Consider the following 56,232-nt stretch of genomic DNA (forward strand, 5'->3'; position numbering starts at 1 on the left):
AGGGAAAGCCGGAATGCTTCGGTTGAACCTGTGGTCCTACCCCCGTGCTTTTTGTTGCACGGGACCCACGGGTGCAACCAGCACCCGGCTTTCCCTGCGCCCTCTGATATCGAGGAGGGTGGAAAGTGAAGCAAAGCTCGGGCGCATCACGCCGCGAGATTACGGACTCACATCCCCTCCGCTGTTTGAAATTTGAATCATAAGTCGCGGCGACGCCGTAGGGTGGGCAAAGCGAAGCGTGCCCACCATCGCGAGCACGGCGCGGATGGTGGGCACGGCGCAAGTGCGCCTTTGCCCACCCTACGCACCATCGCAAATCTACTCCACCGCCGCCCCGACCGGCGGCCCGCCGGGAGGTCGATGCAAGAACGTCATCGTTGCGTAGGCGCCGATCCAGGAGCCGATCGCGGCGAACAACACGTAGATCGAGTTTTCGGTATAGCTGATGACCGCATAGGACGAGAGCACGTACCAGACGCTGCTCCAGGTTGCAGCCGGCACGCGCTTGCGCGCAACGACGGCGGACGTGAACATGACGTAGACCGCATCGGTTGCGGCCGTCGCCAGCACCACGGCGGCGGCGGTCAAGGGATTGATGGCCATTGCAACTCCTTCCCAGTTCGGGCACTGCTCTTGGGCACAAGATTGAGGGAATGCCGAAGCGCGACCGGTTCAACCATGCCGAAAAAGGCAGGCGGTCGGCATCGTCAAAACAGGAGGGATCGTCAGGCAGGATCTGCCTGCGCACGGCAGGGCCTGTCACACGGCCCGCTTTAGTTTCGCCGGCCGCCACCCCGGAATTGCCCGGGGCTTGGCATTCACCCGGCGTTCATGCCTCACTGTCCAAAGATAAACCGGAGACCTGCGTCCAATTGTCGCTTTTTTGGTTGTCTGAACCGGTAATTGGGCACTATTAGCGCGCAGCGGAACCTCCGACATCAGCCACGGCCCATGGTCAAAGACATTACCAAGCGATTGCAGACCCTTAGCCGTCAGCACGTGGCGCTGGTCGTGGCCGTGCTGGCGGTTGCCGGCGGCATGGCTTACGCATCCCTGCACACCAAGGGGGCAAATGGCGGCCATTCGGAGATTTCGAGCCAATCCCGCAAAGGGCTGCAACGCTACACGCCGACCCCTGCCGAATGGGCAAGCCTGAGCCTGCAGCCGGTCTCCGAGCGTGCCTTCCGTGCCGAATACGTGACCGAGGGCAAGATCGGCATCGACGAGGATCGCTCCACCCCGGTGTTCTCGCCCTATACCGGCCGCATCACCAAGCTCCTGGCGCGGCCCGGCGAGAGCGTCGTCAAGGGCCAGCCGCTGTTCGTGATCGAGGCCGCCGACACCGTGCAGGCGCAGAACGACTACATCTCGGCGATGACCAGCGTGAACAAGGCGAAGTCCGCGGTCGATCTGGCGCAGATCCAGGACGACCGCGCCAAGAGCCTGTTCGAAGGCAAGGCCGTGCCGCTGAAGGACTATCAGCAGAGCCAGGCCACGCTGGTCCAGGCGCAGAACGATCTGCGCTCGGCTCAGACGACGCTGGAGGCCGCGCGCAACAAGCTGCGCATCCTGGGCTTCGGCGACGGAGACATCGATGCGCTGCGCCAGAAGGGCGGCATCAATCCGGAGATCACGATCTTCGCGCCGATCGGCGGCACGGTGGTGCAGCGCAAGGCCGGCCCCGGGCAATATGTCTCCTCCGGCGCCAGCGATCCCGTCTATGTCATCGGCGATCTCTCGACCGTCTGGCTGCTCGCCTTCGTCCGCGAGAGCGATGCCGCCAAGGTCGCGGTCGGCCAGGACGTCACATTCAGCGTGATGGCGCTGCCGGGCCGCTCGCTGACCGCGCGCATTAACTATGTCGCCGCAGCGATCGATCCGACGACGCGCCGGCTCCTGGTCCGCGCCACCATCGACAACGCGGATGGCGCGCTGAAGCCGGAGATGTTCGCCAATGTCACGCTCTATTCGCCGGGCGACCATCCCGCGGTCGGCGTGCCCAAGCAGGCGCTGATCTATGAAGGCGACCAGGTGCGCGTCTGGGTCGCGCATCCGGACAAAACGATCGAACTGCGCCAGGTCAAGCCGGGGATCACCAATGGCGATCTCGTTGAGATCGTCGGCAATCTACGGCCAGGCGAGCAGATCGTCACCAAGGGCAGCCTGTTCATCGACCGCGCCGCCTCCGGTACCTGACATTCCCGGATTATTGAAAGCTTCGATCTGAAATGGATCGCCTCGTCGCTCTCGCAGTCAGCCGCCGCTATCTGATGGTCGGCATCTTCGCCGCCGTCATGATCGGTGGCCTGATCGCCTTCCAGCACCTCAACATCGAGGCCTATCCCGATCCGACGCCGCCGATGGTCGACATCGTGACGCAAAGCCCGGGCCTGTCGGCGGAGGAGATCGAGCGCTACATCACGATTCCGATCGAGACCCAGGTCGCCGGGCTGAAGAACCTGCGCACGATCCGCACGATCTCGCTCTACGGCCTCTCCGACGTCAAGCTGCAGTTCTCCTTCGACTACACCTATGACGAGGCGCTGCAGCAGGTCCTGAACCGCCTCGCGCAACTGCCGCCTTTGCCGGGCAATGTGCAGCCGACGATCTCGCCGCTCAGCCCGATCGGCGAGATTTTTCGTTACCGCCTGGTCGGCCCGCCCAACTACAGCGTCCTCGATTTGAAGACATTGCAGGATTGGGTGCTGCAACGCCGCTTCCGCGCCGTGCCCGGCGTGATCGACGTCACCGGCTGGGGCGGCAAGACCAAGACCTATGAAGTGCAGGTCGATTTCAACAAGCTCGTCGCCAACGGCCTGACCTTGCCGCAGGTGTTGCAGGCGGTGAGCAACGCCAACATCAATGTCGGCGGCAACACGGTCGATATCGGCAGCCAGTCCGCGGTGGTGCGTGGCGTCGGCCTGATCCGTTCGGTCGACGATCTCAACAACACCATGGTGTCGCAGTCCGGCGGCAACCCTGTGCTGGTCAGGGATATTGCGACGGTCACCATCGGCGAGAAGCCGCGGCTCGGGATTGCCGGCATCGACAATGACGACGACATCGTACAGGGCATCGTGCTGATGCGCCGCGGCGAGCAGAGCTCGCCGACGATCGCCCGTGTCGAGCAACTGGTCAAATCCATCAACAATTCCTCGATCCTGCCGCCAGGGGTGCGGATCGAGCGTGTCTATGACCGCAAGGACCTGATCGATCTCACCACTCACACCGTGCTGCACAACATGGTGGTCGGCATCCTCCTGATCGTGCTGCTGCAATGGATATTCCTCGGCGACCTCCGCAGCGCGCTGATCGTCGGCGCAACCATTCCCTTCGCGCTGTTCTTCGCCGTGATCATCCTGGTGCTGCGCGGCGAATCCGCCAATCTGTTGTCGGTCGGCGCGATCGACTTCGGGCTGATCGTGGATGCCACCGTCATCATGGTGGAGGCGATCTTCCGCCGCCTGTCACAGACCACTCCGCTTTCTGAAGCCGAGCAGAGCCATATCTCCGCCGAAACCATGATGGGCATCAAGAGCCACGCGATCCTGTCGGCGTCTGCCGACGTATCGCGCTCGATCTTCTTTGCCGCCACCATCATCGTTGCCGCCTTCCTGCCGCTGTTCACGCTGAGCGGCGTCGAGGGCAACATCTTCGGGCCGATGGCGCGGACCTATGCCTACGCGCTGGCCGGCGGTCTGCTTGCGACCTTCACGATCACACCGGCGCTGAGCGCGATCATCCTGCCCGCGCATATCGAGGAAACCGAGACCTGGATCGTCAGGCAGCTCAATCGCATCTATCTGCCCGTCCTGAACTGGGCGATCGCCAACCGGCGAGTGGTGATGGCCGGCGCTGTCGCCCTCGTGTTCTTGACCGCGCTGTCGGTGCGCTTGCTCGGGCTCGAATTCCTGCCCAAGCTGGAAGAGGGCAATCTGTGGATCCGTGCCACCCTGCCGCCCACGATCTCGTTGCAGGAGGGGAACGCTTACGTCAACGAGATGCGCCGGATGATCCGCGCCCGTCCCGAGGTGGAATCGGTGGTGTCGCAGCACGGCCGCCCCGACGACGGAACCGACGCCGCCGGTCTCTTCAACGCCGAGTTCTTCGCGCCGCTGAAACCGGCAAGCGAATGGCCCGGCACGCACGACAAGGATGAGCTTACGGCACAGCTATTGGCGCAGTTGCAGGACAAGTTCCCCGGCGTCGAATTCAACTTCTCGCAATATCTGCAGGACAATGTCTCCGAAGCCGTCTCGGGCGTGAAGGGCGAGAACTCGATCAAGCTTTACGGCAGCGATCTGCAGGCGTTGACCGACACGGCCAATCAGATCAAGTCGGTGCTCTCGACGGTGCAGGGGATCACCGACCTTGCCGTGTTCACCTCGCTCGGCCAGCCGACGATCCAGATCGACGTCGACCGCGCCCGCGCCGCGCGCTACGGCCTGTCGCCGGGCGACATCAATGCCACGATCAAGGTCGCGGTCGGCGGCGACAGCGCCGGCGATCTCTATGAGCCCGGCAGTGACCGGCATTTTCCGATCATCGTGCGGCTCGCCCCGGAATACCGCAAGAGCGCCGAAGCGATCCAGAACCTACGCATCGGCGTCGCCAACCCGAATGGCGGCATCACGCAGATCCCGCTGAGCGAAGTGGCCTCGATCAAGCTGATCTCGGGCGCCGCCTATATCTATCGCGAGCAGCAGGAACGCTATCTGCCGATCAAATTCTCGGTGCGCGAGCGCGACCTCGGCAGCGCGATCCAGGAGGCGCAGCAGAAGGTCGCGGACCAGGTCAAGCTCCCGCCGGGATCGCGTATCGAATGGGTCGGCGAGTTCGGCAATCTGCAGGACGCGATCAAGCGATTGTCAATTGTGGTGCCGATCAGCCTCGCTTTGATCGCGATCCTGCTGTTCCTCAATTTCGGCTCGATGGTCGACACGCTGCTCGCCATGAGCGTGATCCCGATGGCGATCTTCGGCGGCGTGCTCGGGCTGCTGGTCTCCGGCATTCCCTTCAGCGTCTCGGCCGCGATCGGCTTCATCGCGCTGTTCGGCATTGCCGTGATGGACGGCATCATCATCCTGTCGCAGTTCAACCAGCTCATCGATGAAGGTTACGACCGGATGCGGGCCGTGGTCCGCACCGGTGAATTGCAACTGCGTCCGGTGTTGATGACCTGCGTCGTCGCCGGCGTCGGGCTATTGCCGGCGGCGCTGTCGGAAGGGATCGGCTCGCAGGTGCAGAAGCCGCTGGCAGTCGTGGTCGTGACCGGCATGATGCTGGCGCCGCTCGTCATCCTCGTGACGCTGCCGGTCCTGATCTCCTATTTCTCGCGGCGCGACTCTAGGAGGTGAAGCCGTAGAGCCGAGCCGGGTTGTCGACCAGGATCTTCTTGCGCGTCGCTGTGTCCGGCGCCCACACCGCGAGCTGGTTGAGGAGCCGCCCGTCGTCGATCTGGTACAGCGGAACAACATCCGTGACCTGCTTTCCGGGTGGGACAACCGTATCGGGATGCGGCCAGTCGGTGCCCCAGACGATGCGGTCGGGATTTGCCGCGATCAGGGCCTTGGCGAGCGGGATTGCGTCCTGATAGTCGGGCGCGAGCTTGGAGGCGCGGTAGGCGCCGGAGATCTTCACATAGGCCTTGCCGGACTTCACCAGTTCGACAAGGTCCGGAAAACCCGGTTGTTCCACGCCGAGCGCGGCCTGCGCGCCGCCGAAATGGTCGAAGACAACAGGCACGGGCGATGCCGCGACGAGGTCCTTGACCGCAGGGATCAGGGGCAAGTTCGTGTACACCTGCACATGCCAGCCCCGCGCCTTGACGCGGTCGATTCCGGAGGTCAGGCGGGCACGGGCGACATTGGGATCGTTGATGCCGCCGGTTGCGAGATTGAGGCGGATGCCGCGAAAACCGTCCTTCTGCATCGCATCGAGATCGCTTTCCGGCGTCTTGTCGTCGACGACAGCCACCCCCCGTGCGGTCGCGCCGCGCGCCATCATGCCGAAGCGGGTCGCGGAATTGTCGGTGCCGTAGACGCTCGGCGTCACGATCACCACGCGCTCGATCCTGAGCGCCTTGTGCAGCGCGCTCATCTCCTCCGGCGAGGCCGGCTCCGGCGTGTAGACGCGACCGGTGAAGAACGGGAATTTCTGGGGATCGCCATGGATGTGGGTGTGGCAGTCGCAGGCGCCGGCCGGCACGTCGAAATTCACCGGCGTCGATGGCTGCGCTGCCTTGGCGTAGACGTTTCTGTTGTTCATGATCACTCCGACCGCGATGGAGGCAAGCATCATACTGCGTCGCGTCAGCATTGGTCTTCTCCCTGCGTTTCCTCATTTGATCGGCGCTTGCTGCGCCCCAGCGTTATCAGCCGCTGGTTGAGCGAGGTTACAGGGCGAATGTGCGGGCGGGAAGGCGGCGGTGCCTATACCGGGATCATTGTCCGGACGGCGTGCGTAGCCCGTGCCAGGCGTCGCGCACCTGATGGTAATGCACTTCCGGCAGGTAATCCGGCGTATTGAGATTGAGCGTCTTGACGTCGAGCCGGCCGATGGCGCTGAGCAGGCTGTAGGACGCGATCACGCGGTCGCGCAGCGCGCCGATCAGCCGGGCCCTGGCCGAGATCAAATCCTGTTGTGCATTGAGCACATCGACGGTGGTGCGCTGGCCGCCGGCCGCCTCGCGCTGCACGCCCTGCAGCGCAACGTTCGCAGCACGGACTTCGGACTCGGAAGCGGAGACCGCCGTCTTGGCGCCTTCGTTGGCGACCCAGGCGCTGATCGCAGCGGTCCGCGCCTGGTTACGAACCTGGTCGAGCACCAGCCGGCTCTGCGCCGCCACTTCCTTGGCCTGCCGGGTCTGGGACGCCGCCATGCCGCCGTCATAGATCGGCTGGTTCAACTGGCCGATGATGGAAGCCTGATCGGTTCCGAATGTGCCGGGCGTCGGGTCGGAGTCGCGGCTGCGGCTCACGCTGCCCTGCACCGTAACATTCGGCATCAGGCTGCTTTCAGCGACGCGGATCGTGGTCGAGGCGACGTCGACGTCGTAGCTTGCCGCCATCACCGCTGGGTGCTCTTTGAAGGCGAGACCGATTGCGTCCTCGCGGTTGCGCGGCAGCAGGCGGTCGGTGGTCTCGGCCGGCCGCAATTGCCCGGGCGCATTGCCGATGACCTGTGCGTAAGTCGCTTGGCTGATCGCGAGACTGATCTCGGCGGCGTTGAGATCTGCAAGCCCGCGGTTCAGTCGCGCTTCGGCCTGCGCCGTGTCGGTCGGCGTGACATCGCCGGCATTGAGGCGCTTCTGCGTGATGGCTTGCGTTTCGCGCAGGAACGCGACGTTGGCGCGCTGCGCTTCGACCAAGGACTGGTTGGCGAGCACATTGGTATAAGCGGTCACCGCGTCCAGCAGCACGCCCTGGCCGACATTGCGCAGCGCCTCGCGGCCGGATTGCACCTGCAGTTCCGCCACCCGCACGCTGTTGGCGGTCTTGAAACCGTTGAACAGCGTCTGCGTCACCGTCAGGCCAATCTGCCACGGCTTCAGGTTCGCGGTCTGAACGACGTTATTTGGCAAGAGGTCGCGCACCGCCTGCAAACCGGCGGAGAGGGTTGCGGCGATCTGCGGACGATAGCCGGTCAGCGCCTGCGGCACGTTCTCGTCGGTCGCACGCTGCCGCGCCCGTTCGGCATTCAGCGCCGGATTGGTTTGGTAGGCTTTGGCGAGCGCTTCAGGGAGGCCCTCCGCATGGACCGCCGAGGCGGCGAAATCGACACAAAGCATAACGCCAAGGCAAATGCCTGTCTGAAGCAAACGCCTTCTCACGTCGCTAACTCTAGCGGCACGTCCGATCATAATAACCCGCAAACCACCCCGACTGTCCGCCCCCGTCGACTGGGTCACATCTACTGTTTAGGGGATGGTACCGCTACTGACAAACGGTCGCGCGACATCTGCACATCAAATCAGTGCTTGTCTGTTGCCGGTTCGTCACAGGCGAATGACGGTCGTGAAGGATTGCGCTGCGCGATGAGCCTGGAATCCATTTCGCCGCTTGCGAAAGCGGACGAACGGATTCTGGGCGCGCAACTTCTTCGCCCGAAGACGAGGAACTTACCTGTTCTTATTCACAGGCTGTCGCTTCTCAATGAAGGCGGCCATGCCTTCGGAACGGTCTTCGAGCGAGAAGGTCGAGTGGAACAGGTTGCGCTCGACGTTGAGACCTTCCGACAGCGTGGTCTCGAAGGCGCGGTTGACGGCTTCCTTGGCCATCGCGACCGCCGGGCGCGACATCGACGCGATCTTTTCAGCGGCGGTGAGTGCTTCGTCCATCAGCTTGTCAGCGGGCACGATGCGGCTGACGAGGCCGGAGCGTTCGGCCTCGGCGGCATCCATCATCCGTCCGGTGAGGCAGAGATCCATCGCCTTCGACTTGCCGATCGCACGCGTCAGCCGCTGCGTGCCGCCGATTCCGGGGATCGTGCCGAGCGTGATCTCGGGCTGACCGAACTTCGCGTTGTCGGCAGCGATGATGATGTCGCACATCATGGCAAGCTCGCAGCCGCCGCCAAGGGCATATCCCGCCACCGCCGCAATCGTCGGCTTGCGGCATCTGGCGACGCGGTCGCCGCCAATCGCGGCGAAGTCGCTGGTGAACATGTCGATGAAGCCTTTCGGCTGCATCTCCTTGATGTCGGCGCCGGCGGCAAAGGCCTTTTCGCTGCCGGTCAGCACGATGCATCCGATTGCGTCGTCCGCCTCGAGGTCGTCGACTGCGGCTGCGATCTCGCGGAAGACGCCGAAGGAGAGCGCGTTGAGCATTTTGGGACGGTTCAACTTGATGATGCCGACCGCGCCCTTGCTCTCGACAATGATGTGTTCAAACGTCGACATGATCCACCCCGTTTTCCTGATCTAGCGGCAATGTGCCCGCTGACGGGGTGGGCTTCAAGTGGGCTCCCGGACGCGGTGTGACGCAATTTGCGCCGCGCGTCCGGGCACAAGGGGACGTCAGGCCATGAACATGCGGGCAGCAGACGCCATGGTCAGCAACGCGCCCGCAGCGATGAACATCTTGCCGATCAGGGAAGTCCGGTCCCAGGTCGAGTCGTCGGCGCTGGCGACCGGCGCCGCCTGAGCGGTTGTCATCGCGACTGCCGGGGCAGACTGCTGCGGCTGTGCGGCGGGCTGATTCTGCTGCTGGCTGTCCTGCAGCGCGCGATCGACTTCGTTGAGCTGGTCGGAGGCGACGACGTCGGCATCACCGGGCGCCTTTGTCTCGTCGGGCTTGTCGGATTCGGCGAGCAGCGTGTTGGCCTTCGCCGACATCGCGCTCGCATTGTCGGCAGGGACGTTGGGGGTCAGTTCGGCCTTGGCATTGGCGACCAATGCCGGAAGCGACACGGCTGCGGCGTCGGCGGTCTCGGCGCTATCCGGCTTCTTGGCCTCGGACGACTTGGATTCGGAGGACTTGGATTCGGAGGATTTGGAATCGGTCTTGGCCGACTTGTCGCGCTTTGCGTGACGCGTACTCTGTTTCTTAACACTTGCCGCACTATCAGAGTCCGAGGCAGTCGTGCTGCCCGAACCTGCCGCCTCGACCGGGGACGGCGCGGCGACGTATGCAAGCAGCCCTGCGGCCACAAGCACCGCCAGAAGCCCGCTGGCTTTGGTGATCATCTGACAATCTCCCCATTTGCCCGCCCCTGAGGGGCGAAATGAGACCCCGAGGCGTGTCCTCAGCGGGGCAGAAAAAGGGAATCTTCGGGTTTTGCCGGGCCAAAACGGGGCGGCACTGTTGCGCCAAAACGGCTGCTTTCGGGCACAGCGTCGATTTTCCTCCAGGCAAAATTCTGTGCTTGCGTTCCACCGGTGCGAGTTCCGGCAATCGATGTTAAGAGCGCTGCGGATCTCGAACGGCCCAACTTACGCTGGTCCGGATTTGAGATTCTGTCGCCCGGGCGCCGTTTCACGATTTTGTGATAGATTCGCTCCCGGCGTAACAAATTGAAGGATAGACCGAATTGCGTTGTGGGAGCGCGCGTGCGCGAACGTGAGGACGAATGGACCGGCCTGATGCGGTCGGCCATTTCAGGCGACAGCACGGCGTATCATCGCCTGCTGAAGGCGATCACGCCGGTCCTGCGGGCGGCCGCGCGCCGTGGCTTGGCGCGCGCGGGCCAACCGATCGATCAATCCGAGGATATCGTGCAAGACATTCTGCTGGCGGTGCATTCGAAGCGACACACATGGGACGTAAATGCTCCGTTTGCGCCCTGGCTGTTCGCAATTGCCCGCAACAAGCTGATCGATGCGCTACGCCGCCGGGGCAAGCGGGTGTTCGTCAACATCGACGATTTTGCCGAGACCCTGCCCGGTGAGGCGCAGGAGGAGAGGGCCTCCGCGAGCGAAATCGCTGCGCATCTGGACACGTTGCCGGCGCGGCAGCGCGAGGTCCTGCAGTCGATCGCCGTCGACAGCGCCTCGATCAAGGATACGGCGGCAAAATTCTCGATGAGCGAGGGCGCCGTGCGGGTGGCGTTGCATCGCGGGCTCGCCAACCTGACGGCGAAACTGCGGGACAGTTGAGCATGGATACCGATCAGCTCATTCGCACGCTCGCCGCCGACAACGTCAAGCGCGCACAGCCGGTGAGTTTTGTCCTGATGTTGGCGTTGCTCGCCGCCGCACCGATTTCCTTGCTGATGTTCTTCACCGAGCTCGGCGTCAGGCCCGATGTCATGACCGCGATGCACAATCCGTTCTTCGGTATGAAGTTCGCGGTGACGCTGGCGCTCGCCGCTTCGGCAATCGCCGTCAGCCTGCATCTATCGCGGCCCGAGGCGTCGCTGCGCGGCTTTGGCTGGTGGCTGCTTGTTCCAGCCGGGCTGCTCGTGGCCGGGATCAGCGGCGAGATGATGATGCCTCAGCGCGCGCCGATGATGACGCGGCTCGTCGGCAACAATTCGCGGGCATGCCTGATCTCGATTCCCTTGATGTCGCTGCCGCTGCTCGCGGCCGCCTTGTTCGGCCTGCGCCATGGCGCGCCGGCGCGTCCGGCAGTTGCCGGCGCCATCGCAGGCCTGGTGGCGGCGGGGCTGGCGGCAACGCTCTACGCATCGCATTGCGCCGATGATTCACCGCTGTTCGTGGCGACCTGGTACACGATCGGGACCGCGCTGGTCGCCGCGATCGGCGCAGTGATCGGCTCGAAGGTGCTTCGATATTGACAGTGAATTGCGATCCGTAGCCCGGATGGGGCGAAGCGCAATCCGGGACCAGCGCGCCGCCACTGAACGAGCCGGCCCCGGATTACGCTTCGCTCCATCCGGGCTACGGGACTTGCAATGACGAGTGTGAAGGCTACGCGGCGGGCGCGGTTTGCTGCATGCGGTGGAAGCGCAAGACCTGCTGCGCGGTCGATGGCCGGAGCCTTTCGTAGGTCTCCATGCAGGCCAGGAGATCGGTCGGCTCGCCGCCTGACAATTCGTCGCGCAGGTTGATGATCGAGCGCACGGTCGACCACGAGAAGCCTGCGACCTTGGCCAGGATCATCACGCCTTCGGCGCGGGTTTCGATCATCATGTTCTCGGCAACGGCCAGACTCACATTGGCAAGAGCTGCTATCGAGGCATTGGTCTCGTCGAACTTGCCGGCGTCGGCGAACGCCGCCACCTGGAATTCGTCGAGCCGGCCATCCTCATACAGCGACTTCACCAGCGCATGGGCGATCGCCGTATCACGCGTGACCGCCGAGGGCGAGGAGCGAGCGCGCCGCGTCGCCTCGCGCACCGCGCTCGGCACCTCCTTGGCCTGCTGTGGGTTGGCGGTTTCGAGCCGATGCCGCACCGTGTCCGATGCCTTCGCCAGCAGTTTCAGATAGAGATGCCGCGGCATGCTCGGACGCAGCCCGATGCAGGTCGCAAGGTCGTCATCGCCTTCGGCGCGGCTGATCAGCCGCGTGAAGCCGCGTTCGGTGAATTCGGCGCCGGGATTGTTGACGGTGCTCTGGATCACCTCGTCATTGCCGCGCAGCACCAGCACGTCGGTGACGGCGCCGCTCAGCGTCTTGCGCGCCGAGATCGCCATCAGATGCGCCTGGCTCTTGTTGCGTGCGGTCTCGATCAGGGTGTCATCGTCGAGCCGGCTCGATTGCGTCAGCACGGGGCCGGCGACCTCGATCATGTCGTCGAAGGCAAGCGTCCGGACGGTCAACGGCGGAGCGGTGTCGATCGGCGCCAGCCGGTTGGACAATAGCGCCTTCGCCGAGGCTTCGATGTGAAGCAGCAGGCACTGGAAGACATCGTCGAACAGCGCGATCTGCTGGTCCGAATAGTCCACCGCGCCGTTGACGAAAAGATCGGTCACGCGGCGCAGGGTCTCGACCCGGCGCGCCACCGTTCCATGCGCGAGCGTTGCCTGCAACTCGTCAAGCAAGTTCTCGGGGGCAATTGCGGGTTTCAAATTCATGACTGTGACTCTGTCCTGGAGTATTGGCGATGCCACCGCGCCGGATTCTCCGACGGTGGAAGCGAATTCGTTTGCTCATGCACTGACGATGCGATTGCGTCCCCGTGCCTTGGCCGCATAAAGCGCGCTGTCGGCGCGCGCGAGAAGCGTGTCCGGGCCCTCGTTGGGCCGCAGCGTTGCGATGCCGGCGGAAATCGTCACCTTCATGCCCGGCGAGAACGCGCTCCAGTCGAGCTCGGCGATGATGACCCGCAGCCGGTCCAGCGCGCGCGTGGCGCCATCTTCGTTCAACTCGGGCAATATCAGCAGGAACTCTTCGCCGCCGTAGCGGCCGAAGCGGTCGATGCTGCGGATGTTGGCGAACATGGAGATCGCGAAGGTCCTGAGCACCTCGTCGCCGGTCGGATGGCCATAGACGTCGTTGACGCGCTTGAACCAGTCGAGGTCGATCAGTGCGACCGAGCAGGGCGCGCCGGTGCGCTCGGAGCGGACGATCTCCTCGTCCAGCGTCCGCATGATGCTGCGCCGGTTGAATGCGCCGGTCAGCTCATCAAGCTCGGCGAGCTCCTCGATGCGCTTGTAGGCTTCCTTCAGCTTCTGCCCGTTCTGGTACAGCGATTGCTGCATCGAACTGGAGAGGATCCCTAAGAACATGCAGCGCCCGATGGTGAGCGCAAAGACCAGCATCGTGGCGAGCCGCTCCAGGGTGTTGCCATGCGGCATCGAGATCGGCTTGTCGGTCAGGAGGAACAGTGCGGCGAGGCCGAGCACCATCACCGTCCAGATCAGGGCGGTCTGTCGCGCCGAGGTCCTGAGCGCGCCGAAGCCGAACACCACGAACAGATTGCACAGGAACAGCACGCCGACTTGCGGCGCGATGTAGGTGAATGCGAGCTGGTTCGCCATGTGGACGGCCGACTGCGGCGCGACCAGATAGTGATCCCTGAAGCGATCGTGGAAGCCGAGCTCGGAAAGCAGCACGTAGACGGCGCACAGGCCCAACCCGCAAAGCGCGTAGGCCATGCCCATCGCCATCGGGATTGTGCCGGCGCTCGCATAGACCAGGAGCACGAGGGCGTCGAAAACGTAGCAGACGCCGATCATCGCCTGGATCTGGCGCCGACGTCTGGCGCGGCGCAACGGCTTCGTGGCAGCCAGCCGTGAGCCGCGGCCATTCAATCCGCCCGCAACCGGGTTCAGAAATGAGGACGCCGCGATGCCCATGCGCTCGCCATCGAGAGGAAAACTCGCAAAATCTACGGGGAAAAGCCTTTAGGTTTGGTATCTTTCGGCCCCGAATCTGGTCCGTAGAACCCTGCCATCTCCCTTGTTTTCGCAGGTGAAAATCGGGCGAACCCTGACAAGGCAATCGCGGCGGACGAGTGCCGGGCGCGACGGGTGGGAGTTGGCGGGAGGACTGCCTTATGCGCCGGCTCTTGCTAAGGTCGCGAGCAGGCGGCATGGTCTTGGGGAAGCTTGCCCCTACTATAATACCTAATTTGGGGGCGGGAGTGCGGAGTTCACGCGGAATTCGGAGTTTGTGGGATGGCTCACACATGCGTTCTGCACATTGCGGTAATGTGAAGAATTCTGCTCTCGCCATCGAACCAGCCCCCACCCCCTCTCGACCAATCTTGCGAGACGGCCATTGAGCGCGACACAGGCGGCTTCAGACGAGGTTCTGATCGCCCGGATCGCTCAAGGCGACCGGCTCGCCATGCAGGTGCTGTACGGGCGGCACCACGTCAGAGTGTACCGTTTCGGACTCCGGCTTGTGCGGGACGAACAGGTCGCGGAAGACCTCATCAGCGAGGTGTTTCTCGATGTCTGGCGCCAGGCCGGCAAATTCGAAGGACGATCTGCCGTCTCAACTTGGCTGTTGGCGATCACCCGGTTCAAGGCCCTGTCTGCGCTGCGGCGCAGGAAGGACGCTGAACTGGACGAGGACGCCGCGAACGCGATCGAGGATGCGTCCGACGATCCGGAAGTGGCGGTGCAGAAGAAGGATACGGGTGAAGCGTTGCGCAAGTGTCTGACGGCACTTTCGCTGGAGCACCGGGAGATTGTCGATCTGGTCTACTACCACGAGAAGTCCGTGGAGGAAGTGGCCGAGATCGTTGGTATTCCGGAGAACACCGTGAAGACGCGCCTGTTCTATGCGCGCAAGAAATTGGCCGAACTGCTCAAGGCAGCCGGCATAGAGCGAGGTTGGCCATGATGGCGGCGAGAAGGAAGATGCTGGAGGAGCCCAGCGACGTCGAACTGCTGCTGCCTTGGCATGCCACGGGCACGTTGAACGCGCGCGATGCGCGGCGTGTCGAGGAGGCACTGGCCAGCGATGCGGAACTCGCCGGGCAATACGCCGTGATCCGCGAGGAATATGCCGAGACCATCCGCCTCAACGAGAGCCTGGGCGCGCCGTCCATGCGCGCGATGCAGAAGCTGTTCGCCGAGATCGACCAGGAGCCGGTGCGCACACGGCCGGCTTCGGTGAGCCTTTCGAGGCGAATCTCGCAATTCTTCGCAAGCCTGTCGCCGCGGACGCTGGCGTGGTCGGCCGGCCTTGGCGCGATCGTGCTGCTGCTGCAGGCCGGCGTGATCGGCGCGGTGCTGATGATGAAGAGCCAGGGCAGTTCGTTCCAGACGGCGTCGCTAACGCTGGAGCCGCGGGCGGCTGCACCGGAGTTGCGATCCGCGGCCCCGATCACCCGCGACCTTGGTGCGGCGGCCAGCCCGCCGCGCGCGCTGGTGCGATTCGCGCCGGACGCCCGCATCTCCGACATCACGGCGCTGCTCGACAATTACCAGGCCTCGATCATTGGCGGGGCCCGCGAGGGCATGTTCCGCATCCAGTTCGGCAATAGCGCGATGAGCAAGAACGACGTTGCCGCGCTGCTCGGCAGGCTGCAGAAGGAAAAGGTCGTCAGCCTCGCGGTGGAAACGCCGTAAGACGCAACCCGTCATAAACCTCCCCATGACGCGCTAGCGCGAGACGCTATGGCCTGTGAACGCTCGAAATGGCGGATCGAGACGTCGTTGGCGCTGATTGCGGCGCTGTTTATCGGTTCCACAGGTCCGGCCGCGGCGCAGAGCATCATGCGCACGCCGGAAATCCGCGTCGCGCCGCGGGTGCCGAGCGTCAGCACGAATGTCGGGCCGCGGGTCAATACCAATATCGGCGGGGCGGCGGTTGCGCGGACCCCCTCGCGGATCAGCGTCACCACCATGCCCCGCATTGGCGTGCACTCGACGCTGCCCTCCGCGCGCTATTCGCCCAACCTCCATCGCGCCTGCGACGCTGCCTATCGCGGCGGCGACGGCGAGTGCCTCGACCGTCCCGTCGTCTCCACCTCGGATGGCGGCAGTGGCGGCAAGAAAGCCAAGGGCAGATCGCGCAACAACGCGCCGCAAACTGCGGTTGATCTCCGCGCGGTGCCCAACGAACTCGTGGCCGAGATCGATGGTGCGCTGACCGACGCGCAGATCGAGGAGCTGACGCGGCGTCATGGCCTGGCGCGGGTGGAGATACGGAACGTCCCGCTGCTCGGCTCCACCATCGGCCTGTTCCGCATCACCGACCGCCGCCCGGTGGACGTGGTGCGCCGGGCGCTTGCCGGCGACGGCCGCGTGCGGTCCGTGCAGCTCAACTTCCGCTACCTGTTGCAGGACCAGAAGACGGCACCGACTGAGGGCGATCCGGCGCAATACCCGCTGGCGCAGCTTCGCCTGCCGCAGGCGCACACGCTGGTCCGCGGCATGAACGTGACCATTGCCGTGATCGATTCCGGCATCGATGCCAGCCATCCCGAGCTGGCGAATACGATTGCCGACACATTCGATGCGATCGGCAGCAATGAAGGGCCGCACGCGCACGGCACCGGCATCGCCGGGACGATCGCCGCCCATGCCAGGCTGATGGGGAGCGCGCCGGAGGTGCGCATTCTCGCGATCCGCGCGTTCGGCGCGACCGCGAACGGGGCGCAGAGCTCGTCCTATGTGATCCTGAAGGGACTGGATTATGCGGCGCTGCACGGCGCGCAGATCATCAATATGAGCTTTGCCGGCCCTAAGGATCCGCTGATCGAGCGGGCGGTCGCTGCGAGTGCGGCGCGCGGCATCTTGCTGGTCGCCGCCGCCGGTAATGCCGGGGCGAAATCGGCGCCGCTTTATCCCGCCGCGAACCCGAATGTGATCGCGGTCAGCGGCACCGATGCGCAGGAGAAACTGTTCTCCGCCTCGAACCGGGGCAACTATATCGCACTCGCTGCGCCCGGCGCCGATATCTTCCTGCCGGCGCCGGACGGCAAATACCAGATCACCTCGGGCACGTCGTTTTCCGCCGCCTTCGTCAGCGGCATTGCGGCATTGGTGCTGGAGCGCAATCCTGCGCTGAAACCGAACGAGGTGCGTTCGATCCTGACCGGCACGGCGCGCGATCTCGGCGCCCCCGGACGTGACGATCTGTTTGGGGCGGGGCAGGCCGATGCGTTCGCGGCGGTATCCGCCGTTGCGGCAGTTCCTCTCGCCTCCGGCAAGCACGCACCGGCTGCGCCCGCGCAGGATAACACTTCTGTGAGCCGGGCGATGGAACAGTCGGCGCCAGCCGTGGCCGCGGACAAATCGGCCAAAAATGACGTGAAAAGCCCCGCCGCGCAGTGAGTTTTCCGCGCTTTCGGGCCGCAGACCGTCGCCGCGGAAGGTTAAAAAAATCGAACGAGGATTTTGAACGTGGCGCTGGATGTCGCGACCAATAAATGTGGGAGCGATCCATTCCTCCCCATTGGCTATATCAGGCGCGAGCGCCCATCCACCCCAAGCGCCCATATGGCTTGACCCGTCCGGTTGTCCCCCCGGACGGGTCTTCATTTTTGGGGACAGCGCTTCCTTGTCGCACGCACGGTCATGCAGGTGTCGCGTCGACCGTCTAAGAGCCGCAAACCCAATAATCCAGTATTCCTGCGGACTTCTCTGCGTGCCCCGAGTCGTTTACGAAAAGGTGTTAGACTTTTTTAACCTTTTCCACAGAATATCCCCGTCATATTTTGATTCGGTTCGGTTGCGTCCTGCGTCCGTTTCTCTCTTTACGGGCTGTCTTAATGACAAATCGAACTGACGCGGCCAGAGGCCGCGAGATCGTGGCGCGCTGGTGCGCGCTGGCGGAAGCACGGCTGGAACACCTCACCGAACTGTTCGAATCCGGGCGCTGGCGCCGCTATCACAGCGATGTGTCCTTCCTCGAGAACGTCCAGGAGGCCAAGCAGGCGGTCGAGACCTGGCGCGACCTGTTGCGGCGCGAGGCCTCGCTGGACAATTCGCCGATCGACATCTCCTGGCTCGGCCGCGGCCGCGTGACGCCGCTGCCGGCTCCGGTACGGCTGCAGCAGCGACCGGTCGAGCGGCCGGCACCAGTGGCGCCGCCGGAGCCGCCGGTCGAGGTCGTCGCGCTCGTGCAGGCTGTGGAAGAGGAGGCGCCGGTGCCGGAAGAGGCGCCGCTGCCGCTGCTCGACCTCGCCGCCATGCAGGCGCGCTATCCGCTGCTGCGCAACACGCTCTAAAAGCTATCTTCGGACCGCGTTGCCGCCGAGCACGACCTGCGCATATTGCTGCGCGCCGGCAACCGACAGATCCGTCGTGATCACGCGCGCATGGTCGAGCCCGACCACGGCGCCGCGCGGCGCTTCCGAGATCATGTTGTTGTTGACCAGCGCGATCCCGGCGCCCGGCACCACCGAGACGCCGATGCCGACAAACGCCTTGCGGATCACATTGCCCGTGATAGCGACGTCGCGCAGATATTTGCCCCAGCCGGCAACGATGCCGAAGGAGGGCGCATTCTCGATCACGTTGCCCGTGACGGCGGTGTCCGCCTCGATATAGATGCCGATGCCGGCGTCATCGTCCGGCGCGGTCCCGATCGGTCGCTTCGGGATCAGGTTGCGGATGATGTTGCCCTGGACCGCCGCGATGCGGCCACCCTCGTTGAAATTGCAGACGGAGACGCCAACGGCGGCGCCGTCGACCGTGTTGTTGGCGATGACGGCGCCCTCGAAGGCGAACTCCGAATAGAGCGCGACCTCGCGGACATCGCTGACGCTGTTGTCTGATATATGGATGTTCGACGCCGAATTGCCGCGCACGGCCGAATAATCGCAATTGCGAATGCGGTTGCCGCGCACGATCACATTGCCGGCCCGGAAGACGTTGATGGCGTTGCCGTACTGGCCGGAGCCGCCGGGCCCGGCCTTGATGTCCTCGATGCGGTTGTCGGCAACGATCGTGCCGTCATCGCCGATGGCGGTGCGCAGGATCTCGATGCCGTTGTCGTTGGTGCCCGAGATCGTGTTGCGCGACACCATCAGGCCCAGCGCGTCGAACGAGACGATGGCGGTGGTCGCAATGTCAGTGAAGATGTTGCCGCTGACGTCGCCCGACACCTGCTCGAACCAGATGCCGTTGCCGCCGCTGCCTTTGATCTCGCAGTCGGTGATGCGGACATCGCGCCCGGTCAGGCAATGCACGAGGCCGCGCCGCGTCGGCAACGGCACATTGCCGCCGTCCAGCGTGAGGCCGGAGAGGCCGATGCTGTCGGCGCCTTCACCAAGAAACATCGACAGCCCGCCATTGAAGACGAGCCTGGTCGCGCCACGCACGCCGATGAGCTGCGAGCCGCTCTGCAGGCGGAGCAGGCCGGTGCGATAGACGCCCGGCGGCAGCGCCAGCGGCGCTTGCACGCGTGCGGCCTCATCGATCGCGCGCTGCAGGACTTTGGTCTGATCGTCGGGATTGCCGGGGCGCACACCATATTGCGTGGCGTCGCGGCCGAGCGCCGAGGTGATCGGCGCCGCGCGCGCAGCGTCCGCCGACAGCGCCAGCGCGCCGGCGGCGCCCGCTGCGGAAACCCCGATGAGATGGCGGCGATTGACGTCCATGATCCCTCGCGAAGGAAGTCGTACCGCACAACTGTAGCCTGGCAGGGTGAGCGCGAGGGGGCGTAGACGCGATTGTTGCAGGTAGGGTTAACCCGCGGTGGAGCGGCACTGCGTAGGGTGGGCAAAGGCGCGTCAGCGCCGTGCCCACCATCAACACTCCGCTCGTGATGGTGGGCACGCTTCCGCCTTCGCTCTTCGAGCTACGGCGGACAAGTCGCTTTGCCCACCCTACGCAGCTAAGGTCGGCCGCCGCGCCAGCTTTACCATTTCCATCAGCAACGCCTCGCCGGCATCGACGAGATCTTCCAGCGTGATGCGCTCGGTTCCCTTGCGCAGCGATGTGCCCCGGCGCGGGATCAGCGGCACATGGACGAATGCGGCGAGCTGCAGGCCGTCGGTCTTGCCTGCCGCTTCGATCGCGCGCCAGCTTAAGTAGTTGCAGAGATAGCTGCCGGCATCGCGGGAGGCGCGTGCGTCGATGCCGGTCATAAGCGCAGCGCGGAGCAGTTTTGCGGTGTGCGGTCCGAACATTGTCGCATCGCCGCCGTCGACGATCGAGCCCTTGCGCGCGCGGCGGCGGCCGGCGTCGGCGACCAGCGTGGTGACCGCATTGCGGGCGCGGGTCTCGATCCGCAGATGCGCGGTGCGACTGGCAAGCCCGAACATCAGAAGCACCCGCGGGCGGACGCGCGCGATCAGCTCCGGCAATTCACGATCGACGGCGTCGTAAGTGACCTTGAAGATGTGGCTCGTCAACTTGACGTCGTCGAAGGCGGGACGGCGCAGCTCCGTCAGCCGCTTCACCAGCGGCATGGTCGGATTGAACGGCGCCCCGGGAAACGGACCGAAGCCGGTGACGAGCACGGAGAGCTTTTCGCTCATCGCAACAGTTCCGCGATCTGCTCGGCCGCCACCGCCGGCGAGATACGGCCGTCGGCGACCTCGGCCTCCGTCTTCTTCACCTTGGCGCGGATGGCGGGGTCCGAGCGCAGGCGCGCCATGATCCGCTGCTCCAGCATCGACCACATCCATTTCACCTGCTGCTCGCGCCGTCGCGCCGCGAACTCGCTGGAGGCGTTCATCGCGGTGCGATGCTCGACGATCTTCTGCCAGAGCTTGTCGATGCCCGTACCGGTCAGCGCCGAATAGGTCTCGACCGGCGGGTGCCAGTGTTGCGAACGCGGTGCCAATATATGCAGCGCGCTGCGATAGTCGGCCGCCGCGACATTGGCCCGCTTGAGATTGTCGCCGTCGGCCTTGTTGATCGCGATCATGTCGGCGAGCTCGACCAGGCCCTTCTTGATGCCCTGCAGCTCGTCGCCGGCGCCGGGCAGCATCAGCGCAAGGAAGAAATCGGTCATGTCGGAGACCGCGGTCTCGGACTGGCCGATGCCGACGGTCTCCACCAGCACCACATCAAAGCCGGCCGCCTCGCAGAGCAGCATCGCCTCGCGCGTCTTTGCCGCGACGCCGCCGAGCGTGCCGGAGGAAGGCGAGGGGCGGATATAGGCCTGCTCGGACGCCGAGAGCCGCGCCATCCGCGTCTTGTCGCCAAGGATCGAGCCGCCGGTGCGCGCCGACGACGGGTCGACCGCCAGCACCGCGACCTTGTGCCCGTGCTCGATCAGGTACATGCCGAGCGCGTCGATGGTGGTCGACTTGCCGACCCCGGGCGAGCCGGTGATGCCGACACGAAAAGCCTTTCCGGTCTCCGGGAGCAGCGCCTGCACCAGATCACGCGCCGCTGCCTGGTGATCGGCACGACGGCTTTCAATCAGCGTGATCGCACGCGCCAGCGCCGCGCGGTTGCCGGCGCGCAGGTCATGGGCGAGGGCGTTGATGTCGAGCGCTTTGGTGCCGCTCATTGCTGATCGTCTTCATCCGCTTTTGGCCGCGATCCCCCGAAAATCCTGGCACCCTCCGCCGTCAGATATGGCTTCAGCGTCTCCCACGGCACGAAGGCGACGTATTGGCCTTCGGCGTAGGGGCCGACCGCGTAGGGCGGATAATGGAAGGTCAGGCCGGAGCTCTTGCCCGCCTCGCTCGAAGGCGCCAGCGTGACCGCGCCGATCTTGAGCAGCGTCGGCTTCAGTTCTTTGTACCACTCGGCGGTCGCGGTCTCGTCGGCGCCGCGCTTCTTCTTCTCGGCGTTCAACGAGGCGATGACCGCCTCCAGCATCGCCTTCATGGTCGGCCCGTCGTCGGCGGTCTCCGTGAAGAAGGGGCGGATGCTGATGCGCTTCTTGTCGGTGGAATCCCACAGGATCGTGTTGACGTCCGAATTCGGATGCGCGCCGCGGGTATTGATGTAGTCGTTGCGGACAATGCTCGCGTAACGGCCACCGACCACCGAGCGGACATTGTACTTGCGCTCGAAGGTCCAGCCGCCACGGTCGAACAGTTGCGGATCCTGCTTCCGTGTGGATGCCGCTTCGGCCGCGCTCTTGTCGACCCACTTCCTGCCTTCGGCAAGGCAATTGGCTGATAGCGCGGGATCGGCCTTGATCTTGTCGTCGAGATAGACGGTGGCTTCGATGCTCCTGTTCTTGACCAAAGCGTCCGGCTTCGGATCGGCGAAGGCCGGCTGGAGACATATGACGCTCAATGCCAGCGCGATGCTTAATTTGCTCAGTAAGGTCAAGGTTTGACTTCCTTGGCAATTTGTCCGGCGAAGCGCTTCAGAGGTTCGAGATCGCGCTCGACCATGTTCCATAGCAAATCCGCGTCAGTTCGGTGATAAGCGTGGCGCAGCCAATTTCCAAGATCGGCCAAACCTCGCCAATTGATACCAGGTTCTCTCGCCTTCAATTCCGTCGGAATAGACCGAGACGCTTCGCTAATGATTTCAAGCAATCTTTCCGTCGCTAGTCGCGCCACCAGATCAGCGGCAAAGCTTTCGCGCGTGTGCCCAGCCACCATGTGTCGAATATGGTCGATCGCCGCGACGATGTGATCGATTCGATCAGCGAGGGTTGGGCGCACGTCAAAACACTTCGACGATATCGTCCGCTATGCGCTGCGCGAAGCGGGGAGTGAGGGAGCGTCGCGTGGTAGCCTGCGCCTGCAATCCGGTCGCATCCTCTATGATATGCTCAACATTAATCAAGTTAAGGAGCGAGAACGAGGCGTCTGGCTCGGTCTCGACAAGCACATCGATGTCGCTGTCAGGCCGATTGTCGCCGCGTACGCGAGAGCCAAAAATGGCAAGCTTCGACACACCCGTCGCCTTTATGGCGTCGGTGTTCTTCCGTATCGCAGCAATGATTTCGTCACGCGTCATCGCACAACTCTCAGCGGCTTCGCTAGTAGTCTATCAACTACTCCGCCGCCTCGCTATGGCCGAGCCGGGCGTTGAGCTTGTGGATCAGCTCTTCGGCGGCGTCGGAGATCACGGTGCCCGGCGGGAAGATCGCTTCCGCGCCCGCCTGGTACAGCGCCTCATAGTCCTGCGGCGGCACCACGCCGCCGATGATGATCATGATGTCCTCGCGGCCGTATTTCTTCAGCGCGGCCTTCAGTTCCGGCACCGCCGTCAGATGCGCGGCGGCGAGTGAGGAGACGCCCAGGATGTGCACGTCGTTTTCCACCGCCTGTCGCGCCGCTTCGTCGGCGGTGGCGAACAACGGCCCGATATCGACGTCGAAGCCGATGTCGGCAAAGGCCGATGCGATCACCTTCTGGCCGCGGTCGTGGCCGTCCTGGCCGATCTTCGCCACCAGGATGCGCGGCCGGCGGCCTTCGGCCTCCTCGAAGGCGTCGATCAGCGCCTGCACCTTCTCGACCCGGTTGGACATGGCGGCTGCCTCCCGCTTGTAGACGCCGGTGATGGACTTGATCTCGGCGCGATGGCGGCCGAACACTCTTTCCATGGCATCCGAAATCTCGCCGACGGTCGCCTTGGCACGCGCGGCGTCGATGGCGAGCGCCAGCAGGTTGCCGTTGCCTTCGGAGGCCGAACGGCTCAGCGCCATCAGCGCCTGCTCGACGTCCTTCTGATTGCGCTCCTGCCGCAGCCGCTTCAGCTTGTCGATCTGCAGCCGCCGCACGTTGGTATTGTCGACCTTCAAGACGTCGATCGGCGCCTCGTTCTCCGGCCTGTACTTATTGACGCCGATCACCGCCTGCTTACCCGCATCGATCCGCGCCTGGGTCTTGGCCGACGCTTCCTCGATGCGCAGCTTCGGCACGCCGGCTTCGATCGCCTTCGCCATGCCGCCGAGCTCCTCGACTTCCTGGATATGGCCCCAGGCTTTTGCGGCGAGATCGCGGGTCAGCCGCTCGACATAATAGGAGCCGCCCCAGGGATCGATGATCCGGTTGGTGCCGCTTTCCTGCTGCAGGAAGAGCTGGGTGTTGCGCGCGATGCGGGCGGAGAAGTCGGTCGGCAGCGCCAGCGCTTCATCGAGCGCATTGGTGTGCAGCGACTGGGTGTGTCCCTGCGTCGCCGCCATCGCCTCGATGGTCGTGCGCATCACATTGTTGAAGACGTCCTGCGCCGTCAGCGACCAGCCCGAGGTCTGGCAATGCGTGCGCAATGAGAGCGAGCGTGGGTCCTTCGGGTTGAACGGCTTGAGCAGCTTGGCCCAGAGCAGGCGCGCGGCGCGCATCTTGGCGACTTCCATGAAGAAGTTCATGCCGATCGCCCAGAAGAACGACAGCCGCGGCGCGAAGCGGTCGACATCGAGGCCGGCGGCAAGGCCGGCGCGCAGATATTCGACGCCGTCGGCGAGCGTGTAGGCGAGCTCGAGATCCTGCGTCGCCCCGGCCTCCTGCATGTGATAGCCGGAGATCGAGATCGAGTTGAACTTCGGCATCCGCTGCGAGGTGAAAGCGAAGATGTCGGAGATGATCCGCATCGAGGGTGCCGGCGGATAGATGTAGGTGTTGCGCACCATGAACTCTTTCAGAATGTCGTTCTGAATGGTGCCCGACAATTTCTCCGGCGGCACGCCCTGTTCCTCGGCGGCCACCACGAACAGTGCAAGGACCGGCAGCACCGCGCCGTTCATGGTCATCGACACGCTCATCTGGTCGAGCGGGATGCCAGCGAACAGCGTGCGCATGTCGTAGATCGAATCGATCGCAACGCCAGCCATGCCGACGTCGCCGGAGACGCGCGGATGATCGGAGTCATAGCCGCGGTGGGTGGCAAGATCGAAGGCGACCGAAAGGCCTTTCTGCCCTGCCGCGAGGTTACGGCGATAGAAGGCGTTGGAGTCCTCCGCCGTGGAGAAGCCGGCATATTGCCTGATGGTCCAGGGCTGGTTGACGTACATCGTCGGGTAGGGGCCGCGCAAATAGGGCGCGATGCCCGGCCAGGTCTCGAGAAAGTCGATGCCTTGAAGATCGGCCTCGCTATAGCTGGGCTTTACCGGGATGCCCTCTGGCGTCAGCCAAGGGTCTGCACTGCCGGTGGGCGCGACGGACACGGTTTTCTCAAGCGCGATATCGGCGAAGTCAGGTATGCGGCTCATGGTCATCAACTATAGCATGTGCGATCGAAAGTGGTGGCTACCTCAATCATGGTCCGGATGCTGGTGGCTGACGATGGTCGCCATCTTCTCCGGTCCGTAATTCTGCTGCGTGGTCTGGCTCGGCAGGTTGGCGATGCCGACCACCCAGCCGAGGCGGGATTCAGTGCCGTATTGCCGGGTCGGCGCCACCATGTCGGGCCGGTCGAAGGAGCCGGTCATGATCTCGATACGGGGGCCGTCGATGCGGCGGAAGCTCAACGGCGTGCCGCAGGCGGCGCAGAAATCGCGCTCGGCGATCGAAGAGGAGCGGAACGAGGCCGGCTTGCCGCGGGTCCAGGCGAAGTCGTTCTTTTCGATGTCGGCGAAGGAGGCGAACGGCGCGCCGGAGGCCTTCTGGCACATCCGGCAATGGCAGATGCTGATCCGCGTCGGCGCCGCCGTTACCGCAAAGCGGATCGCGCCGCATTGGCAGCCGCCGGTCAGAACGGGTTTTTGGCTCGACGTCATGCTCACTCCATCCGCCTATAGGCTTCCTGCAGCGTCGCCGGCGCGTCGCAGCCGGCAAAGATGAAATCGGTCACGCCGGACGCGCGCAGTGCGGCTTCCAGCTCCCCCGGCCGTCCAGCCAGATAGATATGCCTTGCGCCGGCGGCTTGAAGAGCCTTGGCCGCGGCGGCGGCGTGTTCCGCATAGACCTTGTCCGAGGAACACAGGCAGACGATCGTGGCCCCCGAGGCCTTGAAGGCGTCGGCAAGTGCTGTCGGATCGGAAAATCCCTGGCTGTCGACCGCCTCGATGCCGCCGGTCTCGAAGAAGCTCTTCGCAAAGGTGGCGCGCGCGGTGAAGTCTGCAGGCGTACCGAGGTTGGCGAGGAAGATTTTTGAACGCGCCCCGCTCGCCTTCAGCTTTGCGTCGGATTTGTCGCGCAGTGCCTCGAAGGGTTCGGCGAGCCGCATCGGTGACAGCGCGTCAAACTTGAATTTGGCCTCGCCATAAGGTGGTAGCCCAACCGGCTTTGCTTCCAGCACCGTGGCATCGGCCTCGTGCAGGTTCGGAAACTCGCTGGCGCCGGTCAGCACGTCGCGACGCTTGGCGATGTTGGCCTCGCGCGCGGCACGCGTAGCGGCGACCTTGCGCTGGATCAAGTTCTCTCGAAGCGCGGCAAAGATGCCGCCGGCTCTTTCGATCTCCTGGAACGCCAACCAGGCAGCTTCGCAAAGCTCCTTTGTCAGCGCCTCGATGCCGCCGGAGCCCGCCGCCGGATCGGATACTTTGGCGAGATTGGACTCTTCCAAGAGAATGAGCTGCGTGTTGCGCGCAACGCGCCGGGCAAAGTCGTCGGGCAGGCCGAGCGCCAGCGTGTGCGGCAGCACGGTGACGGCGTCGGCGCCGCCAAGCCCCGCCGAGAAGGCGGCCATGGTGGCGCGCAGCATGTTCACATAGGCATCGCGCTCCGTCAGCATCCGCCAGGCGGTGTCGGCGGCGATGAACAGTGGTCGTGGCGTCAGTCGGCAGGCCTGTTCGACCCGCGCCCACAAGAGCCGCAGCGCGCGGAATTTCGCCAGCGTCAGGAACTGGTCGGTATCGGCGCTGAGCCGCGCATAGACCATGCCTTGGGCATCCTCGAGCGCGACACCGGCTTGTTCGAGGGCGCGCAGATAGGCGACCCCGCTTGCCAGCACGAAGGCGAGTTCCTGCACCTCCGATCCGCCGGCATCATGGATCACCCGCCCATCTGCAGCGGCGAAAGGCCCCTTGAATCCGAGCGCCACCAGGCCTTTGACGGCGCCGGTCACCGCCGGCACGATCTCGCTCCACTCATAGGGGCTAAAGCCCCAGACCGCACAGGCCGCCAGCGGATCGAGCCCGAAACGGATGTCACACTTGGCGGGATCAAATCCCCTGCGCTTCACATATTCCGCGACGTGGATCGCGGCCATCCGTGATTGCGGGCCGATCTGGAGATCCAGCGCGATACCGGCATCGAGGTAGATGCCGTCGAGCACCTTGTCGACGGCTTCGGCCGTTGGCTCTAGTCCAAAACCATAGGCGCCACTGCCGCCGGCGAAGACCAGCGCGAGGCCGGTGGCGCCATTCTCGAGATCATGCAGCGCCTGCGCATTGGCGCGGCGCGGGTCGGGATCGTCGATCCGCTGCATGATCTGCCAGGGCGCAGCCTGGCCTCGGCCGGCGATCGGGCTGGCATTGGTGGCGCGGCGATAGATCGGCTCGATTTTGATCCCGTCATAGGTCTTGCCGACCAGCTTCTCGAACGGCGCGCCCTTCAGGACGCCGTCCACCAGCTTGCGCCAGTCCTCGTAAGTCGCCGGCGCGAAATCGGCCGCCAATCGCAGATCGTCAGTCGTGGTCGTCATCCGCCCTATCGTTCCTCAAGTCTTCCTCGCCGTTTGACCGGAAATTGCCACGCCGAAGCCGCCAAGCCAAACCCTAGTTTGGGGTACCGTAGCCCGGGTGAAGCGCTAGCGTAACCCGGGGCCGCTCGCAAACGTTGATGCAGGTATCCCGGGTTGCGCGTTCCGCTCCACCCGGGCTACGCGTCACTCACCGAAATCCGGGAGCCGCACGATACCGTCGGTCGAAACCGCCGCCAGCGCATCCCTGATCCTGCGTCCCGCAATGACACGGTCGGGCGCGATTTCCGCGAGCGGCACCAGCACGAAGGCGCGCTCGAACAGGCGAGGGTGCGGCAGCGTCAATTCCGGCCGGTCGATCCTGACATCGTCATAGGCGATCAGGTCGAGATCGAGCGTGCGCGGGCCGAAGCGGCGTTCGGGGGAGCGGTCGCGGCCGAACTTGGTCTCGACCTTCTGCAGGCAGAACAAGAGCGCGTGGGGATCGAGGCTGGTCTCGATCTCGATGCAGGCATTGACGAAGCCTGGTTGCTGTTCGTCGCCCCAGGGAGGCGTGGCATAGTCCGCCGAGCGGGCCACCAGCGCGGCCTGCGTCATGCCGCAAACTTGCGGAATGGCCTTGTTGAACGTCGCGCGGACGTCGCCGAGATTGCCGCCCAATGCAATCAGCGCGCTAGCCATGCGCGGCCGTTTGCCGCGTGCGCGTCAGCACCACGCCGACATCCTCGAAGATCGCGGCGATTGGCGCGTGCGGCTTGTGCACGGTGACCTTGACCGCGCTGACGCGAGGGAAGGTCGACAGCACCGCGTCCGCCACCGCGCCCGCGGCTCGCTCCAGGAGCTTGTAATTGGTATCCTTGAATGCCTCGGTCGCGGTCGCCACCACATTGGAATAGGACACGGTGTCGGCAAGCTTGTCGGTGCGCGAGGATTCGGAGAGGTCGACGGAGAGTTCGAGATCGATGACGAAGCGCTGCCCGACTTCGCTCTCGTGTTCCATCACGCCGTGACGGGCATGGATGAAGATGCCGGTGATGAAGATCGTATCGGTCATTCCTGGCCCCTGATCGCTGCCGCCACCCGCAACGCCTGCACCGTTTCCGCAACATCGTGGGCGCGGATGATCTGCGCGCCGCTCTGTGCAGCGATGAGATGCGCCGCGATCGAGCCGCCGATGCGCTGGTGCGGCTGCGACGGCGTCACGGTGCTGATGAAGCGCTTGCGCGAGGCGCCGACGAGAAGCGGCAGGCCGAACGCGCGAAGCTCTGCGAGCCGCGCCAGCACCATCATGCTCTGCTGCGGCGTCTTGCCAAAGCCGATGCCGGGATCGAGCACGATCTGGTCGGCCGAAATGCCAGCCTTGGCGGCGATGTCGAGCGAACGGGCGAAGAAGGCCGAAACACCCTTCATGATGTCGATCGAGGGATCGGCCTGGTCGCGGTTATGCATGATGATGATAGGCACGTGCTGCGCCGCGACCAAGGGCGCCATGCCGGCATCGCGCTGCAGGCCCCAGACATCGTTGGCGATGAGCGCGCCGTGATCGAGCGCCCAGGCCACGACGTCCGATTTCATGCTGTCGATCGATACGGGCACGCCGAGCGAGACGACATCCGCCAGCACGGGCTGCAACCGCCGCAACTCCTCTTCCACCGAGACCGGCTGGGAACCGTAGGGGCGGGTGGATTCGGCGCCGATGTCGATGATGTCGGCGCCTTCGGCGACCATCTTGCGCGCCTGCGCCAGCGCCTGTTCAGGCGCGGTAAACCGGCCGCCGTCGGAAAAAGAATCCGGGGTGACGTTGAGCACGCCCATCACGGCCGGGTAGGGCCGGGATAGCAGCGCCGGCAGCACCGCAGTCCCGCCGGAATGGACGTCCCTTTGCATCGCAGCAATCATGCCGGTCGATTTGCGCGTCCCGCACCGGCGAGTCAAGCTGGGAATAGCGAACGAGCTTAGAGCATGATCCGGAAAAGTGGAAACCGGTTTTCCGAAAAGATCATGCTCAAACAAAGAGATGAGATCATAATCCGATTCCGTCTAATCGGATCATGATCTAGTAAGTGATCTTGGGCGGCAATTTGCGTGCGCGCTCGATCAGGAGCTCGACCGATTTTTCCGAAGGCAGGACGCGGACGAGCTTACGCTTGGTGTTCACGTCCTTCATGTTCTGTGCAAGCCGCGCCGGATTGCGCAGCGCGAGTTCGCGAACGGTGGTGACGCCGGCGGCGCGGACCAACCCGACCTTTGCCTTACCCATCCCGGGAATGCGCATGTAGTCGGAGACGTTGGCCCATTCGAGCAATTGTTGTTCGCTGATGCCGGTCTTGGCCGCGAGCACCTTGCGTCCCTTGACGGTGCGGGCGGCTTCGAGCAGCGCGTCCGTGGTGCGAATGCCCTGAGCCTTCAATTTCGAGGCGCAATAGGCGCTCAGACCATCGATCTCGGAAAGTGGATATGTCATGATGTCTGGTATTGAATGACTCAACCTGAGGGTGCGTTCAAGCAAATTGGCTGAGTCCTGGCGTCCCCGCGACGATCTCGCCCATCTGATCCGCTCCGAGTTTGTCGCGCCTGAACCGGAAAAGTTCACGCGCAATCTTCTGAACCTCATTCATGCTGAGGCCGAGCGCCATCAGCCTGGTGCCGACAGCCATCAATCCGCCGCCCATCAATCGCACGAGACCTGCACTGTTGTCCGCGGCCGCAATCGCCGCTTCCGCGCCCGGAATCTGGCCGATCAGCGCTTCAACCTGGCTGGATGGCCCCTCCCGACGGAGGAAACCCAGAACGATGCCGACGGTCTTTTCGGCGACAGCGCTATCGATGCCGGCCTCGGCGGCCAGCCGTCCAACCAGTTCGTCCATCTTGCCCCGCCCTCTGCCGGCTTGCCGCCGGACCTTGCTTGGGAATTGATCTTGAGCGCCTGTGTTGCGAATTACAAGCGACGAGCGCAGATGATCCCACTTTTCGTCCTCATCACAGGCGAAGTGTTGCAGTAATACAAGAGTACCTATGCTAATCGCGCTGTTCTATCGCGTTGCGTCATCGTTTTTTGAACGGCTCGCAAGCGAAAGAGAAGATGAGAAGTGTGACGTCCGGGCGGCAAAAAAGCGCTGGCGGCGCTTGACAGTTTTAATCGACGGGCAAGATGCAATATGATGGGTGTGTTCGGCGAAGATGCCTTCCCGATACGCGCGAAGAGGCGATGCGATGGCGACTTCCGACAACAAGATTGCCGATACGGACGAGAAGATTTTTATCGGTAAGGGCGAACAAGCGGCGTGGCTGACACTTGCGCTCGCCAATCGCCACGGACTTGTTACCGGCGCAACGGGAACTGGCAAGACCGTCACACTGCAGGTGATGGCGGAAGGATTTGCGCGCGCTGGCGTTCCGGTCTTTGGCGCCGATATCAAGGGAGATCTGTCCGGGATCGCTGAAGTCGGCGAGGCCAAGGACTTCATTGTCAAGCGCGCCAGCGAGATGGGGCTGAAATTCCAGCCGGACCAGTTCTCGACGGTGTTCTGGGATGTGTTCGGCGAGCAGGGGCATCCGGTGCGCGCGACCGTCACCGAGATGGGACCGCTGTTGCTGTCACGGATGCTTGATCTCAACGACGTCCAGGAAGGTGTTCTCAACGTCGCGTTCCGCGTCGCCGACGAGAACGGACTTGCACTGATCGACATGAAGGATCTGCGCGCGCTTCTGGATGCGATTGTGCCGTCTGGCGGCAAGAAAGCCGCCGATGATGAGGAAGATCCGCTGGAGCCGCTCCGCAAAGCAGCGCAGAGCTTCGGCAATGTCAGCAAGGCGACCGTTGGGACCATCCAGCGCCAGCTCCTGGTGCTGGAAAATCAGGGCGGCGCGAAATTCTTCGGCGAGCCGGCTTTGACGCTGAAGGATTTCATGAAGACCGACAGCGACGGCCGCGGCATCGTCAACATCCTCGCTGCCGACAAGTTGATGCAGAGCCCGCGGCTCTATGCAACCTTCCTGTTGTGGATGCTTTCAGAATTGTTCGAAGAACTGCCGGAGGCCGGCGACCTGCCGAAGCCGAAGCTGGTGTTCTTCTTCGACGAGGCGCATCTCTTGTTCAACGATGCGCCGAAAGCGCTGCTGGACAAGATCGAGCAAGTGGTGCGGCTGATCCGCTCCAAGGGCGTCGGCGTCTACTGCGTCACCCAGAATCCGATCGACGTGCCGGACAAGGTGCTCGCGCAATTGGGCAACCGCGTGCAGCATGCGTTGCGTGCCTTCACGCCGCGCGACCAGAAGGCGGTCGCGGCCGCCGCGCAAACGTTCCGGCCCAATCCGAAGCTCGATACCGCCCGCGTGATCATGGAACTCGGCAAGGGCGAGGCGCTGGTGTCCTTCCTCGAAGGAAGCGGTACGCCGTCGATGGTCGAGCGCGTGATGATCCGGCCGCCGTCAGCACGGATCGGGCCGGTTACGCCGGAGGAGCGCAAGAAGATCATCGACGCAAGCCCGTTCAAGGGTAAATACGATACCGCGATCGATTCCGAATCCGCTTACGAGATACTGCAGAAGCGGATCGAAGGGACGGCGCCGCCGGCGGACGGCTCTGAAGCTGGCGGAGGCGGTGGCATTCTCGGCCAGATCGGCGATATTGCCGCCACGATCTTTGGCACCAATGTGAGGCGCGGCAGGCTGTCGACCGGTCAGGTCATCGCGCGCAACGTCACGCGCTCGGTCACCAACAAGGTGATCGGCGGCATCGTGGCCGACGTCGGCAAATCGGTCGGCGGTCAGGTCGGCGGCTCGATCGGACGTGCACTGGTGCGCGGCGCGCTTGGCGGCTTGTTGCGGCGGTAGTGTCGGCTGCGACACCAGATTGTGACGAGGGATGGATTGCTTTGTCGCTCCGCTCCTCGCAATGACGAACGGGGACTGCTCTCCGCTCCAACCACCGTCATTGCGAGCCACCCGGTCGGCGCGAAGCGCCGCCGGATGACAGGCTCCGCGAAGCAATCCCTGCGTTATCACGAAATGAAAAGGATCAACGGCTTGCTGATGTCTGGAACGAGCTTGTGCTGAGATACCCATCGCTTCGGGCACCGCTCGACATCCTGTTCTTCCTCGGCTGCATCGCGCTGACCGCCGATGTGCTCGTTCCCGAGATTTTCGGGCACGGCAAGACCAAGGATTATCCGTTGTGGTATTGGGCCGGGCAGCAGGTGCTGCAGGGCAAGGATCTCTATCCCGCCGATCCCCATACCTATTTTGATTTCATCTACCCGCCGCTGCCGGCGGTGCTGCTCGCCGTGCCCAGCTATTTCGGCAAGGTCGCGCTCTATCTCGCGCTCTCCCTGCTCAACATCATCGCCTGGTGGATGACGGCGCAGCTATCGCACGCGATGGCGGGATCGAGCCGCAAGCCGGGCTGGCTGTTGGAGGCGCTGCCCGGCCTCGTCACGCTCACATTTGTCTTTGATATGTTCGATCTCGGCCAGCCGAATCTGATCCTGCTGGCGATGATGCTGTACGGATTCTGGCTGTTGCGGCTGAGCCGGCCGTGGTTCGCGGGAAGCATGTTTGCGCTGGCGACCGCGATCAAGGTGTTTCCGATAGCAGTATTGCCCTATCTGATCTGGCGCAGGCACTGGACGGCGGTTGCGAGTACGTTGGTGTTTCTCGCCGTGTTCTTGTTCGTGCTGCCGGCGCCGTTCCGCGGCGTCCAGCACAACGTCACGGAATTGAAGACCTGGTATCAGGGCATGGTCGGCTCGAGCTCGGAAAAGGGCTTCGGCCAACGCGACGAGCAGAACTGGTCCTGGGTGAACCAGTCGATCATCGCGATGACGCATCGGCTGACGCGTCCGGTCAACTACAACCAGGACGATCCGTTCAAGGCCAAGCCGGCGCGGTACATGAACATCGTCGATCTCGACTTCAAGACGTCGAACCTCATCGTGCTGGCGATCTCGCTCGCGCTCGGTCTCGGCTACATCGCGGTGATGCCGCCGGCGTCGCGCCGGACTGAAAAGTCCGATGCGGAGGAGATCGGCATCCTGTTCTGCCTGATGACGGTCGCCTCGCCACTGGCGCGGCAATACTACTTCCTCTGGCTGTTCTTCCCGATGACGGTCCTGATGCACCGCGCCGCCTTTGATCCGCGGCCGGCGGTCCGGACCGGGACGTGGATCCTGCTGGCCGTCGCCGGCTGCCTGCTCCTGTTGTCGCTGCCGCTGTTTCCGATCGATGTGCAGGCCTACGGTAACAATCTCGTGGCGACCATCGTGCTCGCGGGTGGATTGGTCTGGCATATGCGGCATTCGCCTGCGGCCGATGCCGCCGGCGCTTTGCCTCCGGCGGCAGGCGGGCTAAAACTCGGTGACAACAGCGCCCACAGCTAGGGAATTCAGCGATGTCCAGTCCAAAGCTTCAAGCCGTCCTCGACCGCATCGACGCCGATTTCGACAACAGCCTGGAGCGGCTGTTCTCGCTGCTGCGGATCAAATCGATCTCGGCCGATCCGGCCTTTGCGGCTGACTGCAAGGCGGCAGCCGAGCATCTCGCCAAGGATATCGCGACGCTTGGCTTCGCGGCCGAGGTCAGGCCGACCGCGGGCCATCCGGCCATCGTCGCCAAGGCCAATGGCAGCACGGATGGCCGGCCGCATGTGCTGTTCTACGGCCACTACGACGTGCAGCCGGTCGATCCGCTCGATCTCTGGCACCGTCCGCCGTTCGAGCCCGTCGTCACCGACCATGCCGACGGCCGCAAGATCATCGTTGCGCGCGGCGCGGAGGACGACAAGGGCCAGTTGATGACCTTCATCGAAGCCTGCCGCGCCTGGAAGCAGGTGGCGGGTTCGCTGCCGGTCGACATCACCATCTTGATCGAGGGCGAGGAGGAAGTCGGCTCGAAGAATTTCGTGCCCTTCCTGGAAGCCAACAAGTCGGAGTTCAAGGCCGATTTCGCGCTGGTCTGCGACACCGGCATGTGGGATCCGAACACGCCGGCGATCACCACCTCGCTGCGTGGCCTCGTCTATGACGAGGTCAAGATCAAGGCTGCCAACCGTGATCTGCATTCCGGCGTATTCGGTGGCGGCGCGCAGAATCCGATCCGCGTGCTGACCCGCATTCTCGGCGGCCTGTTCGACGACAATGGCCGCATCACCATTCCCGGCTTCTATGACGGGGTGAAGGACCTGCCGGCGGATGTCCTCGAGCAGTGGAAGAAGCTCAACCTGACGCCAGAGAGCTTCCTGAAGCCGATCGGGCTCTCGCTGCCGGCCGGCGAGAAGGATCGTCTATTGATCGAGCAGATCTCCTCGCGCCCGACCTGCGACATCAATGGCATCGTCGGCGGCTATATCGGCGAAGGTTCGAAGACGGTGATCCCGTCGCTCGCCTCGGCCAAGATCTCGTTCCGCCTGGTCGAAGGGCAGGATCCTGCCAAGATCCGAAAGGCGTTCCGCGATTATGTGACCTCGCGGATCCCGGCCGATTGTTCGGTCGAGTTCGGCGACCATTCCAGCGCGCCCGCGATCGCGCTTGACTGGAACATGAAGCCGCTCGCCGCCGCCCGGCGCGCGCTGACGGAAGAGTGGGGCAAGGAAGCGGTTCTCATGGGATCAGGCGCATCGATCCCGATCGTCGCCGACTTCAAGCGCACACTCGGCCTTGATTCGCTTCTGGTCGGCTTCGGGCTCGACGACGACAATATCCATTCGCCGAACGAGAAATACGACCTCAAGAGCTTCCACAAGGGCATCCGCTCCTGGGCCCGCATCCTGGCCGCGCTTGCGGAGCAGAAATAGTTTCAGCGGCGTAGGCGTAGGGTGGGCAAAGCGCCTACACGCGCCAATGTACAAACGAGCACAGGCGGAAGCGTGCCCACCATTGCGAGCGGAGTGCTGATGGTGGGCACGCTTCCGCCGGCGTTCGTTTGAACGGCGGCGCAAGAAGTCGCTTTGCCCACCCTACGGCATCACCCTTAAAAGCTAAAACGCCGCCCGGAATTGGGCGGCGTTTTTATTCGGTCGTGCAGAGGTTGTTGGAAGCAACCTTACACCAAAATCCCGAAAATTCAATTGCGGAAGCTCGGGTCGATGCGGTCGAGCTTGCGGAGCAGGGGTGGCCACACCAGCGTCGTCGAGCGCAGTTCGGCGCGGTCTGGATTGGAGAGCAGCGTGGTGTTCTTGTCGATCACGGACTGCTCGACCGGGTAGACGGTCGGGCCCAACATGCGGGTGCGCACCTGCATGGTGCAGGCCCGCTCCAAATGGTACATGCGCTCGAAGGCGGAGGCGACGGAGCGGCCGACCGTCAGCGTGCCGTGATTGCGCAACAGCATGTGGTTCCTGCTGCCGATGTCCCGCTGCAGCCGCGGGCGCTCGTCATGATCGAGCGCGATGCCCTCATAGTCGTGATAGGCGAGATCGTGGGTGACGAGCTGAGCGGTCTGGTTCAGCGGCAGCAGCCCTTCCGGGCAGCTCGAGACCGCGGTGCCGTCAGGCGTGTGCAGATGGAGCACGCAGCCGGCGTCCTCGCGCACCTCGTGGATGGCGGAATGGATGGTGAAGCCGGCGGGGTTGATGTTGTAGTCGGTCTTGGACAGCAGGTTGCCGTTGAGATCGACCTTGACCAGGCTGGAGGCCGTGATCTCCTCGAACATCAGGCCATACGGATTGATCAGGAAATGATGCTCCGGCCCCGGCACGCGCGCCGAGATGTGGGTGTCGACCAGATCGTCCCAGCCGTACAGCGCCACGAGGCGGTAGCAGGCGGCGAGGTTGACGCGCTGTTGCCACTCGGCATCCGTCATATCCGACGGCACTTCCTTCAAGCGAGCTTCCGCTGGCGACATGACCGGCTTCTCCCATGTGTCGATTTGTCGGCAGTGAGCGTAACCTTGCCGCCAGCCGGCAGCAAGGCAGGTTCGGGGTGCCTGATATGCGGTGCCGGCGGAAGCCAGATTACGGGGCGGGGATCGCGAGCAGGCTCGAGATGCTGCGGCCGCGGATGTCGTAGACGCGGGCGAACACGACATCGTCGCGCTTGATCTCGACCAGCACGGGCGCGGTCAGGCCCTTGCAGTAGAACTCGCCGAGCGTCATGGCGAAATCGGCGGACTGGCTGTCCCAGCCGATGGTGAAGTCCGGGCCGAGCGCAACCTGCGCCGGGCGCTGCGGGCCGCAGACGGCGACCTTCCATTTTCCGTTAAGCGGCGGAATTTCCTGCCGCTCGATCAATTGCTCGCGCAGGCCATCGGAAGCCTGCTTCAGGGCCAGGCCCCAGTAGTCGAGCATGAACAGGTCGTCGGCACCGCGGACCGTGCCGGCAATGTGGTTGAAGTGGGTATATTGGTAAGGATGCAGCCGGATCATCTCGCTGAGCGGCAACAGCAGGCCGAAGGTGAAGACGGCGAGCGCCACCGGCTGCCAGCTCCGACGCTTTTCGCCGAGCCAGTCCATGGTGCGGGCGAAGGCAAAGCCCGCCAGCACCGCCATCGGCGGGATCACGAAAATGAAATGGCGGATGCCGTTATAAAGCGCCGGCCGCTTCACCATTGCGATGACCAGCGGCAGCGTTGCCGCCAGCGTCAGCATCAGCAGGACGGTCTTGCGCCGCGCGGCGACGTCGGCGCGCGACAGCGACATCAAGCTCATGACAACCGCTGCAACCAGGAGGCCCAGCAGCACCTCGGGGAGCTGCAGCGCGAACAGCGTCGGCAGATAGGACCACGGCATGTCCGGCACCGAGACCAGCGCGCCGTCGAACATCTCCTTCCAGGGCTTCTCGAAGAAGTGCGAGAAATAGGTGACGGCCTCGAGCGGGTGGCCCGGTTCCATGATCGACCACGGCCAGATCAGGCCCATCACCAGATAGCCGAAGATCAGCCCGGGCAGCAGCACGTAGACCACATGGACGAAGCGATACGCCGCCTCGCGCGGGCCTTGCTTGCGGACTTCTTCAAGCAGCAGCGGCACGAAACCCACCGCGGCGTAGATCAATGCGAGACCGCCGAGAACCCGGCAGCCGAGCGAAAGCCCGGCGCCAAACCCGACGATCAGGATGGTGCGCGGCGAGGGAGCCGGATATTCCTCTGCAAGGCGCACAAGGCCCATCAGCAGGATCACCATCGCCACCGCGAATGGCGCGTCCTTCGGGTTCATGAACATATGGCCGTAGAAGGTCGGGCACAGCGCGAGCAACAGCAGCGCGGCAAGGCCGGCCAGCGGGCCGCCCACGCGGCGGCCGAGCCGCCAGCTCACCGCAAGCCCGATCACGCCAACGACGGCGCCGAGCAGCCGGCGGGTTTCGAACAATTCGAGCGGGATGACCTTGTGCAGGAGCGCCGCGGCCATGTCGAAACCGCCGCCATACATGTACAGATTGGCGAATGACAGCGCGCCGGTGTCCTTGAAGCCGGAACCATACATGCGCAGCAGCAGGTCGGCGTATTCGGCGTGGGTGTAATCGTCCCAGCCCAGCCCGTAATCGCGGAACGTGAGGCCTGCGATCAGGGCGACCGCGCTTAGCACGATGATCGCAAGATCATCGCAAGTCTTTTCCACCGAGCGCCGCGCGGGCGTTTCGATGGCAGAAGTCGTAATGGATGACATGGCTATTGGTGACCCGGCGTCCCTCGGCCCTGCTGGCGCTTTAGGGCCTCATTCCCCGGCATCCATATAGCGCAGTTCCACTAACGAGTAATTGGGAATTGTGGCGTAATTTACTGATGCGTCGCAGCAATTTGGCATCAATTCGTAGCCGGTAGATCTACGGGGGGACGCGTTGCCGGCGGTTGCCCTGAGAAGCGAACGGAGCGGTAATCCTGTTCAAGATCCGGATAGGAACCGTCTCCGGAATTGTTGGTTGGCGATGCACATAATATGACGGTATCGTGGAATAAGGGGCCGGCGCATAGATTTGGCGCGGTTTTCGGGGGTGAGTTTGATGATGGTCGGGATGTTGGTCGCGGGTTTTGGCCTGCTTTTGGCAGGCCTGCTGGCGATCGGCTATGGCATTCAATACAAGGAATTCAGCGTCGGCAGCACGCTGATCCTCTCCGGTGTATTCGGCTTCTGCACCGGCCTGATCATGTTCGGCCTTTGGCTTAATGTCCGGGAGCTGCGGAATCTCGCCCGGCGCCTGGGTACCGGGATGCCTGCAGAGGAGCCCCACGAATTTTCGCTGCCGCCGGACGCACCCGTTGCACCGCGTGCCGCGGCTGCGTCCGAGGGTGGATTCCCGTTCAGGCGCGGTCAACCAGCGGCAGAAGGTTCTGGGGACGGCGAGCCGGTGGTACCGGCGGCGGCTGGTGCGACCCCGCCGCCCTGGTATCACGAGGCCGCCGCGCGCGATCGTGCCCGCAACGAGGTGCCGCCCGTCACTCCGCCAGGCGCGGAACCGTCGGAGGTTGGCCCGGCAGGTCCCAAGCGGCGCAACCTGATGTTCTCTTCCACGCGCAAGGAGCGCGAACGGGGCCCGGCGCGCGCAGGCGAGCCTTTGACCCCCGACATGCTCTCGCCGGAGCCGCGTTCGAATCCACTGGCGCCGGCCGCCGAATCGGGCGAGTCGCAGCAGGTGAACTTCGATGACACGTGGCCGAGGCCGGAGCGGCAACGGCCCTCCGACCTTCCGCCGCGCCGCGTGCCGCGCACGCCCTCGACCCCAGGCGAGAGCCCCAGCGCGCCGGTGGCCGACCGTCGTCCGCCGCAGCCGCAGGAGCAGCCGCCGGTGACGGTGCTGAAATCGGGCGTCGTCGACGGCATGGCCTATTCGCTCTATTCCGACGGTTCGATCGAGGCGCAGATGCCGGAAGGCATGATGCGCTTCGCCTCCATCGACGAACTGCGGGCGCATCTCGAGCAGCGTTCGTCATAGACCGGGAAATACTTGCAATCGCGCGTCTTGAAAAATAAAGGCTGCGTAGTTCTTGCTAGATTCCTGGTAATCCGCGCATATTAGCAAGTAATGCGGGGCTCCGCTGATGTATTGGCGTAGCCCGATATTGTCCGCGGTCCCGCCCCGTTGCCAACGTCCAAGCCTCAAGAGAAGGTTGCGCGATGACCGATGCCACAGGCAAAAGCCCTGTCGAACTGACCGCCAACATCGTATCGGCCTATCTCAGCAACAATCCGACCCAGGCCTCGGATATCCCCAACCTGATCAGCCAGGTGCATGCCGCGCTGATGCGGGTCGCCAGCGGACGGACCGAGGCGCCGCTCGAGCCGGCCAAGCCCGCGGTGTCCGTGAAGAAATCGGTTACGTCAGAATATTTGGTCTGCCTGGAAGACGGCAAGCGATTCAAGTCGCTGAAGCGCCACCTGCGCACGCAGTACAACATGACGCCGGAACAATACCGGGAGAAATGGGGGCTGCCGGCCGACTATCCGATGGTCGCGCCGAACTATGCGGTAGCGCGCTCACAGCTCGCCAAGAAGATGGGCCTCGGCCAGCAGCAGCGGAAGCGGAAGTAGCATAGCGTTTTCGAGCGAAGTGGATTCCGGTTCGCCTGAATAAAACGCGTCAAATACACGAGCTAGGAAGCGGCGGTTGCGAGCGTCTCGCGGGCATCCGAGCGGATACGCTCGATCATCGAGCGAAATCCGTTGGAGCGCTGTGGCGTCAGGTGCTCGCGGAACCCGAACTCATCGAAAATCGCGGCGGCATCCGTCGCCAGGATTTCCTTGGGCGTGCGGTCCGAATAAAGCGTCAGCAGGATCGCGATCAGCCCGCGCACGATATGCGCGTCGCTGTCGCCGAGATAATGCAGCCGCGGCTCGCCGTTGCCGGCGCGGTCGATCTTCCTGGAGAGCCAGACCTGGCTCGCGCAGCCCTGCACCTTGTTGACTGCGGAATGCTCTTCCTCCGGCATCGGTGCAAGGGTGCGGCCGAGTTCGATGACGTACCGGTACCGGTCGTCCCACTCGTCGAGCAGCGAGAAATTCTCCCTGATTTCGTCGATCGTCATCATCACCCGCGTCCCATCACTCCAATCGTTATATAGGGTCGCGGGCGGCCGAATGCGATGAAAATGCAGCCGGTTCCGGCTTATTTTGCGGTCACGGCGCGGGCGGCGGCCGCCATTCGATGGCCTGGTCGTCGGCCGTCAGGGTGTCGCGGGAGGCGACCAGGGAGACCTCGGCATCCCCAGGCGAGCCGATCGAGCCGGTGTGGTCCGGCGACTTCTTGTCGATGATGATCTGATAGATTTTCCTTGCACCGTCGGTGGCACGCTGACCGATCACGGTCGCTGCCTGGCCGCCGACCTCGCATGCCGCAGGCTGGCGCTTGCAGAACTGGCCCATGTCGCTGACAGCAGCGGTCGCCGCCTGCACGGCTTCGGCGGCGCCGATCTGCGGCAGCTTTTCCGATTCAGGTGTTTTGTCCCTTGGCAGCAGCACGAGCACGAGCCCGAGCCAGAATGCCATGCGCAGCAGGAAAAACATCTCGCGACCCCGTCATCTTCGTTTGCGGTTGATCCGCAATTCGCACGTGACTAGCAGCGGTCAATAAAACGCAAGTGTTTGCCTTGAAGTTAAATCGTCGAAAATTCGCGGAAAATGCGCGCCAAAATCCGCACGCGTCTCGATTCGGTGTAAATTTTCGATTGATGCCAGCGAGCTGCGGCAAGATGCGCGAGCCCCGCTCGTCCACCATTTCGAAACCATAAGATTATCGATCGCGGAAACCTCGCGTTCACCATCCGCGCCAAATGCGCCCGTTGCGATGTGCAAAAGCCGTGCGAAGGCACAGAGTCCAGCGGCCGGGCGCTGTGCCTTAGCGTTCGCTTAAGTTCACTCTGACACGGTGAGTCCAAGATGAAGGGGGCGTTCCGACTCGTCTTTGACGCAGGATCGGAAAGCGCGAAAGCCGTGAGTGTTTTGAGTATTATCCGCGATTGTCTCGATGCCCTGCTGCATCCGTCGGCGAGATATGATGCGTTGACGCGGGCGCGGCATCGCGCCTTCATGGCGCCGCGCCTGCTCGGTAGCCTGGCGGCGTTCGCTGCATTTCCCGTCTATCTGGCGCTGCGCGGCGCGCCGACCGCGATCGAGGTTGCCGCTTTCGCTTGGCTGATCGCGCCGATCCTGTTGTCCTGGTTCCTGTCGCGCACTGGCCGCTATGAAGGCGCGCATGTGCTGTCGTCGCTGGCGCTTGCAGGCTTCGTCATGATTGTGGCGGCGGCCACCGGCGGGATCGCATCCTTTGCCGCGGTCTGGCTCATCGTCGTTCCGATCGAGGCGGCGCTGTCGGCCTCGCGCCGCGTGGTGGCGTTCGCTTTTGCGCTTGCGATGTCATGTGCGGCGGCCTTGATCGTGCTCGGCCATTTCCACCTGCTGCCGCCGTCAAATCTGAGCGCGCCATTGCAGGGCGCCTTGATCGGGTTCGGTGTCGTTTCAGCAACGCTCTATGCCGCGGGCCTTGCCTTCGGCGCCGAGTCGCTCGCGCGCACCAGCGTGGCGCTGTTCTATCGCGAGGAAGAGCGCTACCGCCTCCTGGCGCACAATATGAGCGACGTGCTGTCGCGCCACAGCCGCAACGGGGCGGTGCAATTCATCTCGCCGGCGGCGGAAGCGATGCTCGGCGTGCCGGCGCCGCGGCTGATGGGGCACGGCCTGTTCGATCGCGTCCATGTCGCCGATCGTCCGGCCTATCTCACTGCGCTGTCGGACGCAGCGCGGGGCGGCGAGGGACGCAGCGTCGAATTCCGCCTGCGGCGGGAGGCGCCGCGCGGTTTGATGCAGTCGGCGGATTTCATCTGGGTCGAGATGCGCTGCCGGCCGCTCGATCAGGTCGCTGGCGAGGGCGAAGTCGTCGCCGTGATTCGCGACGTCACCGATCGCAAGATGCAGCAGGAGGCGCTGGAGCAGGCGCGCAACGCCGCCGAACAGGCGGACGCGTCGAAGACGCGGTTCCTTGCCACCATGAGCCACGAATTGCGCACGCCGCTGAATGCCATCATCGGCTTCTCCGACATGATCGCCCAGGAAGATGTGCTGATGCTCGATGCGGCGCGCCGCAAGGAGTATGCGCAGCTCATCCGTGATTCCGGCCAGCACCTGTTGTCGGTGGTGAACGGCATCCTCGATATGTCCAAGATGGAAACGGGCACTTTCGAAATCGCGCCCGAGCCCTTCGCGCCGCGCCCGGCGCTGCTCAACTGCTGCAACCTGCTGGCGCTGAAGGCGCGGGAGAACGGCGTCGACTTGATCACCCGCGCGCCGGAGGATCTGCCCATGATGAACGGCGATCCGCGCGCCTTCAAGCAGATCACGCTCAATCTCGTATCAAATGCCATCAAGTTCACCGAGCGCGGCGGCAGCGTCACGGTGTCGGCTGCGGTCGAGGGATCCCGGCTGATGCTTGATGTCACCGATACCGGTGTCGGCATCGATGCCGACGATCTCAAACAGATCGGCAATCCTTTCTTCCAGGCCGGCAAGACCTATCAGCGCCGTCATGAGGGCACCGGACTTGGACTGTCGATCGTGAAGGGTCTGGTCGGCTTGCACCAGGGCGAGATGAGTGTAGAGAGCAAGCTTGGCGAAGGCACCACTGTGACCGTGACGCTGCCGCTCTCGTTTGCGCCGCCGGCGGTGCAGGAGCCTTCCGGCAAGATCGCGACGCTGAAGCCCGCGTTGCGATCCGGATTACAGGAACAAGCCCAACAGGTGAAGAAGAGTGCCTAGAAAAGTCGCCGATGATGAGGAGATGCCGCGCCGCCGCCGTCGCGGCGCGCAGGCGGTTGCGATCGAAGCCGAGGAAGAGCGCGGCGTCCTGATGCGCGTGCTGTTGCACAGTCCGAAGGACACGGTCGCCGGCGTGCTCGCGGCCGGCGCCGTCATTGCCATCATCACCAATGCACTGTTTCTGCAGGCCGGCCGCCATCCATCACCGATGTTCGGTTCGGTCGTGACGCTGCCGCCGCCGGCGCCTGCCGTCACCAGTCCGCTGCCGCGTCCGCGGCCGGTCGAGGCGGCTGCGCGTCCCGTTGAACCCCAGCCTGTGGAAGCGAAGCCCGCCGAGCCCGCGAAGCCCGCCGAACCCAGAGCGGAACCGAGGGCGTCCGATTCCAAGACTTCCGATTCCAGGACTTCCGATTCTAAAACTTCCGACCCGATGACCAATCTCGTCCTGAAGTCGACGTCGGCCCCGCCGGCTCCGGCAAATGTCATCCGGCCGCCCGCGCCGATCCCCTCGCGCGGCGAGACCACCCAGAGTGCGGCATCGAAGCGCATCGCCGCGGTCCAGCGCGCGCTCACCGAATATGGCTACGGCCAGCTCAAGCCGACCGGCACCATCGGTTCCGATACCCAGGCCGCAATCGCCAAGTTCGAGCGCGACCGCAAGCTGCCGGTGACCGGCCAAATGTCGGATCGTGTCGTCCGCGAACTCTCGGCGATGATCGGACACCCGGTCGAGTAGGGCCTGCACGACGGACCGATGCCTCGCGAATCGCCCGGCTCGGCTACTGCGCTGAACCGGTCAGCAAGATTGTTCAGCGCTCGCGGAAAGCCCGCACGATCTGGTCGGACAGCGGCTTGACGAAATAAGACAGCACGCTGCGATCATAGGTCTTGGCAAAGATCTCGGCTGGCATTCCCGGCAGAAGTCTCGCTTCTCCCAGTCGCGCCAGCTCCTCGGGCGTGATTGCCACCCGCGCGGTGTAGAAACTCTGGCCGGTGCGCTGGTCCGATGTCACGTCGGCCGAGATGCGGCTGATCGTGCCCTGGATTTCCGGCGTGGTGCGCTGGTTGAAGGCGGAGAAGCGCAGGTTCGCCGCCTGTCCGACATGGAGCTGATCGATGTCAGCCGGCGAGATCTTGGCGTCCACGGTGAGAAGATCGGCCTCCGGAACGATCAGCATGACCGGCTCGGCCGGGCTGACCACGCCGCCGACCGTGTGGACACTGAGCTGGTGCACGATCCCATTCTGCGGGGCGCGGATGTCGACCCGCTTGAGCTGATCCTCCGCTGCGACCTTGCGTTCGATGAATTCTCCGATCTTGCCGTCGATCTCGCGCAACTCCTTGGCGACCTCGCTGCTCAGATCCTGATCGATCTGGATGATCTGCAATTCGATTTCGGTGACCTTGCCACGCACTTGCGCCGTCGCGGCGATCGACTGCGCAAGCTCGCCTTTGAGGCGCGCGGCTTCGCGCTCGAGAACCGTTAGCCGGCTCATCTGGATCAGGTTCTTCTCCCACAGCGTCCGCACGCCCGTGAGCTCACGCTGGATCAGCTCGATCTCCTCCGCCTTGGCCTCCTGCAGGGCGGCGTAGCCACGGATTTCATCTTCGAGCTGCGCGATGCGCTGGCGAAGCTGCGACTTCTGCCCCCTGCGCGCGGCGGCTCTGAGCTCGAACAATCTGCGTTCGCTGTCGAGCGCCGTGATGAACTCCGGCGAGGGGCGATCGAGCAGCTCGGGTGGGACCACGATGTGCTCGGCGCCATCGCGTTCACTGCTGAGGCGCGCCTTGCGGGCGCGCATCTCATCCAACCCTTTCGCGTAGATGGCAAGGCCCGCCCGCAGCGCAGTCTCATCGAGCCGCACCAGCGTGTCTCCGGCACGGACATGATCACCTTCGCGGACCAGCAATTCTCCGACGATGCCGCCGGTCAGATGCTGGACTTTCTTGACATTGGAATCGACGACGACCGATCCGGACGCCGTGACTGCGCCTGACAATTCCGTGGTGGCGGCCCAGCCGCCGATGCCGCCAGTCAGCACGAGCGCGACGACTATTCCGCCGATCAGGTGATGGCGCAAGCTGCGGTCTTCGCCTTGAAATGCGCTCTCGGTCATGTCGATGCCGCCGATTGAGGAACGACCTTGAATGGACCCGCTGGGGGTGACTCCCGTCGTGTCAGCATCGAGAACACTTCATCCTTGGGGCCAAAGGCTTGTTGCCTGCCATTGAGCATCGTCATCACGAAGTCGACGGCGGCGAGTGCGCTGGAGCGGTGCGCGACGATCACGACGATGCCGCCGCGAGCCCGAACCCCGAGGATCGCGCGGGTCAACGCCTCTTCGCCTTCGGCGTCCAGATTTGAGTTGGGCTCATCCAGCACCACGAGGAAGGGATCGGCATACAGCGCGCGGGCGAGTGCAACGCGCTGTCTTTGGCCGGCGGAGAGGCGCGCGCCCTGTTCGCCGATCTGGGTGTTGTATCCCTCCGGCAAGCCGACGATGAGCTGATGGATGCCGGCCGCGTTTGCCGCCGCGAGCACCGTTTCCATCGGCGGGCTTGGGACAAATCTCGCGATATTCTCGGCGATGGTGCCTTCGAACAGTTCGACGTCCTGCGGCAGGTATCCGATGTGATTTCCGAGCGCCTCGGGGGAACATTGCTCCAGCGCCGCGCCGTCCAATCGGACGACACCGCGCGACGGCCGCCATGCGCCGACAAGCGCGCGGACCAACGAGGATTTTCCCGATCCGCTGGCGCCGATGATCCCGAGCGCGCTGCCCGCTTTGAGGACGAAATTGATGTCGGCGGCCAGCACCCTTTCGGACTCCGGAGCGGTGACGGACAGTTTTTCCGCAAGCAGCGTGCGGCTCGGTGCGGGCAACGGCACCTGGGTCGCGGGCCCGGGGATGACTGCCAGCAGTTTCTCAAGACGCCGCCAGCTCTGGCGCGCCGCAACGAAACTCCTCCAGTTGGCGATCGCGAGGTCGACGGGCGCGAGCGCGCGGCCGGTCAGGATCGAGCTGGCAATGATGATCCCGCCGGATGCCTCCTGGTGAATGACGAGATAGGCGCCGACCGCAAGGACGGCTGATTGCAGCATCATGCGCAGCATTCGCCCGACGACGCCGAAACCGCCCGAGATGTCGCCGGCGATTTTCTGCTGCCGGCGATAGGCATCGCCGAGCTCGCGCCAGCGCGCGAGCAGACGCGCGGACATCCCCATCGCAACCAGGACTTCCGCGTTGCGTCGGCTCGCCTCGGCGAGCCGGTTGCGCGCGGCGGCATGGTTTGACGCTCTTTGCACCGAGCGACGGGACAGGCGATCAGTGAGCAGCGTCAGGATCACCAGCACGAGCGCGCCGCCGAGCACGGTGCCGCCGATCAGCGGGTGGAACGCAAAGCAGATCGCGAGATAGATCGGCAGCCATGGCAAATCGAACAGCGCCGGCAGGCCAGCCCCTGATAGCACCGACCGAATGGTGTCGAGGTCGCGGACCGGCTGCAGCCCATCGCCGCCGCCGCGGGTGCGGAGCGGCAGACGTATCACGAGATCATAGACGCGGTCGCTGACACGCCAGTCGATCTGGTTTCCGATCCGAAGCAGCATGCGTCCACGCGTCAGCTCCAGGATGCCCTGGAAGACGAACAGCATGGCCGCGATGATGCTGAGACCGACAAGCGTGGGCACGCTGCGGCTCGGCAGCACGCGATCATAGACTTCCAGCATGAACAGCGAGCCGGTCAGGCTGAGCAGGTTGATCAGTCCGCTGAACATCGCGATCGCGATCAGCGCGGCGCGGCAGGATGCAAGCGCCATGTGCAACTCCGATTCCGCGCCAGGAGGTGCGGCAGGACGGTTTGCTTGCGCGATTGACATCACGGGGAGTTGCTCCGCAGATTGTAGGTGAGCGGCCACTGTTTGACAGCGATGTGTCGGACCACGCTTGAATGCATGGATGCGGAGGTGACGGGGGAGCCGCACCTCTGCAGTCAAGTCTCGGTGATGGGCGGGCGGAGCCCGCCCATCTTGATCGCCGTCAGACCAGATACTGGTGGATCAGCTGCAGCTGACCACCCTCGACCTGTTCGCCGCCGACCGCGAAGTGGGCCTGGGTATCGATCAGGTAGACGTTCTCACCGGCGTTGCCGAGGATGTGCGAGACGTCGATGACGCCGGACGATTCCTCGTCCTGGGTCAGGAAGTTCGCACCGCCCGAAGTGAAGCGGCTAGGGTCATGCTCGGCGAGCTGCGTCAGCTTGTCTGTCGCCGGATCGTACTGCCAGACCTTGCCGAGATGCGCATTGTTGCCGACGTCCTCGCAGAGAACGATCTTGCCGTTGGCATCGACGGTCATGTTATCGAACATCTGCTGGCCTTCAGTGCCGTTCAGCAGCAGCTTGATGGTGCCGCCCGCGGCCGGGTTGCTGGAATCGTTGAAATCCAGTGCCCACAGCCGGCTCGGCGCATTGAAGGCGTCCGTCGTCACGAAGTAGAAGCGGTTCGGATTGAGCGTGTCCCAGGCGCCGTCTTCCGGACGAAGGAAGCTGGTGACGCCGGCAGCCTCGCTCGCCGCATCGATCTCGGCACCTGTCATGCCGCTGACGTCGCCGAGATCGATCATCGAGAAGGTCGACTTCTCGTCCGTCCCGAGCGGGGAGGCGGTGTTCGGTTCGTTGTTGTTCAACGTGCCTTCGAACTCGTTAACGTGAATGCCGAAGAAATGGCCGCCGGTCAGGCCGGCCTTCTCGACGGCGTTACCGGTCGCCTTCTTGTCGCCGGCATAGAAATAGACTTGGCCGTTCTGTCCATCGTCCAGCGCCGCGACCACGGTCTTGTCGCCGGTATGCGCGCTGGCGACCACGTTCTCGAAGGCCATATTGCCGAGCCCGGCGAGTTCGTAGCTATTGCCGTCCTGCGCGCCGCCCACGATATGGGCGAATGCCCGCCCTTCGACACCAGACTCTTCACCGTTGAGATAGATCCTGCCGCCGTTGAAGCCGAGACCGGTTTCCGCGCTGTAGAACGCGCCCTGATCGGCAAGGTCGGCGGAGCAGAAGCGGTTGAACGACACCGGGCTGTTGCTGGCGTTGTGGTCGACATAGCTGTTGGTCGTCGCGTCGTAGAGCCAGACGTCGTGGATGAGGTCCTTGCCCGACACCGCCTGCAGCGTGGTCTTGTCGAACACCCATTCCGAGATGAACGCGCCTGTGGCGCCATGAGCGCGCGCAACGCCCAGGTTTCCGCCGAGTTCGTGGTTCATCAGCACGGTGAAGGTCCCGTCGCCATTGTCGAATGCGCCAAGGCCGTCGGGAATACCGGCCATCTTGTAGCCGCCCACGCTGTCACCCGCCGTCAGCAGTGACTGAGTGTAGACATGGGAATCGCTGCTGAGGAGGTAGGGCGTCTGTGAGCTTGACGGACCCTTGACCTCATCTGCGATGATGAACTGTTCGGAGTGAAGGTTCGAAATGCGCGTATTCTCGATGACGAGCTTGTCGTCATTGCCGAAGCTGATTTGAACGTCGTGACCGACCTGTCGGGCGGAGTCGATCAGCGCCTGAAAAGAGGCGACCTGGAAGTCACGGATATCGATGCGGTCGCCGCGATCGAGATGCTCGATCGTGTCGACGCCCATGCCCTTGCGGAACAGGAATTTGTCGTTGCCGTCATCGCCGCTGAGTTCGTCCCGACCGGCGCCGCCCAGCAGCAGATCCCGTCCGGGGCCGCCGAACAGGCGGTCGTTGCCTTCGCCACCGATCAGAGCATCGTTGCCCCTTCCACCGAACAGCGTGTCGTTGCCTTTGCCTCCATCGATCAGATCGTCGCCCCGAAGGCCGAAGATGATGTCATTGCGGTCCGACCCGAAAAGATCGTCGTCGCTGGTCGTTCCGAACAGCTTCTTGCCGAACGGACCGCCGTGGTGATGTGTGTGATGGTGTTGATGACGTCCTGACATTGCTTTCCCCTGGATAATGGATCGTAGCCCGGTCCGTTAACCAAGCGGCCGTGACGGTCGCGCGACATCGGGATGAAGTTGCAATCGTTGCGGCGAAGAGTTCGCTCATCCGCGGCGGATCGTGCCAGTTTTCGCTGGAAATTGAGCTGGTTCGAATTGCGTGACAAAGAGTCGCGGACTGCTGACGTCTTGTGGAAAAGTTGGCAATTCGGTCGGCTCTTGCGACGCTGCCGGCCCGTCCGGTCCGGTTGGATGCCTCGCACAAGGCGCGCGGAGAGGCACTGGCGCTGATCTCGCGGCCGGCTTATCGTTGTGCAATGCGATTGAAATCAAGCATCTGGGTGTCCGCATATCTGCGGCGCTGCCAGAAGGAAGGCGTGTTCGGTGCGGTGCGCCGGCGCGGCGCGGAGGAGGCGGGGGCGGTGTTCGTCAAGGTGGCGCTGCTCGACGGCAACGCCATGCTTTACACGCCCGCGCCGCAGACAGCCTATGAAGACAGCCGGCCGTTCGACCGCATCTTCGTGCCGATGACGCAAGAGCCGGTGCCGGAATCATCGGTGGAGCAACGGCTTGCCAAGGAAATCCGCTTCGATCCCGATGCCTGGGTCGTCGAGACCGAGGACAAGGCCGGGCGGCACTTTCTGGACCTGGCGAAGGGTTAGCGTCCGGAGCTCTGCGAGCGGATCGCGGGCGCATCACCCGGCTGACCGGTCGGCCGCCTCTCAGCGGATGTGGAGCGCGCGCGATGGCGCTCGTCATCGTAGAGCGAGGGGCGATATTTGGCACGCGCGACCGCCATGGTCGAGCCTCGCCACGCCGCCAGCATGATGAGCGCCGTCCGTTCGCTCAGCCGATCGTACATGCGCGACAGGCGAAACACGTAGTGCACCGATGAACCCAACGCCGGATTGAGGAACATCAGCACCCGCTGGAACACCGGGCTCGGCATGTTCAGCGCTCTCGCCGCGCAGGCCAGCGGCTCGCCGCTGGGATCGTTCACCACCTGCTCGGCAATGCGCGACGGCAGGATCAGCGCTTCGCCGACTTCGCGCGCGAAATTCTCGATGTCTTCGGCGAAGGCCGCCATTTCAAGGATCTCGATGGCGCGCGCGGCGCGCGGCGCAGGAATCCGCGCCGACGCCTTGAGCGGCGTCTGCACAATGTTCTGCAGGATCTGGACCCGCTCGCTGGCCGTCGCGGCAAAGAACATGTCGGTGATCTCTGCGGCATCGTTGGGCCGCATTGCAAGGCTCGCTGCCATCCGAAGCTGCGCCTCGGTCGGGGGGGTGACCGATAGTGGCTGTGACGGCGGCGCCGCGATTTCAGCAGCGGCCGGCAGCGGCTGGTCCGGGTCGGTGCGCCGCAGGCTGAGCTTGCCGAGAAGCTCCTCCGGCGTTGCCGGATAGACCGAGAGCCGCGCCCGCACCGCCGCACGCGTCGCATCGTCCACCTGGTCGATCAGGCGCGAGGCCAGTTCGACGAATTGCCGCTCTTCATCGGCGGAATGAACCTTGGCCTGCACATAGAGGTCGGTGAGCACGCGCAGCAGCGTCGGGCGAATGTCGACGCCCTCGCGACGTGACAGGGTCATCAGCCCATCGAGGCCTGGAATGACTGGAGCTGCGCTCATGGGAAGGCGTACGCGACTTTCGAAAATGCGCAAAACGTTCGGACGCCAGCCTATGTCGGCGGCTTTAAGAGCCGGTTAAGGAAAACGAGCCGTGAAGGCATCCGTTAAAATGTGAACTATCTGACGGAAGCGATCTGGCGAATAAGGCACACTCGCCACATCGGTAACCGACCGGCGGCTCCGATTAAGAGGTCATTAACCACGTGCGGTTCTTAATCCGGACGTCGCCTCGCAAATCATCACCGCGCGGCAGGCAGAGAGAACAGAAATGGGCACCATCATTGAGTTTCCGGCGGATGCGGCATCGCGGCGGCCGGGCGCGGTCATGGGTGGCGCTGCAAGCGATGGCATGGGGACTGTTCTGATCCTTCCCGTTATCCGGATTGAGCGCGTAACCGAGCAGAGCGACGGTGGACGCGGGCCGGCAGAAGGTACAGCGCCTCGTCGCCGTCGCCGTCGGCGCACCTGACGATTGGACGTTTGAAATGCGGGAGGGGTGTCTTCCGAGCCGCAGCATCGGACGCCGGCGTTCACGCTCGGCGTTGGCGCTGCTGCTGATCGGCGCGGCGCTCGGCGGCTGCAGCGGCGGCGATTTCGGCCGCACGCGTGCCGACTTCCGTAACGACGACATGCACCGCTGGCTCGGCGCGGAAGCGACCGGCAGCATCGGCATGAGACCGTCGCAGTTCCAGCTTACCGAAAACGAGCGCCAGCTCCGCGATCTCGCCTATCCCCTGATCGAGCCGCCGCATTCGCGGCCGGCCTGGAAGAGCGTGTTCGGCGACTATCAGCCGTTGCCCTCGCCATGGCGGCAGAAGGTGGTGTTCGACCGCACCGCTTACGGACGGGCGCTGATCGACGAGCCGCACCGCGCGCACACCTCCCGCTACATGCAACTGATCGACGACGTGCGCGACGACATCACACGCTTCGAGCCGTTCTTTGCGACCGCCTGGCGCGTCATCGAGCTCGACCGCAAGCGCAATGCCAGCCTCGGCATGGTGTCGGACCTGTCGCCGCGGGAGCGCGCTGACGCGATTGCCCGGATGGAGGAGAACACGCTGATCGTGCAATGGGTCCAGCAATGCCTGGAGCGGCGGATTTCGTCCTATCGCTGGGCGCTGGAGCGATTGGTGATCCAGGCCCCGGACAATGTCGCGGCTGACGCGGATCGCCTGATCGGCGAGCTCGCCGTGCTGACCGCCAATCCGCCGGTCGCCGCGCAGCCGCCGGTGATCGGGCACGCCACGGTCGTCAAGGGCTAGCGTTTCGAAGGCCGTGCCGCGGGCGCAGGGGCGGGGAGCGGGATTTCGGCCTGCTTGGGCGCCGGCGGCTCGGTCTGCACCTTGCAGCTTGCGGCCGCGAGCGAGGCCTGTGCCTGCGGCATCAGGCCGGGCTCGGCCGCCAGCGCCTTCAACAGGATCAGGCCGGTCGTGGTCGGGGAATCGATGATCAGCCGGTCGGCGGCGGTGATGTCTTCGTCCTCCGGCAGCTCGTTGTGCTGCGCCTCGGTCATCAAATCGAGCTCGATCACCTTCTTGCCGGCGGAGCGGTCGTTGATGGCGTAATAGGCGAGCTCGTTGCGGGTGTAGAACGACACCGAGGTATAGGCCTGGCTCACCGGCACCGTGAGCTTGATCGGCCCGGTCGAGAGATCGTAGCGGCAGATCGCCATCGCGAATGCCGGGTCCATGAACGGCATCAGCGAATTGCCGGGATCCGCTGATGGCAGTGCCGTGACCGCGTTGAGCTGCGTGATCGGCGTCAGCCGCGAATAGGCGTCCTGCGAAGCGATCCGCGGCAAGGCGAGCACGCTGACGAGATGCACCACGCCGCCCAGCAGCACGCCAGCGATGATCGTGAAGGCGAGGCGGATCATGGGCAGCCCACCGTCGAGATCATCGGCATCGGCGCGTCGCGCTGGGTCCGCGTCGCCACCCCGACCGGCGTATCGTAGAGCCGCAGCATCAGCGCGTAACGCTCGATGCCGCCCGTCGGCAGCCAGTTGCCGGCCCGCGAGCGCGAGGCGATGCGGATCTCGAACGTACCGTCGGAGCCGCGGATGATCTCCTGGCTGGTGAAGCCGTAGCGCTGCAGCGAATTCGCCACCAGACGGCCTTTGCTGTCGAACAGCGTCAGCGTCCAGAACCGCGCCGGCGGGGTGACGCCGCTGACGACGACGTCGCAACGTCCGTCGAGCGGCTTCTTCTTGTCATCGGTGGTGGCGGTGAAGCCGATGCCGTCGCCGGTGCCGACCGGCAATTCGCCGGAGCGGGCGATGGTCGCACGGTTGTAAGGATCGATGTCGGATGTGCCGTTTCTCGGCCGCGCGGTCCAGGCGCCGATCTTCAGCGTCCCGATATTGGTGCCGCGCGTCGCGGCCACATAGGTCGAGCCGAGCCCGATCCCGGCAGCAACGATCAGCGCGAGCAAGGTGATGAGGATCAGCCGCACGGCCCTAGAGCTCCGAAGCGATCACCGGCATCAGTTTTTTCGCGGCGTCGGTGCCGCCGCCTGGTCGCCGGCCGCCGTGACGTAATTCTCGGGGAAGGCCAGTGCGCTGGATGACGGCTTGTCCGATTTCGCCGGCGCGTTGGACGACGTCTTGCCCAAGGTCCTGGCGGCGTCGTCGAGCATTTTCTCGACCCGCACCAGGATATCGGCGCCGCGCTTGGTCAGCACCGGCGGCGGACCGGGCTTGGTCTCGAGTATCTTGGGCGCGGCGTTCGCGGCGGCATTCGCCTGCGCCGCCGGCTCCTTCGGCAGTTTCTGGCCCATGCCGACGCCGGGAATTTCCCGCACCTCGACGCCTTGATGCGCGGCAACCATGATGTCGTGCCAGGTCTGCGCCGGCAGCGAGCCGCCGGTCATGCGGTTGGTCGGCGAGTAGTCGTCATTGCCGTACCAGACCGCGCAGGTGAAGTTGCCTGTGTACCCGACGAACCAGGCGTCACGATAGGCGTTCGTGGTGCCGGTCTTGCCGGCGGTCGGAATACCGTCGAGCGCAGCACGCCGCGCGGTGCCTTCGCTCACCACATGGCTCATCATCCCTGCCATGTCGGCAGCAACGGACGCCGGGATCGCCTGCCGCGGCTGCGGCCCGTCGCGGTCCCAGCGCCATACCAGGTCGCCGGCGCCGGTGCGGACTTCCAGCACCGCATGCGGCGTGACGGACCGGCCCCTGTTGGGGAACGTCGCGTAGGCGACCGCATGCTCGACCACGGTGACTTCGTCGGAGCCGATCGGCAGCGATGGCGTATCGGGCAGCGGCGCCTTGAGGCCGAAACGGCGCGCCACTTCGACGATCTTGGCGCGGCCGGCTTTCGGGCCTTCCTTGCCGCCGAGTGCGATCGAGAGTTTCACCGGCACGACGTTGATCGAGCGCGTGATCGCCTGCGTCAGCGTCACCGAACCGGAATAGGAGTGGCCATAGTTCTGCGGGCACCAATTGCCGATGCACACGGGCCCGTCGACGATTTTCGAGTTCGGTGTGAACCCGTTCAGGAGCGCCGTGGTGTAGACATAAGGCTTGAACGACGAGCCCGGCTGCCGGTACGCGTCGGTCGCGCGGTTGAACTGGCTGGCGCCGTAGTCGCGCCCGCCGACCATCGCGCGCACGCCGCCGTCGAGATCGGACACGACGGTTGCCGCCTGGGTCGCGTGATAGTCGCGGCCGAACTGGCGGAGCTGGTTCTCGACCGCTTCCTCGGCGGCGCGCTGCACGTTCATGTCGATGGCGGTGCGGACCACGAAGACGCGCTCGGTATAGGATTTCGGGAAGGTGTCGACGAGCCTGCGCATTTCGTCGAACGCCCAGTCGAGATAGTAGTTCGGCGAATTCTCGTCGCGTCGGTCGACCGCAACCGCGGGATTGCGGCGGGCGCCGAACACCTGGCCCTCGGTCATGAAGCCGGCATCGACGAGGTTGTCGAGCACGACGTTGGCGCGGGCGCGCGCCGCCGGCAGGTTGATGTGCGGCGCGTATTTGGTCGGTGCCTTGAACAGGCCGGCAAGCATCGCGGCTTCCGCCAGATTGACGTCGCGCGCCGACTTGTTGAAGTAGAAATGGGCGGCGCCATCGACGCCGAAGGTGCCGCCGCCCATATAGGCGCGGTCGAGATAGAGCTTGAGGATCTCGTTCTTGCTGAGGCGGTGCTCGAGCCAGATCGCCAGGAATGCTTCCTTGATCTTGCGCTCGATGGTGCGCTCATTGTTCAGGAACAGGTTCTTGGCAAGCTGCTGCGTGATCGAGGAGCCGCCCTGGCGCACGCCGCCGGCCTGCGCGTTGGTGACGAGGGCGCGTGCGGTGCCGGCGATGTCGATGCCGAAATGGTCGTAGAAGCGGCGGTCTTCGGTGGCGAGGGTGGCTTTGATCAGGACGTCGGGAAAGTCTTCCAGCGGGATCGAGTCGTTATGCTTGATGCCGCGGCTGCCGATCGGGTTGCCGTAACGGTCGAGGAAGGTCACCGCGAGATCGGACTTCTTCAGCCAGTCGTCATCGGCGGTTTCGCGGAACGCCGGGATCGCGAGCGCCAGCAGCACGACCATGCCGCCGAGCCCCATGGTCGCGGCTTCCGACAGCGGCTCGATGAACACCCAGCGCTTCCAGCGGCCGACATAGAAGTTGTCCATGAAGGTGGAATAGCGCTCATAAAGCTCACGCAGGCCCCTGCCGGAGGAGAACAGCGTGGAGTCGATCCGCGCATCCAGGTCCAGAAAGAAGTTCCGGAGCTTGGTCGTCCACTGCGGCGGTAGGATCTGGCGCACCGGGGCCCTTGCTCGGTTAGAAACCGCTCACGTGCCCATCCATTTGGGCACCGGTCGAGCGTCTTGATTCCATGTTGCGGCAAACCCAAGGCGCTGCTCGCGCCAGTTGGGAGACTCGGTTATCGTTTCTATCTGAGCGGAGGCTATAAACCAATGGTGTTGCTTGCGATTTTAATGTCAGGCTGAACCTGTTTGTGAACTCGTTCGCGCGCCCGCAGATGGACCCGCTTGCGTGCCTGCCACTACCGCCCCTAGATGGGTTGTGAACCGACTTAAACCAAATTCTTCGATTTCCATGACCGCACCGCCCAAGCGCGCCTCCGCCCAAGAGGGATTTTTCTGGAAAACCAAGACGTTGGAGCAAATGTCCAATGTCGAATGGGAAAGCCTGTGCGACGGCTGCGGGCGTTGCTGCCTGGAGAAGCTCGAGGACGAGGACACTGGAAAAATCTACTTCACCCACGTCTCCTGCAAACTGCTGGATGCCGGGCGCTGCGCCTGCAAGGACTATCAGAATCGGTCCGACAAGGTTCCGGACTGCGTCCGGCTGACGCCCGAGAACGTCCGTACCCTCAATTGGCTGCCGCCGAGCTGCGGCTACAAACTGGTCGCGGAGGGCCGCGATCTCTATTGGTGGCACCCGCTGATTTCCGGCGACCCGAATACCGTGCACGAGGCCGGCGTCTCCGTGCGCGGCCGGGTGCAGGGAACCGAGGACGAGATCCCCGACGCCGAGCTCGAGGACCACATCGTGCGGTGGCCGGCGCTGCTGCCGAAGCGGGCGCGGCTGAAAAACCGGCCGAAATCGTAACGTCTTGTCCATGCGCGAAAATCACGTCATTGGGATGACGCGGCCTCGGAATGCGCCCATGCGCTGAGCCGCCTGCCTCAACAGGAATTTGCTGCCTACATTGCAGTCCATAGAACGATTCCATTGTGGCGTTGCGCCACA

51 protein-coding genes are annotated in these 56,232 nt (G+C 64.1%); 19 read left to right on the plus strand and 32 right to left on the minus strand.

The annotated features are described in order from the left end of the window. Window positions 1–318: 318 nt before the first annotated feature. Window positions 319–603 carry a hypothetical protein gene (locus tag ACZYOF_RS16120; RefSeq protein ID WP_282530938.1) on the minus strand — a complete coding sequence of 95 codons (285 nt, stop codon included), beginning with the start codon at window positions 601–603 and terminating at the stop codon, window positions 319–321. Between the two features lie 348 nt (window positions 604–951). Here ACZYOF_RS16120 and ACZYOF_RS16125 point away from each other — a divergent pair, with 348 nt between their 5' ends. Together ACZYOF_RS16125 and ACZYOF_RS16130 are read left to right on the plus strand one after the other, a co-directional pair. Then, window positions 952–2,196 (plus strand): efflux RND transporter periplasmic adaptor subunit, encoded by a 1,245-nt coding sequence (locus ACZYOF_RS16125; RefSeq protein ID WP_394565827.1) that lies wholly within the window; start codon window positions 952–954, stop codon window positions 2,194–2,196. 32 nt (window positions 2,197–2,228) lie between these two features. Then, window positions 2,229–5,357 carry an efflux RND transporter permease subunit gene (locus tag ACZYOF_RS16130; RefSeq protein WP_282530940.1) on the plus strand — a complete coding sequence of 1,043 codons (3,129 nt, stop codon included), beginning with the start codon at window positions 2,229–2,231 and terminating at the stop codon, window positions 5,355–5,357. Here the strand turns inward: ACZYOF_RS16130 and ACZYOF_RS16135 are convergent. The 4 genes from ACZYOF_RS16135 to ACZYOF_RS16150 form a co-directional block, all read right to left on the minus strand. Continuing rightward, window positions 5,347–6,318: an amidohydrolase family protein gene (locus ACZYOF_RS16135; protein WP_463716371.1), complete on the minus strand. Its 972-nt coding sequence runs from the start codon at window positions 6,316–6,318 to the stop codon at window positions 5,347–5,349. The two genes, ACZYOF_RS16130 and ACZYOF_RS16135, sit on opposite strands and share 11 nt — an antisense overlap. 124 nt (window positions 6,319–6,442) lie before the next feature. Further along, the gene (locus ACZYOF_RS16140; protein ID WP_463716372.1) at window positions 6,443–7,861 is read right to left on the minus strand and encodes a TolC family outer membrane protein; all 1,419 of its coding nucleotides are present in this window, start codon (window positions 7,859–7,861) and stop codon (window positions 6,443–6,445) included. A gap of 258 nt (window positions 7,862–8,119) precedes the next feature. Continuing rightward, entirely contained in the window at window positions 8,120–8,899 is a 780-nt protein-coding gene (locus ACZYOF_RS16145) for an enoyl-CoA hydratase (protein WP_394565831.1), read from the minus strand. A gap of 117 nt (window positions 8,900–9,016) precedes the next feature. Next, window positions 9,017–9,685, minus strand: a complete 669-nt coding sequence (locus tag ACZYOF_RS16150) for a hypothetical protein (RefSeq protein ID WP_463716373.1) — start codon at window positions 9,683–9,685, stop codon at window positions 9,017–9,019. Window positions 9,686–10,048: 363 nt separating this feature from the next. On the opposite strand from ACZYOF_RS16150, the gene ACZYOF_RS16155 reads away from it, so the two are divergent. Both ACZYOF_RS16155 and ACZYOF_RS16160 read left to right on the plus strand, forming a co-directional pair. Further along, the gene (locus ACZYOF_RS16155) at window positions 10,049–10,594 is read left to right on the plus strand and encodes a sigma-70 family RNA polymerase sigma factor (protein WP_394565833.1); all 546 of its coding nucleotides are present in this window, start codon (window positions 10,049–10,051) and stop codon (window positions 10,592–10,594) included. Between the two features lie 2 nt (window positions 10,595–10,596). Next, window positions 10,597–11,235: an NrsF family protein gene (locus ACZYOF_RS16160; protein ID WP_463716374.1), complete on the plus strand. Its 639-nt coding sequence runs from the start codon at window positions 10,597–10,599 to the stop codon at window positions 11,233–11,235. 133 nt (window positions 11,236–11,368) lie between these two features. Here the strand turns inward: ACZYOF_RS16160 and ACZYOF_RS16165 are convergent, their stop codons facing one another. Further along, on the minus strand, window positions 11,369–12,475 hold the full coding sequence (locus ACZYOF_RS16165) for a DUF2336 domain-containing protein (RefSeq protein ID WP_282530946.1): 1,107 nt from the start codon (window positions 12,473–12,475) through the stop codon (window positions 11,369–11,371). 75 nt (window positions 12,476–12,550) lie between these two features. Beyond that, entirely contained in the window at window positions 12,551–13,699 is a 1,149-nt protein-coding gene (locus ACZYOF_RS16170; RefSeq protein WP_394568796.1) for a GGDEF domain-containing protein, read from the minus strand. Window positions 13,700–14,123: 424 nt separating this feature from the next. Between ACZYOF_RS16170 and ACZYOF_RS16175 the strand changes: the two genes are divergently transcribed. The 4 genes from ACZYOF_RS16175 (at window position 14,124) to ACZYOF_RS16190 (ending at window position 18,030) form a co-directional block, all read left to right on the plus strand. Next, window positions 14,124–14,693 (plus strand): sigma-70 family RNA polymerase sigma factor, encoded by a 570-nt coding sequence (locus ACZYOF_RS16175; RefSeq protein ID WP_028166186.1) that lies wholly within the window; start codon window positions 14,124–14,126, stop codon window positions 14,691–14,693. Further along, the gene (locus tag ACZYOF_RS16180) at window positions 14,690–15,424 is read left to right on the plus strand and encodes a hypothetical protein (protein WP_463716375.1); all 735 of its coding nucleotides are present in this window, start codon (window positions 14,690–14,692) and stop codon (window positions 15,422–15,424) included. The genes ACZYOF_RS16175 and ACZYOF_RS16180 overlap by 4 nt, the downstream gene beginning before the upstream one ends. 48 nt (window positions 15,425–15,472) lie before the next feature. After that, on the plus strand, window positions 15,473–17,134 hold the full coding sequence (locus ACZYOF_RS16185; protein WP_463716376.1) for a S8 family serine peptidase: 1,662 nt from the start codon (window positions 15,473–15,475) through the stop codon (window positions 17,132–17,134). 437 nt (window positions 17,135–17,571) lie between these two features. Next, window positions 17,572–18,030, plus strand: a complete 459-nt coding sequence (locus tag ACZYOF_RS16190; protein ID WP_130581020.1) for a TIGR03809 family protein — start codon at window positions 17,572–17,574, stop codon at window positions 18,028–18,030. Window positions 18,031–18,033: 3 nt separating this feature from the next. Here ACZYOF_RS16190 and ACZYOF_RS16195 read toward each other — a convergent pair whose 3' ends face one another. The 14 genes from ACZYOF_RS16195 to ACZYOF_RS16260 all read right to left on the minus strand — a co-directional run bounded on the left by ACZYOF_RS16195 (window position 18,034) and on the right by ACZYOF_RS16260 (window position 30,117). After that, complete coding sequence (locus tag ACZYOF_RS16195) at window positions 18,034–19,404, minus strand: TIGR03808 family TAT-translocated repetitive protein (protein WP_463716377.1); 1,371 nt, start codon at window positions 19,402–19,404, stop codon at window positions 18,034–18,036. A 228-nt stretch (window positions 19,405–19,632) separates the two neighbouring features. Then, window positions 19,633–20,286, minus strand: a complete 654-nt coding sequence (locus ACZYOF_RS16200) for a pyroglutamyl-peptidase I (RefSeq protein WP_463716378.1) — start codon at window positions 20,284–20,286, stop codon at window positions 19,633–19,635. Then, on the minus strand, window positions 20,283–21,269 hold the full coding sequence (gene meaB / locus ACZYOF_RS16205; RefSeq protein ID WP_282530952.1) for a methylmalonyl Co-A mutase-associated GTPase MeaB: 987 nt from the start codon (window positions 21,267–21,269) through the stop codon (window positions 20,283–20,285). The genes ACZYOF_RS16200 and meaB overlap by 4 nt, the downstream gene beginning before the upstream one ends. Next, window positions 21,266–22,036 carry an RsiV family protein gene (locus ACZYOF_RS16210; RefSeq protein ID WP_463716397.1) on the minus strand — a complete coding sequence of 257 codons (771 nt, stop codon included), beginning with the start codon at window positions 22,034–22,036 and terminating at the stop codon, window positions 21,266–21,268. Before ACZYOF_RS16210 ends, meaB begins: the two co-directional genes overlap by 4 nt. 5 nt (window positions 22,037–22,041) lie before the next feature. After that, on the minus strand, window positions 22,042–22,386 hold the full coding sequence (locus ACZYOF_RS16215; protein WP_130581107.1) for a HepT-like ribonuclease domain-containing protein: 345 nt from the start codon (window positions 22,384–22,386) through the stop codon (window positions 22,042–22,044). A 1-nt stretch (window position 22,387) separates the two neighbouring features. Continuing rightward, window positions 22,388–22,684: a nucleotidyltransferase family protein gene (locus ACZYOF_RS16220; RefSeq protein ID WP_394569713.1), complete on the minus strand. Its 297-nt coding sequence runs from the start codon at window positions 22,682–22,684 to the stop codon at window positions 22,388–22,390. 37 nt (window positions 22,685–22,721) lie between these two features. Then, the gene (gene scpA / locus ACZYOF_RS16225; protein ID WP_463716379.1) at window positions 22,722–24,878 is read right to left on the minus strand and encodes a methylmalonyl-CoA mutase; all 2,157 of its coding nucleotides are present in this window, start codon (window positions 24,876–24,878) and stop codon (window positions 22,722–22,724) included. A gap of 42 nt (window positions 24,879–24,920) precedes the next feature. Continuing rightward, the gene (locus ACZYOF_RS16230) at window positions 24,921–25,385 is read right to left on the minus strand and encodes a GFA family protein (RefSeq protein ID WP_130581104.1); all 465 of its coding nucleotides are present in this window, start codon (window positions 25,383–25,385) and stop codon (window positions 24,921–24,923) included. Window positions 25,386–25,387: 2 nt separating this feature from the next. Continuing rightward, window positions 25,388–27,253 carry a methylmalonyl-CoA mutase family protein gene (locus ACZYOF_RS16235; RefSeq protein WP_463716380.1) on the minus strand — a complete coding sequence of 622 codons (1,866 nt, stop codon included), beginning with the start codon at window positions 27,251–27,253 and terminating at the stop codon, window positions 25,388–25,390. 183 nt (window positions 27,254–27,436) lie between these two features. Then, window positions 27,437–27,931 carry a 2-amino-4-hydroxy-6-hydroxymethyldihydropteridine diphosphokinase gene (folK, locus tag ACZYOF_RS16240; protein WP_130581102.1) on the minus strand — a complete coding sequence of 165 codons (495 nt, stop codon included), beginning with the start codon at window positions 27,929–27,931 and terminating at the stop codon, window positions 27,437–27,439. After that, a complete protein-coding gene (folB, locus tag ACZYOF_RS16245; protein ID WP_130581101.1) occupies window positions 27,924–28,304 on the minus strand; it encodes a dihydroneopterin aldolase in 381 nt (126 codons plus the stop codon). The genes folK and folB overlap by 8 nt, the downstream gene beginning before the upstream one ends. Beyond that, the gene (gene folP, locus ACZYOF_RS16250; protein ID WP_463716381.1) at window positions 28,301–29,137 is read right to left on the minus strand and encodes a dihydropteroate synthase; all 837 of its coding nucleotides are present in this window, start codon (window positions 29,135–29,137) and stop codon (window positions 28,301–28,303) included. Before folP ends, folB begins: the two co-directional genes overlap by 4 nt. 169 nt (window positions 29,138–29,306) lie before the next feature. Beyond that, window positions 29,307–29,714: a DUF4332 domain-containing protein gene (locus tag ACZYOF_RS16255; RefSeq protein WP_130581099.1), complete on the minus strand. Its 408-nt coding sequence runs from the start codon at window positions 29,712–29,714 to the stop codon at window positions 29,307–29,309. A 37-nt stretch (window positions 29,715–29,751) separates the two neighbouring features. Beyond that, a complete protein-coding gene (locus ACZYOF_RS16260) occupies window positions 29,752–30,117 on the minus strand; it encodes a DUF2267 domain-containing protein (protein WP_463716382.1) in 366 nt (121 codons plus the stop codon). A 346-nt stretch (window positions 30,118–30,463) separates the two neighbouring features. On the opposite strand from ACZYOF_RS16260, the gene ACZYOF_RS16265 reads away from it, so the two are divergent. The 3 genes from ACZYOF_RS16265 (at window position 30,464) to ACZYOF_RS16275 (ending at window position 35,039) form a co-directional block, all read left to right on the plus strand. Continuing rightward, on the plus strand, window positions 30,464–32,086 hold the full coding sequence (locus ACZYOF_RS16265) for a helicase HerA-like domain-containing protein (RefSeq protein WP_463716383.1): 1,623 nt from the start codon (window positions 30,464–30,466) through the stop codon (window positions 32,084–32,086). A 215-nt stretch (window positions 32,087–32,301) separates the two neighbouring features. Continuing rightward, window positions 32,302–33,627, plus strand: coding sequence for a glycosyltransferase family 87 protein (locus ACZYOF_RS16270; RefSeq protein WP_463716384.1), 1,326 nt, complete (start codon window positions 32,302–32,304; stop codon window positions 33,625–33,627). Between the two features lie 11 nt (window positions 33,628–33,638). After that, window positions 33,639–35,039: a M20/M25/M40 family metallo-hydrolase gene (locus ACZYOF_RS16275; RefSeq protein WP_463716385.1), complete on the plus strand. Its 1,401-nt coding sequence runs from the start codon at window positions 33,639–33,641 to the stop codon at window positions 35,037–35,039. Window positions 35,040–35,308: 269 nt separating this feature from the next. Here ACZYOF_RS16275 and ACZYOF_RS16280 read toward each other — a convergent pair whose 3' ends face one another. Both ACZYOF_RS16280 and ACZYOF_RS16285 read right to left on the minus strand, forming a co-directional pair. Next, window positions 35,309–36,088, minus strand: coding sequence for a class II aldolase/adducin family protein (locus ACZYOF_RS16280; protein ID WP_463716386.1), 780 nt, complete (start codon window positions 36,086–36,088; stop codon window positions 35,309–35,311). 109 nt (window positions 36,089–36,197) lie between these two features. After that, window positions 36,198–37,847: a glycosyltransferase family 39 protein gene (locus ACZYOF_RS16285; RefSeq protein ID WP_463716387.1), complete on the minus strand. Its 1,650-nt coding sequence runs from the start codon at window positions 37,845–37,847 to the stop codon at window positions 36,198–36,200. 337 nt (window positions 37,848–38,184) lie between these two features. Between ACZYOF_RS16285 and ACZYOF_RS16290 the strand changes: the two genes are divergently transcribed. Beyond that, window positions 38,185–39,111: a DUF308 domain-containing protein gene (locus tag ACZYOF_RS16290; protein WP_463716388.1), complete on the plus strand. Its 927-nt coding sequence runs from the start codon at window positions 38,185–38,187 to the stop codon at window positions 39,109–39,111. A 182-nt stretch (window positions 39,112–39,293) separates the two neighbouring features. Continuing rightward, the gene (locus ACZYOF_RS16295; RefSeq protein WP_130583382.1) at window positions 39,294–39,707 is read left to right on the plus strand and encodes a Ros/MucR family transcriptional regulator; all 414 of its coding nucleotides are present in this window, start codon (window positions 39,294–39,296) and stop codon (window positions 39,705–39,707) included. Between the two features lie 62 nt (window positions 39,708–39,769). Here the strand turns inward: ACZYOF_RS16295 and ACZYOF_RS16300 are convergent, their stop codons facing one another. Further along, window positions 39,770–40,201, minus strand: a complete 432-nt coding sequence (locus ACZYOF_RS16300) for a SufE family protein (RefSeq protein WP_394567190.1) — start codon at window positions 40,199–40,201, stop codon at window positions 39,770–39,772. A 91-nt stretch (window positions 40,202–40,292) separates the two neighbouring features. Then, window positions 40,293–40,679, minus strand: a complete 387-nt coding sequence (locus ACZYOF_RS16305) for a DUF5330 domain-containing protein (RefSeq protein WP_130583383.1) — start codon at window positions 40,677–40,679, stop codon at window positions 40,293–40,295. Window positions 40,680–41,105: 426 nt separating this feature from the next. Here ACZYOF_RS16305 and ACZYOF_RS16310 point away from each other — a divergent pair, with 426 nt between their 5' ends. Continuing rightward, the gene (locus ACZYOF_RS16310; protein ID WP_165421488.1) at window positions 41,106–42,923 is read left to right on the plus strand and encodes a sensor histidine kinase; all 1,818 of its coding nucleotides are present in this window, start codon (window positions 41,106–41,108) and stop codon (window positions 42,921–42,923) included. Further along, window positions 42,916–43,659: a peptidoglycan-binding domain-containing protein gene (locus tag ACZYOF_RS16315; RefSeq protein ID WP_463716389.1), complete on the plus strand. Its 744-nt coding sequence runs from the start codon at window positions 42,916–42,918 to the stop codon at window positions 43,657–43,659. The genes ACZYOF_RS16310 and ACZYOF_RS16315 overlap by 8 nt, the downstream gene beginning before the upstream one ends. A 73-nt stretch (window positions 43,660–43,732) precedes the next feature. On the opposite strand, the gene ACZYOF_RS16320 is transcribed toward ACZYOF_RS16315, so the two are convergent. The 3 genes from ACZYOF_RS16320 to ACZYOF_RS16330 all read right to left on the minus strand — a co-directional run bounded on the left by ACZYOF_RS16320 (window position 43,733) and on the right by ACZYOF_RS16330 (window position 48,883). Continuing rightward, entirely contained in the window at window positions 43,733–45,040 is a 1,308-nt protein-coding gene (locus tag ACZYOF_RS16320) for an HlyD family type I secretion periplasmic adaptor subunit (protein ID WP_463716390.1), read from the minus strand. Then, the gene (locus ACZYOF_RS16325) at window positions 45,037–46,743 is read right to left on the minus strand and encodes a type I secretion system permease/ATPase (RefSeq protein ID WP_463716391.1); all 1,707 of its coding nucleotides are present in this window, start codon (window positions 46,741–46,743) and stop codon (window positions 45,037–45,039) included. The genes ACZYOF_RS16320 and ACZYOF_RS16325 overlap by 4 nt, the downstream gene beginning before the upstream one ends. Window positions 46,744–46,963: 220 nt before the next feature. Further along, the gene (locus ACZYOF_RS16330; protein WP_463716392.1) at window positions 46,964–48,883 is read right to left on the minus strand and encodes a calcium-binding protein; all 1,920 of its coding nucleotides are present in this window, start codon (window positions 48,881–48,883) and stop codon (window positions 46,964–46,966) included. Between the two features lie 317 nt (window positions 48,884–49,200). Between ACZYOF_RS16330 and ACZYOF_RS16335 the strand changes: the two genes are divergently transcribed. Next, a complete protein-coding gene (locus tag ACZYOF_RS16335) occupies window positions 49,201–49,545 on the plus strand; it encodes a DUF1491 family protein (protein ID WP_130582570.1) in 345 nt (114 codons plus the stop codon). On the opposite strand, the gene ACZYOF_RS16340 is transcribed toward ACZYOF_RS16335, so the two are convergent. After that, window positions 49,542–50,474: a DUF2336 domain-containing protein gene (locus tag ACZYOF_RS16340; RefSeq protein WP_130582568.1), complete on the minus strand. Its 933-nt coding sequence runs from the start codon at window positions 50,472–50,474 to the stop codon at window positions 49,542–49,544. The genes ACZYOF_RS16335 and ACZYOF_RS16340 overlap by 4 nt on opposite strands. Before the next feature lie 307 nt (window positions 50,475–50,781). On the opposite strand from ACZYOF_RS16340, the gene ACZYOF_RS16345 reads away from it, so the two are divergent. Continuing rightward, window positions 50,782–50,982, plus strand: a complete 201-nt coding sequence (locus tag ACZYOF_RS16345; RefSeq protein WP_130582567.1) for a hypothetical protein — start codon at window positions 50,782–50,784, stop codon at window positions 50,980–50,982. A gap of 16 nt (window positions 50,983–50,998) precedes the next feature. Further along, on the plus strand, window positions 50,999–51,778 hold the full coding sequence (locus ACZYOF_RS16350; protein ID WP_463716393.1) for a hypothetical protein: 780 nt from the start codon (window positions 50,999–51,001) through the stop codon (window positions 51,776–51,778). Here ACZYOF_RS16350 and ACZYOF_RS16355 read toward each other — a convergent pair. Genes ACZYOF_RS16355 through ACZYOF_RS16365 form a run of 3 tightly spaced genes read right to left on the minus strand, consistent with a single transcriptional unit; the run spans window position 51,775 to window position 55,280 of the window. After that, window positions 51,775–52,392 carry a DUF1254 domain-containing protein gene (locus tag ACZYOF_RS16355; RefSeq protein WP_130582565.1) on the minus strand — a complete coding sequence of 206 codons (618 nt, stop codon included), beginning with the start codon at window positions 52,390–52,392 and terminating at the stop codon, window positions 51,775–51,777. The genes ACZYOF_RS16350 and ACZYOF_RS16355 overlap by 4 nt on opposite strands. After that, window positions 52,389–52,967 carry a DUF1214 domain-containing protein gene (locus tag ACZYOF_RS16360; protein WP_130582564.1) on the minus strand — a complete coding sequence of 193 codons (579 nt, stop codon included), beginning with the start codon at window positions 52,965–52,967 and terminating at the stop codon, window positions 52,389–52,391. Before ACZYOF_RS16360 ends, ACZYOF_RS16355 begins: the two co-directional genes overlap by 4 nt. 30 nt (window positions 52,968–52,997) lie before the next feature. Then, window positions 52,998–55,280, minus strand: coding sequence for a transglycosylase domain-containing protein (locus tag ACZYOF_RS16365; RefSeq protein ID WP_463716394.1), 2,283 nt, complete (start codon window positions 55,278–55,280; stop codon window positions 52,998–53,000). 295 nt (window positions 55,281–55,575) lie between these two features. Between ACZYOF_RS16365 and ACZYOF_RS16370 the strand changes: the two genes are divergently transcribed. Beyond that, window positions 55,576–56,091 (plus strand): YcgN family cysteine cluster protein, encoded by a 516-nt coding sequence (locus ACZYOF_RS16370; protein WP_463716395.1) that lies wholly within the window; start codon window positions 55,576–55,578, stop codon window positions 56,089–56,091. Window positions 56,092–56,232 lie beyond the last annotated feature (141 nt).

Source organism: Bradyrhizobium sp. LeoA1Lang (assembly GCF_055413685.1).

What these genes read in the sequence shown, in the direction of transcription:
- ACZYOF_RS16120 (WP_282530938.1), bottom strand. Translation starts at nt 603, where the DNA reads ATGGCCATCAATCCCTTGACCGCCGCCGCCGTGGTGCTGGCGACGGCC.
- ACZYOF_RS16180 (WP_463716375.1), top strand. Translation starts at nt 14,690, where the DNA reads ATGATGGCGGCGAGAAGGAAGATGCTGGAGGAGCCCAGCGACGTCGAA.
- ACZYOF_RS16265 (WP_463716383.1), top strand. Translation starts at nt 30,464, where the DNA reads ATGGCGACTTCCGACAACAAGATTGCCGATACGGACGAGAAGATTTTT.
- ACZYOF_RS16190 (WP_130581020.1), top strand. Translation starts at nt 17,572, where the DNA reads ATGACAAATCGAACTGACGCGGCCAGAGGCCGCGAGATCGTGGCGCGC.
- ACZYOF_RS16345 (WP_130582567.1), top strand. Translation starts at nt 50,782, where the DNA reads ATGGGCACCATCATTGAGTTTCCGGCGGATGCGGCATCGCGGCGGCCG.
- ACZYOF_RS16275 (WP_463716385.1), top strand. Translation starts at nt 33,639, where the DNA reads ATGTCCAGTCCAAAGCTTCAAGCCGTCCTCGACCGCATCGACGCCGAT.
- ACZYOF_RS16285 (WP_463716387.1), bottom strand. Translation starts at nt 37,847, where the DNA reads ATGTCATCCATTACGACTTCTGCCATCGAAACGCCCGCGCGGCGCTCG.
- ACZYOF_RS16130 (WP_282530940.1), top strand. Translation starts at nt 2,229, where the DNA reads ATGGATCGCCTCGTCGCTCTCGCAGTCAGCCGCCGCTATCTGATGGTC.
- ACZYOF_RS16195 (WP_463716377.1), bottom strand. Translation starts at nt 19,404, where the DNA reads ATGGACGTCAATCGCCGCCATCTCATCGGGGTTTCCGCAGCGGGCGCC.
- ACZYOF_RS16370 (WP_463716395.1), top strand. Translation starts at nt 55,576, where the DNA reads ATGACCGCACCGCCCAAGCGCGCCTCCGCCCAAGAGGGATTTTTCTGG.
- ACZYOF_RS16335 (WP_130582570.1), top strand. Translation starts at nt 49,201, where the DNA reads ATGCGATTGAAATCAAGCATCTGGGTGTCCGCATATCTGCGGCGCTGC.
- ACZYOF_RS16280 (WP_463716386.1), bottom strand. Translation starts at nt 36,088, where the DNA reads ATGTCGCCAGCGGAAGCTCGCTTGAAGGAAGTGCCGTCGGATATGACG.
- ACZYOF_RS16160 (WP_463716374.1), top strand. Translation starts at nt 10,597, where the DNA reads ATGGATACCGATCAGCTCATTCGCACGCTCGCCGCCGACAACGTCAAG.
- ACZYOF_RS16135 (WP_463716371.1), bottom strand. Translation starts at nt 6,318, where the DNA reads ATGCTGACGCGACGCAGTATGATGCTTGCCTCCATCGCGGTCGGAGTG.
- ACZYOF_RS16255 (WP_130581099.1), bottom strand. Translation starts at nt 29,714, where the DNA reads ATGACATATCCACTTTCCGAGATCGATGGTCTGAGCGCCTATTGCGCC.
- ACZYOF_RS16220 (WP_394569713.1), bottom strand. Translation starts at nt 22,684, where the DNA reads ATGACGCGTGACGAAATCATTGCTGCGATACGGAAGAACACCGACGCC.
- ACZYOF_RS16170 (WP_394568796.1), bottom strand. Translation starts at nt 13,699, where the DNA reads ATGGGCATCGCGGCGTCCTCATTTCTGAACCCGGTTGCGGGCGGATTG.
- ACZYOF_RS16290 (WP_463716388.1), top strand. Translation starts at nt 38,185, where the DNA reads ATGGTCGGGATGTTGGTCGCGGGTTTTGGCCTGCTTTTGGCAGGCCTG.
- ACZYOF_RS16340 (WP_130582568.1), bottom strand. Translation starts at nt 50,474, where the DNA reads ATGACCCTGTCACGTCGCGAGGGCGTCGACATTCGCCCGACGCTGCTG.
- ACZYOF_RS16300 (WP_394567190.1), bottom strand. Translation starts at nt 40,201, where the DNA reads ATGACGATCGACGAAATCAGGGAGAATTTCTCGCTGCTCGACGAGTGG.
- folK (WP_130581102.1), bottom strand. Translation starts at nt 27,931, where the DNA reads ATGGCTAGCGCGCTGATTGCATTGGGCGGCAATCTCGGCGACGTCCGC.
- ACZYOF_RS16235 (WP_463716380.1), bottom strand. Translation starts at nt 27,253, where the DNA reads ATGACGACCACGACTGACGATCTGCGATTGGCGGCCGATTTCGCGCCG.
- ACZYOF_RS16320 (WP_463716390.1), bottom strand. Translation starts at nt 45,040, where the DNA reads ATGACCGAGAGCGCATTTCAAGGCGAAGACCGCAGCTTGCGCCATCAC.
- folP (WP_463716381.1), bottom strand. Translation starts at nt 29,137, where the DNA reads ATGCAAAGGGACGTCCATTCCGGCGGGACTGCGGTGCTGCCGGCGCTG.
- ACZYOF_RS16330 (WP_463716392.1), bottom strand. Translation starts at nt 48,883, where the DNA reads ATGTCAGGACGTCATCAACACCATCACACACATCACCACGGCGGTCCG.
- ACZYOF_RS16350 (WP_463716393.1), top strand. Translation starts at nt 50,999, where the DNA reads ATGCGGGAGGGGTGTCTTCCGAGCCGCAGCATCGGACGCCGGCGTTCA.
- ACZYOF_RS16355 (WP_130582565.1), bottom strand. Translation starts at nt 52,392, where the DNA reads ATGATCCGCCTCGCCTTCACGATCATCGCTGGCGTGCTGCTGGGCGGC.
- ACZYOF_RS16165 (WP_282530946.1), bottom strand. Translation starts at nt 12,475, where the DNA reads ATGAATTTGAAACCCGCAATTGCCCCCGAGAACTTGCTTGACGAGTTG.
- scpA (WP_463716379.1), bottom strand. Translation starts at nt 24,878, where the DNA reads ATGAGCCGCATACCTGACTTCGCCGATATCGCGCTTGAGAAAACCGTG.
- ACZYOF_RS16305 (WP_130583383.1), bottom strand. Translation starts at nt 40,679, where the DNA reads ATGTTTTTCCTGCTGCGCATGGCATTCTGGCTCGGGCTCGTGCTCGTG.
- ACZYOF_RS16200 (WP_463716378.1), bottom strand. Translation starts at nt 20,286, where the DNA reads ATGAGCGAAAAGCTCTCCGTGCTCGTCACCGGCTTCGGTCCGTTTCCC.
- ACZYOF_RS16150 (WP_463716373.1), bottom strand. Translation starts at nt 9,685, where the DNA reads ATGATCACCAAAGCCAGCGGGCTTCTGGCGGTGCTTGTGGCCGCAGGG.
- ACZYOF_RS16125 (WP_394565827.1), top strand. Translation starts at nt 952, where the DNA reads ATGGTCAAAGACATTACCAAGCGATTGCAGACCCTTAGCCGTCAGCAC.
- ACZYOF_RS16325 (WP_463716391.1), bottom strand. Translation starts at nt 46,743, where the DNA reads ATGGCGCTTGCATCCTGCCGCGCCGCGCTGATCGCGATCGCGATGTTC.
- ACZYOF_RS16185 (WP_463716376.1), top strand. Translation starts at nt 15,473, where the DNA reads ATGGCCTGTGAACGCTCGAAATGGCGGATCGAGACGTCGTTGGCGCTG.
- ACZYOF_RS16140 (WP_463716372.1), bottom strand. Translation starts at nt 7,861, where the DNA reads ATGATCGGACGTGCCGCTAGAGTTAGCGACGTGAGAAGGCGTTTGCTT.
- ACZYOF_RS16230 (WP_130581104.1), bottom strand. Translation starts at nt 25,385, where the DNA reads ATGACGTCGAGCCAAAAACCCGTTCTGACCGGCGGCTGCCAATGCGGC.
- meaB (WP_282530952.1), bottom strand. Translation starts at nt 21,269, where the DNA reads ATGAGCGGCACCAAAGCGCTCGACATCAACGCCCTCGCCCATGACCTG.
- ACZYOF_RS16260 (WP_463716382.1), bottom strand. Translation starts at nt 30,117, where the DNA reads ATGGACGAACTGGTTGGACGGCTGGCCGCCGAGGCCGGCATCGATAGC.
- ACZYOF_RS16295 (WP_130583382.1), top strand. Translation starts at nt 39,294, where the DNA reads ATGACCGATGCCACAGGCAAAAGCCCTGTCGAACTGACCGCCAACATC.
- folB (WP_130581101.1), bottom strand. Translation starts at nt 28,304, where the DNA reads ATGACCGATACGATCTTCATCACCGGCATCTTCATCCATGCCCGTCAC.
- ACZYOF_RS16145 (WP_394565831.1), bottom strand. Translation starts at nt 8,899, where the DNA reads ATGTCGACGTTTGAACACATCATTGTCGAGAGCAAGGGCGCGGTCGGC.